Source organism: Paenibacillus sp. 1001270B_150601_E10, assembly GCF_015558675.1.
Taxonomy (GTDB): Bacteria; Bacillota; Bacilli; order Paenibacillales; family Paenibacillaceae; genus Paenibacillus_B.
In genome coordinates, this window is record NZ_JADMOL010000015.1 from 36,497 (window position 1) to 89,338 (window position 52,842).

The following is a 52,842-nucleotide window of genomic DNA, read 5'->3' on the forward strand; positions in this document are numbered from 1 at the left end:
CTGGCTTCGCGATCAGCTCGTCCAAGCCGGACTCAGCGTAACGGATCTTGATACGTATCATACCGTACTGCCTGATTATGAGGATCACCATATCGCGGGTCTGCTCGCGGATGGTGGCATTCAGTTTGTTCCATTTACAAGCTCATCGACTGTAAAAAATACGCTTGAAATGCTCCAGAGGCATGGTGTGGAGGATCCGGTGGAGGCGCTCAATCGTACCTCGATATTCTGCATTGGAGAGATGACGGCGAAGACCGCTAAAGAAGCGGGACTTAAGGTCTCTGCAGTAAGCGAGGTATCGACGATGGACGATCTTATGGATACGATGCTTCATTGGCTGAAGGCTTCTCAAGCGGCATCTGAGCTTAGTCCCTCTAACTTGAACTAATTACGTCCCATCATTTCATAGGATTTATGTCGTTAAATATAACGTGAAAGGACGCTCTGCTGATCTCTGGATGCAGTGGTCCATGACATGAATGCTTCAATCATCCATTGACAGCATCGCTGCTGTTGATCATATAGCTGTAACCAACCATTTACCATACTTAGAAGCCGAGCTTGGCTTTACTTACAAGACCAAGGAGGAACATGACGATGGCATTTCCAACAACACGATTGCGCAGATTGCGCAGAACAGCAGGCATTCGCAGCATGGTGCGTGAGACGAGCTTAAGCGTTAATGATCTCATTATGCCGATATTCGTTACACATGGAACGGATGTACTGAATCCCATATCTTCGATGCCAGGCGTGTATCATTATTCGCTCGACAAACTGGACGAAGAGATTGATAAGATCGTAGCTCTAGGCATTCCGGCGATTATGCTTTTTGGTGTACCGGAACACAAAGATGCTACCGGCAGCTCCGGATATGATCACAACGGTATCGTTCAGCAGGCGACAAGACAAGTGAAAGCCCGTCATCCAGAGCTGGTCGTCATTGCGGATACATGCCTGTGCCAATTTACGGATCACGGGCACTGTGGTGTTGTACATGTTCATGAGGTCAATGGAAGACAGGTTGGGGATGTTGATAACGATGAATCCCTTAAGTACCTGGCTCAAACGGCTGTATCCCAAGCCGAGGCAGGAGCGGACATGATTGCACCTTCCAATATGATGGATGGCTTTGTGCATGCGATTCGTCAAGGACTCGATGAAGCAGGCTACAGTCATATTCCGATCATGTCCTATTCCGTGAAATATGCCTCTGCATTCTACGGTCCATTCCGTGATGCGGCTCATTCCGCACCTCAATTTGGTGACCGCAAGGCGTATCAGATGGACCCTGCCAATATTCGAGAAGCGCTTCGCGAAGCGGAAGCGGATGTAGTTGAAGGTGCTGACATGTTGATGGTGAAGCCGGCGCTTGCTTACATGGATGTGCTTCGCACACTGAGAGACCAATTTGATTTGCCGCTTGTAGCTTACAATGTCAGCGGTGAATATTCCATGGTTAAGGCTGCCGCAGCTCAAGGCTGGATTAACGAGCGGGAAATTGTAACAGAGATGCTGCTTGGCATGAAGAGAGCAGGGGCGGATCTAATTATTACTTACTTTGCAAAAGATATGGCACATTGGCTAAAAGGCTAAGCTGCTGGAACAAGGGATGTAAATAAAAGCAGGTCGGTTCATGGAGCAATGGTTGCTCATATAGGCACCGACCTGTTCATTCATTCGAATTATAAAATATAAGGACTCTCGTATAGCTTGGCTAGGTCGATCGAATAATGATCAGACGCAATGGAAAGGATACTTTCCGATTGTAATTCATGAAGGACCTCATCCAATATGTGCAGCTTAACGCCAGCAAGGCCAGCGGTTGCTTCTCTACTGAAGGCAGAGCGGACGATCAGCTTGTCCTCTAAGCGTTCTCCGTGGAGCTTGGCATTTCGGATCATGTTCTTTATGATGCGAGCGGACGGCTCAAGAAAGGTTAGATCGTAGACGTGTGTATTCGTTGCTCTTAGCCGGCTGCACAGCTGTATCATCACCTTTTGGGCAATATCATAGTGAGCGCGCAGCAGCAGATGAAAGCTTTCATTTGTGATCGTGATCAGCACCGTATCTTCCAGGGTTTCAACAGTGGCAGACCTAGGCTTGCCATCGATGAGCGAGAGCTCGCCAAAGCTGTCTCCAGGATGGAATACAGCAAGAATCTTCTGATGCCCTTCTTCATTGGAAGTATATACTTTTACGGAGCCTTTCATGACGATGCAGAAGGCGCTCCCAGGGTCGCCGCGTTCAAACAGGACGGTATTGGGTTCAAACTCAAGCTGTGACGTAATGGATGTGACAATATCCATCTGTTCATCGGAAAGTTCGGAAAACAAAGGCACACGTTTGAGCAATTGGATCATGATCTCTTCCCTCATTTTTAATGATGATGTCATAATAGTTTTTCTCAATAGTTTATCATAACCTAAACAGCAAAATATAGATAGGAGTGTACATGTCGTATGGTAAATAGCAAAGTACGGCGCGATGAGCGCTCTAAAGCAGCATTTGAGGAAGCAAAGCGTTATATGCCTGGAGGAGTGAACAGCCCTGTTCGAGCCTTCAAATCGGTAGGGCTTACCCCTGTATATATGGAACGCGGGGCAGGTTCTCGTGTATTCGATATTGATGGCAATGAGTTTATTGACTATGTTGCTTCATGGGGACCGCTTATTCTAGGACATGCCCGTCCTGAGGTTATTCAAGCGATTCAAGAGACGGCTGCAAAAGGAACAAGCTTCGGTGCACCGACAGAGCTTGAGACGGCAATGGCTCGTCTTGTGTGCGAACGCGTTCCTTCCGTAGACATCGTACGTATGGTAAACTCCGGCACAGAAGCCACGATGAGTGTGATTCGACTGGCACGCGGCGTTACGAAGCGCAACAAGATCGTGAAGTTTGAAGGCTCCTATCACGGCCATGCGGACAGCCTGTTGATTAAGGCCGGCTCAGGTGTTGCAACACTTGGCCTGCCGGACAGTCCTGGGGTTCCTGAGAGCATTGCCAGCAATACAATTACGGTTCCTTATAATGATTTGGACTCTGCGCGTCTTGCTTTTGAAAAGTTCGGTGAAGAGATTGCATGTGTTATTGTTGAGCCTGTGGCTGGCAACATGGGAGTTGTTCCGCCTGTTCCAGGATTCTTGGAGGGCTTGCGCGACTTAACGACGACATATGGCAGTCTGCTCATCTTTGATGAAGTGATGACGGGCTTCCGCGTACACTACAATTGTGCGCAGGGACGCTTTGGGGTAACCCCTGACCTCACATGCTTCGGTAAAGTGATCGGCGGCGGGCTTCCTGTCGGTGCATACGGCGGGAAAAAGGAAATCATGGAGCAGATCGCTCCAAGCGGCCCAATCTATCAAGCAGGCACATTGAGCGGCAATCCGCTTGCTATGGTGGCAGGCTTTACGACGCTGTCTCTCCTTACGCCTGAGGTATACGAGAACTTGGAAGCGAAGTCAGCGAAGCTTCAAGCGGGCATTGAGGATAATGCCAAGCGTCTTGGCATTCCAGCGGTGGTTAACCGAGTGGGCTCTATGGTATGTCCGTTCTTTACGGATCAAGCCGTAACCAATTACGATACGGCTAAGAGCTCTAATTTGGAGCATTTCAAGTCATACTTCGGCAGTATGCTCAATCAAGGCGTAAGTGTGGCGCCTTCGCAGTTTGAAGGGATGTTCGTATCGAATGCCCACACCGATGAAGATATTGAGTTAACCATTGCCGCGAATTATGAAGCCTTGAAGCAGCTGTAAGCCTGTTATCGGCTTCTAGCCTGAGCTGGCTAGAGAGGAACGTGACCATGCAAGCAAGACATTGGAGCAGAAGAGGGGATTGGCTGGAGCTTACGCCTGGCCGCTCTGTGCTCAAAGATGAAGAACAATTAGAACAATGGCTGAGGCACACCTTGCGTGTGCCTCTTCATATGATAAGAGCCTGGAAGCATGAGAAGAGTCTCATTATCGCAGGCGACCGCCTTCGCCTTCCTGTGTTTCATCGAGAGGAAGTTGATGCAGCTCCTGCGGATCAGCCTGCCGTCATTCTATATGAAGATGACAGCTGCCTAGTCGCATACAAGGAGGCAGGGAGGCCTGTCCATCCCGCCAATGAAGTGCAGGAAGAGGCGAGAACAGCACTTTCCCATGCTGTCGCCTGCCATTATGCATGGACAGGGCAAGAGGTACGCATCAGGCATATCCACCGCTTGGATGCGGATACGACTGGGCCTGTGCTCTATGCGAAGACGGCGCTCTCTCATGCGATCTTAGATGAAGCTATGAGAGAAAAACAAATTCATCGAACCTATCAAGCGGTCGTTCAGGGAGAAGTCAAGCCCAAGTCAGGGACAATCAATGCTCCGATTGGCAAGGATCGCCATAAGCGCAATCGCCGCATTGTTACACCTAATGGGGATCATGCGGTTACCCATTATGAGACGTTGAAGACCTCGAATGAGCTGTCCCTCGTTCAGCTTGAACTTGAGACAGGGCGCACCCATCAAATTCGCGTACACATGGCGAACCTTGGATATCCGTTGGCTGGGGACACGCTGTATGGAGGAAGCCGAACGCTTTTTCATCGTCAAGCTCTTCATGGCGTCGCTCTTTCATTTCCTCACCCTTTTAGCGGAGAAGAAGTGGTGGTCTTTGCTCCTATGCCAGACGATATGAACCTGTTGATTCAAAAAATATAGTCATGCTCCCTCTAAGTCGCCCATATGATGAGAGTAAGGTACTGTGTCTGACCCATGGTGCAACCGATACTTCAATCGTACGAGCGTACGTAGATCAAGTGGCATCTGGCAGATGGCATGATGAACTGCGGGAGGAGGAGCAGTCTGTGTATGATGAATCCTATGGTTTAAGATTTGATATTTATGAACGCGTACATTTATCGGATGATCTGGTCGGCATTGATCAACTGGAGGAGGTAGAGCTTACCCCTCACATTCAGGTCATTCCTTCTGGAGATCAAGTGACTGTCCGAGGGAGTCTGCTGCTTGCAGGGGTATACATTGGTGCAACGCAACAGAGAAAAAGCGAATCGCTTGAGCACTGGATTCCTGTTGAGATTACACTGCCCTTGAATCGTGTTCGAAGTTTAGAGGACATATGTGTGGATATTGAGCACTTCGATGTCGATCTCTTATCGACTCGCTCACTCAATATTACGGGAGTATTGTCTCTCAAGGGAATTACTGTAGAGCAGCCTGCTGTTCAGGCTTGGGAACCGGAGCAAATTACGGTAACCCACGAATCGGCTCCAGAATCTGAGGAGCCGACTTGGCTTCGCGACTATGACCAAGGAGAACGTCCATACTTAGCCCAGGAGGTTGTTCCTGCGTCTCTTGCAAGTCTGTCTCAACAAGAGGCTCCTGAGGCACAGATTTCGAACGTAAACCAAGAGTCTCTGAATCGCACACAACCGGATGCAAGCTATATTCCACAGGTTAGTGAGCAGTATGCAGCCAATCTCTATCAGCAATTCAGCAATCCGTCTTCGGCGCCAAACGAGGCGCTTGCCTTTGCTGAGCGAGTAGAAAGCGGCTATCAACAACCTGCACAGGCGAGTCCTCAGGTGCAGGCTGAAGAAGAGTCTCAGGCTCAAGGAGCTCAAGAGTTGTCTTACGAATATGCGTCGCGAATTGAACAGCAGCCTGAACAACCTGCAATTGAAACGGCGACATATGAGCAGGAAGTGACTCCGCAGGAACTGACGCAGGCAGCCTCTGCTCAAGATGAGCAGGAGCGATTGTTCGCAGTGAATGCGGAAGCTTCCCCATACGATACGGAGGCTGCACAACCGTTATGGGGCGACTTGCTGGCGAAGAAGGCACAGACACATCCTGAAGCGGAGCCTGCTCCGAAGCCGCAAGCAGAATTCCTTGTATCCAGTGAAGATAGCAAGGCGCCAGCGGCTAATCTGACATGGTCGGATACGCCTTGGTCGAAGGCAAGCGTATCATCAGGTGTTCAAGCGGCAGCCGATGATGCGGCTGAAGCAGAATTCAGGAATGAGGCTCAGCAAGAAGAGACCGAAGCTTCTGCTATTGCAGAGGAGACCATCGAAGAAATTCAGCGTGAGGCTGAGGAGATTCTGGCGCAAGAGGAACAAGAACGGGAGCGGGATGCAGAAGTTGCTCTTGAAGCAGAGGATGAACCTGCGCCAATCGTTCAGGAAAAGAAAGAAATGAAGGTCGCAATCGGAAGCGCGAAGCCAGCCAATCCTTCGACAGCTGAACAAATTGGATACAGCAGTATCCTCTCGTCCAGCATGCAGACGAAGGAGAAGGAGCGTGCAGCCGAGCAGCGTATAAACGAAGCAGAGGCGCAAGCAGAGGCACAAGCTTATGAAGAAGTGCACTGGCAGAGCCTGTTCTTGAATCGAGTGCAGGATGACCGCGGCTTCAAGAAGGTGCGAATGTGCATTGTGCAGCGTGATGAGACGTTGGACACCATTGCAGGACGCTACGAGATGCATCCTCGCGAGATCGCTCTGTATAATCGTCTTGAAGAGGACTCCATTACGCAGGGACAGGTGCTTTATATTCCTTCGTGAGGATAATAGCGATGATGTTTTCGTTCTTGCTCGTGTGTCAAGCTGTTGTGAGGAGTAACATTTTGATAATCCCTATCAAGGTTTGATCTTATTAACACTGACAGCTATACATCTTGTTATAAACGAACAAACCCCCGCCACGGTAAATCGAGGCGGGGGTATTTGTTTTGAAAAAGGCAGTTTTCTATTCTTGTCATTAGGAAAACGAATCGCTTATTTGCATACCTTATTCACGGATTATGATCTTCGTTGTGCAACGCCTGGTACCGAACCTATCAAAAGACATCAAACAAAATGCCCAGATACAAAAGAAACAGCACAAACAGCAGTAATACATCAAACCCAGTCGGGAATAATAAGGTTCGAATAAACTGAAGGCAAATCAATGGGAAGATTACGCTTTTTACAGCATATCTGGCACGAAGCCACCAGCGCTCCATGAGTTCACGCTCCTTTTTATGCTCCTAAACTCCTCTTTTTATGAAGGTATTTATACAAGCCTGTAAATAGTACAGGTTATAAAAAACGATTTTTTTGGAGATGACTGGCATAAGCGTGAAAATGCACGATCTTCTATTGACTTTGCCTTGTGTGCAAATGTACAATATGGTGTAAATGTTCAGTCTATAAAGACATCGATCAGGAAGAGTAAGCATATTACCCCTTACAGAGAGCAGTGCAACTGGTGGAATGCCTGCAGGAACGTGAATGCTGAAGTCGCCTGGGAGTCGCCCTGTTGAAGATGATATTGTGATCTTTCGGATCAGTAAACGTTAGAGTAAACAGGGACGGTAGCAGCCGTTATGTGCGAATGAAGCGCTGCAGCATGGATGCACTCGCAAGTGTGTAGAAGCAACCATGACTAGGCTCGATCCAATCGAGCGCTGCAGAATGAAGGTGGTACCACGGAAGCAAGCCTTTCGTCCTTTGCGGCGAAAGGTTTTTTTGTGCGCGGAGATAACCCTGCAAGGAGTACAGCGGACTGCGTACATTTCGCCCGATAGCACGGTATGACTTTCGTCATCACCCTAAGATACACTACTTAATCCACGACATGGAGGGACTTATCATGGCTGACAATCAAGAACAGCTGTCGATGCCGACGACCTATGATCCGAAGGCAGCCGAGCAGAAATGGTATGACTATTGGATGAAAGGCGGCTATTTCCAAGCAGGACGCAATAAAGATGCGGAGCCGTTTACGATCGTGATCCCGCCTCCGAACGTAACGGGCATGCTCCACATTGGTCATGCACTGGACTTTACGCTTCAGGATATTATTATTCGCGCGAAGCGTATGCAGGGCTATGATGCACTCTGGCTGCCAGGCACAGACCACGCGGGTATTGCTACGCAATCCCGGGTAGAAGCAACCCTTCGTGAAGAAGGCATCTCACGCTACGACCTTGGACGTGAGAAGTTCCTGGAGAAGGTGTGGGATTGGAAGGATACCTATGCGAATCGCATTCGTTCGCAGTGGGAGAAGATGGGCTTGTCCTTGGATTACTCCCGCGAGCGTTTCACATTGGATGAAGGCTTGTCGAGCGCTGTTCGCGAAGTATTCGTGAAGCTTTATGAAAAGGGTCTTATTTACCGCGGAAAATATATTATCAACTGGGACCCGGCTGCGCGCACGGCGCTTTCGGATATTGAAGTAGAATACAAAGAAGTTCAAGGCGCGCTTTATCACTTGAAATATCCGTTGACGGATGGCTCTGGCTCCATTACGGTTGCGACGACGCGCCCGGAAACGATGCTTGGCGATACAGCGGTTGCCGTTCATCCTAAGGATGAGCGCTACCAGCACATGATCGGCAAGACCCTTCTGCTTCCAATCGTGAATCGAGAGATCCCTATTATCGCTGATGAATATGTAGATAAAGAGTTTGGTTCCGGCGCAGTTAAGATTACCCCTGCCCATGACCCGAATGACTTTGAAGTTGGTCTGCGCCATGAACTGCCTCAAATTCTTGTCATGGACGAAAGCGGCAAGATGAATGATCAAGCGGGACCGTACAAAGGCTTGGACCGTTTTGAAGCACGCAAAAAGGTTGTTGCAGATCTAAAAGAACAAGGTGTGCTGACTCATATCGAAGAGCATGTGCATCAGGTTGGACATAGTGAGCGCAGCGGTGCTGTCGTTGAGCCTTACTTGTCTACCCAATGGTTCGTAAAGATGAAGCCGCTCGCGGAGCGCGCAATTGAAGCGCAGAAGTCTGGCAAAGGTGTAAACTTCGTGCCGGAACGATTTGAGAAGATTTATTTGAACTGGATTGAAAATGTACGCGACTGGGTTATCTCAAGACAATTGTGGTGGGGACACCGCATTCCGGCATGGCACTGCCAAGATTGTGGACACATTAACGTAGCAAGTGAAGACGTTACGGCATGTAATTCCTGCGGAAGCCACAACTTACAGCAGGATAACGACGTATTAGATACGTGGTTCAGTTCCGGACTATGGCCGTTCTCTACGCTTGGCTGGCCGGATACGGACAGCGAGGACTTCAAGCGCTACTATCCTACCAATGTGCTTGTAACAGGATATGACATCATCTATTTCTGGGCTGCTCGCATGATCTTTACGGCGCTTGAGTTTACAGATCAAATTCCGTTCAAGGATATTCTGCTGCATGGTCTGGTGCGTGATGCGGACGGAAAGAAAATGTCAAAATCGCTTGGCAACGGGGTAGACCCATTGGAAGTTATCGATCAATATGGTGCAGATGCCCTTCGTTATATGATCTCGACATCCAGCACGCCTGGTCAAGACCTTCGCTTCCGTTGGGAGAAGGTTGAGCAAGCGCGCAACTTTGCAAATAAGATCTGGAATGCTTCCCGCTTTGCACTTATGAATCTGCAGGGCTTCACACACGCGGATATCGATATTACAGGCGAGCTTGGAACAGCGGACCGCTGGATTCTCCACCGCCTGAATGAGACGACGCGCGATGTGACGCGCATGCTGGATGCGTATGAGTTTGGCGAGACAGGTCGTCTTCTTTACAACTTCATCTGGGATGATCTTTGTGATTGGTACATTGAGTTTGCGAAGCTCAGCCTGTATGGCCAAGATGAAGTGCAGAAGAAGCAAACACAGTCCGTGCTTGCTTATGTGCTCGATCGTACCATGCGCTTGATTCATCCGTTCATGCCGTACATCTCTGAAGAGATCTGGCAGCATCTTCCGCATGAAGGAGATACCGTTACATTAGCGGCATGGCCTACTTATGATGAGAAGCTGGAAGCAGCAGGTGCGGTAGCCGAAATGAACTTATTGATGGATACGATCCGCTCTGTACGCAATATTCGCGCAGAGGTAAATGTGCCGATGAGCAAAAAGGTTGAGCTTATGGTGAAGCCTGCGGATGAGAATACCTACAACAACTTGAATCGCAACATTGAATTCATTGAACGCTTCTGCGGAACGTCGAAGCTTGATATCAGCTTGGCAATCGAAGCACCGAGCAAAGCGATGAGTGCGATGGTGACGGGGGCAGAGCTATACTTGCCGCTATCAGGGCTAATTGACATCGAGCAGGAGATTGCACGCTTGAATAAAGAGCTGGAGCATTTGAACAAGGAAGTCGAGCGAGTAGAGAAGAAGCTTGCTAACGAAGGCTTCATGGCGAAGGCTCCGGAAAAGGTTGTTGCTGAGGAACGTGCGAAAATGAATGACTACAGCGACAAGCGCGATAAAGTTAAAGCGAGAATTCAAGAGCTGCAAGAGGTATAATAGGATGGAAAGAGCGAATGCCTTACTTTGGTAAGGCTCGTTCTTTCCTTCATGCATTTATAAGCCTTATTCCTATATGTTCATACATGTTGGGCCTAAGGCGATCACTTCGCACAAAAGGATGATGATCATGGTAGCAGCGAATGGAACAGGTACATATGTCCCTTTCACAGAGGTGGAGCAAGCAATCGATTGGATTAATTCACTCATTCCATTCGGTATTCGTCCAGGTCTAGAGCGAATCCAGCTCATGATGGAACGCGTAGGCAACCCTGAACGCCGTCTCAAATTCATTCATGTAGCGGGAACAAACGGCAAAGGGTCGACATGTGCGATGCTGACCAGCGTGCTGTTGGCAGCTGGCTATGATGTAGGAACCTTTACCTCGCCTTACATTGAGCGCTTTACGAATCGATTCAAGTTCAACAATGAAGACATTCCGGATGAGACGCTGGTTCAGATCGCCAATCAGCTTCGCCCATTGGTGGAAGAGATTGCGAAGACAGAGCTTGGTTCTCCAACGATGTTTGAAGTGTCAACGGCTGTAGCGTTTGTGTACTATGGAACGGTTGCCTATCCGGATGTTGTGGTGCTTGAGACTGGGCTTGGCGGCCGTCTTGACGTGACGAATATCGTGACACCGATTGTATCGGTTATTACGAATATAGGCCACGATCATATGGATGTCTTGGGCGATACGATCGAGAAGATTGCCTATGAAAAGGCTGGTATCATAAAAGCTGGCGTTCCAGTTGTGACAACGGTGGAACAGCCGGAGGCGCTTGAAGTCATTCGCCAGAAGGCGAGCGAGATGAAAGCAACACTGTATGCGATGAATGAGCAATTCAGCTACAAGACGCTTTCGTTGCAAGAGAATCAACAGGCGTTCTCATTCGATGGGCCATTTCGCCAGCTTGAACAGATCAGCATAACGCTGAACGGAGCCCATCAATTAAAGAATGCTGCTCTCTCGCTGATGACGCTTGAGGTGCTGCGTCAATATATGGCCTTCATCATCGATGATGACGTGCTTCTTAAAGGATTCCGCTGTGCTGCGTGGCCGGGCAGACTCGAAATGATTCTTGAGCAGCCGAGACTTCTCATTGATGGAGCGCATAATCCAGAAGGCGCTGAGACGCTTGCTCAGGCGCTTCGCGATACGTATCGATATGAACGCTGCCATATTATGATGGGAATGCTTTCAACCAAGCATCATCATGATACACTGCGTCATATACTGCCATTAGCGGATACGGTTATCTTTACAGAGCCCAACTTCCGCAAGAAGATGGATGCGGAGCAGCTTGTAAAGATTGCCGAGGACGTGCTGTCTTCAGCATCGAAGCGTCCAGAGATTATGGTCGAGCCGGATTGGCATGCAGCGCTGGAGAAGCTGACGGCGCTAACAGGTCCTGATGACTTGGCTGTAGTGACAGGAACCTTGTACTTAATTTCGGATGTGCGTTCGCATATCTTATATCATACTGAATCTGAAAAGGGCTGGTGAGTCGTGTTGAAGACGTTAGAGCATGTTCATTTTATCGGCATCGGGGGCTATGGAATGAGTGCAATTGCCCGTGTGATGCTGGAAATGGGCTATACGGTCACCGGATCGGATGTTGCTAAACAAGATTTGACAGATAAGCTCCAAGCAAAGGGAGCGGTTATTCATATTGGGCACGATCCTGCATATGTGCAGGATGCAGATATTGTGGTCTATTCCACAGCATTGCCTAAAGACAACGAAGAGCGCGTGGCAGCGGAGAAGCGTGGAATTCCTGTGCTTCATCGTTCCGAGATGCTGGCGCGCCTATTGAATGCGAAGCAGGGGATCACTGTGGCGGGCGCGCATGGGAAGACGACGACTTCTTCCATGATTGCATTTGTATTGGAGCGCTGCGGGGTAGATCCTACCTTTATCATCGGCGGGGAGGTAACCAACCTCGGCACGAATGCAGCTGCTGGCCGCGGTGACTTTGTGGTCGCGGAAGCGGATGAGAGCGATGGATCTTTTCTCGCGTATCATCCTCAGATTGCGGTCGTCACGAATATTGAAGCCGACCATCTGGAGAATTACGGCGGAGACTTTGACAATCTGAAAGCGGCTTATGTTCAGTTCCTCAGCCAGATCAAGGCTGGTGGGGCTGCTGTGGTGTGCAGCGATGATCCGATTATTCGTGAAATGATCGCAGACCTTAAGTGCAGCACCTTAACGTATGCCATTGATGAGCCCGCCGACTATCGCGCTGTCGATATCGAAACGCTGGACCGTCATATTCGCTTCACGATGATGAAAGGAAGCGAAGCGCTAGGAACGGTGGAATTGTCCATTCCAGGCCGCCATAACGTATTGAATGCGATGGCAACGATCATCGTAAGCATGGAAGCAGGCGTAGCCTTTGAGGATGCAGCTCGCGCAATTCTTGATTTCACAGGAGCGAAGCGCCGTTACCAAATTATTGGAACGGCTCAAGATGTTATCGTCATTGATGATTACGCGCATCATCCTACGGAGATTGAGGCAACCTTGCTTGCAGCAAAGGCTTCCGGCAGAAGAATCGTGGCGGTATTCCAGCCGCAACGCTATTCCCGTACTTATTTCTTGTTTGATCAATTCAGCCGTGCCTTCGGCCATGCTGATGAGGTGCTGATTACCGATATCTATTCTCCTGCTGGAGAACAGCCTATTGAGGGTGTTCATGCTTCGAAGCTCGTGGATAGCATTCGAGAGCACAGCAATAAGCATGCACAATACATTTCAACGAAGGAAGAAGCTCTTTCTTACTTGAAAGAGAATACAAAGCCAGGCGATCTCGTGCTTACGATGGGTGCCGGCGATATTTGGCGAGTAGCCTATCAGCTTGCTGATCATTACAAGGCGTAAGCGCCTTTCTTTACACCAATCTTTTCAACAGATGACAGACTGTGATCCTTCTTCGGAAGGGCAGTCTGTTTTTTATTCTCTTGTGGATATGCATGGTTGAGGGATATGCGAGGCTATCTTGTTCGCAGAAATAGTTGTTCGAATAACGGCATCTAGTCGTAATGTTTATCGCAAGGCTGACTTCGGTAGTGAGGGTTTTTCATTTGAGAAACTAACCGTTACACTAGAGATGGATAAAAAGATTTGATTCGTTTATGCCCTCAATGGAGCCGTTCATCTTTTGGATGGTCTCGAGGGGAATTATGATCTCGACGCATTCAGAGGTGGTATGCATGCTTTCGTTATTAAAAACGGTGTGGGAGAGGTGGATGGACTTTCCTTTGCAGGAAGGACAAATCATCGATCAAGGCCGCTATCGAATTGACCGCTATATCGGAATGGGAAGCTACGGCTTGGCTTATCTCGCTACCGATCTGATGACATTAGCGCCATGTTTAGTGAAGCAAAGCCGTCCCAGCAAGAAGGAAAAAGGCACCGAGCTGCTTGGACGCGAGGCTGAATTTCTGAAGCAGCTTGATCATGGCCGTATCCCTCGAATGCAGGCTATTTTTACAGAGGGGAAGCATCGATATCTCGTTATGAGTTATATTGAAGGGCTCAATATCGAGCAGCTATTGTTTGATCACGATAAATCCTTTTCTCAGGCGGAGGCTATACTATTTATTCGCGAGCTAGGAGAATTGATTCATGCCGTGCATCAAGCCTCAATGGTTCATTTGGATGTACGCATTCCGAATGTTCTTATTAAGGATGGAGAGTTGTTCCTCATTGATTTTGGACTAGCGAGACGCTATGTGCCCGAAGAAAGGGACCGAGCACTTTGTGAACGCCTAGAGCGTAAAGGCAGCCCTTCCTTCAGAGATCTCCGCAAAGAGCCTCAGTCCTTATATCGAGAGGATTCATCCTTTAAGCGTGAGATGAGAGCGCCGCTCTATAGCAGCGATTGGTTTGCTGTTGGCCACATGCTATTATTTTTGCTTTATTCCGATTATCACGAAGAGGAGCAGCAAGAGGAGCGCCCTTGGGAGGAAGAGCTCGCCTTGCAGCCTAAGGTCGCTGAGCTGCTGCGTTTATTGCTTGCTCGAGAGAGTGAAGAGGACGCCATGTATATGCAGGCAATTGAGCAGGCATGTGAGGAACTAGGGATAGGCGAACTTACCTTTAAGCAAGCGATGGAGAATGCAATCATTGTTGCCCCTTGTTTATAAAAAATAAAGCACCCTGGCTTATTTCGCAGGATGTCCAGTGCTATGACTCGGAACGGGTACCTAATTCCTCCGAAGTCGATGTGTGGGATCCTTGAAAAAGTGGGGTGCTTTTTTATATAGGCTTAATAGGCTTAGCTTGAAAAATAGCTGCTAAAGCTTTTGTATTTACGCTTGTAATGCTTATGTCCAAAGTGCTGAGGGGGCGGCGGATATTGATGGTTGTGCTGTGAATGAGGTCCGCGATGCTTCGAGTATTTATAATCGCTGCTGCTGTAATGACGCTGCTGGTGTTGACCTTTCACGGAATGCAAGAAACGCTTGATCATATGCTTGAGCATACATTCACCTCCTCTTTCTTTTGCAGAAGCTTGTAAGGCTCTGCATTTTTATATGTTCATACGTTGCGGTAACAGTCATGTTTCGAAAAAATAAAAAAAACATCCCTGTACTTTTTAATGAAGTACGAGAGATGTTTTACTCATGATTTGGATCGTCATGCTAGGGTGCATGACAAAGATCCTTTGCTGCTCCCCCAACTGCACGCCTGTTTCCTCTATATTCTATGAAAGGATGATAGGTTGTGACTCCACGAATGGTTGATAGGGCGAACCTAAAAAATGATAGAGATCTTCGTTCTATTTTCTATGAATCTACCATATACCTAGTATTAATTAAATGGATCGAAGGATGGTGAATCATGATGGAGCGCAACGCAGCCAAGTTAACGTTTCGCTTTCCTGCACAAGCGAACGATACGGATAAGAGGAATCAAGTTGAAGAGATCAAAAAAGAAATTGAACAGCAGGTGAACTGGAGTGATTGGCAGTATGCTGAAGCTGATTCGAACGAAGGACAAACGGGTCAAGAGCACGTCGAAACTTATATAGAGATTGCGAAGAAGGATATGAACACGGATCCAGGCCATAGCGATCGTTATGCAGCGGTTACGAGTGTGAATCCACTCTATCAGCAGCAAGGTGTGGACCTTGAAGATGAGATGACAAGAATTGAGCGAGTCATTCGTGAGGCTGGTGGAACGGAGCCTGTGCGAATCGATGAAAAGCCTGTGGAAGAGCTCGATGAAACTGCAGAAGCGGTAGAAGAGCACGACAGAGATTGGAAGCATGAGATGCCTGCGTTCGATTATTCTACAATCAAGCCTGTGAAGACTCGCCCCAATCGTCCAACCATATTGCGGGTCGCCTTATCTGTGGTGGGAGCGGTAGCGACAGGCTTAGCACTTGGTCTTCTAACGTTATCTCTGTTCAAGGGGGACACACCGCTTCCGGATCTAACCCGAGATGTTCCTGTGATGGGAACTATCAAGGATGAAGGATCGGACACTAAAGGTGAGGGAGCGTCAAATGATGCGCAATCTCAGCAGAGCAGCACAAAGGCCAATGCGGTAGCAATCGATATTCCAGCGCGTACGAAGCATGTGCTTCAGTACGGCGTGTTCAGCCAAGCGGAGGGAGCGAAGAAAGCAGAGGAGGAGCTCAGGAGCCTTGGTCTAGCGGCGGTAAGAGTCCCAGGCGAGGATCAAGGTACCGAGAGAGTCTTCGCAGCTATTGCAGACAGCCGCAATGACGCTATGCTGCTGAGTGATGCCTTGAAGTCGCAGGAGCTTGAACTCTATGTTCGGCCACAGGAGCGCAAGGCCTACACGAGCCTGAAGTTTACAGGGGATGCAAAGCTTCTGCAGCAGTTTGTAGGCAAGGGAGACACCGTTCAGGATTGGCTCATCACCCAGTCTGCTGCTATGCTTCAGGCATCGACGCCTGCAGCTTTTGACAAGTCGAGTATGGATACGCTTCGAAATGTGCACCAGCAATGGACAGAAGAAGGCCAGAAGCTGAAGAAAACATTGAACAGCGAGGATGAGAAGGAATGGGCAAGAATCGTACAGTCTATGAATACCGCTATTAATGCCGTCAATGAATATAATAAAAAGCCATCCTCAGCTCAGCTGTGGAACATTCAGCAGGCGAGCATTCAATATGCACTGCTCGAGGAAGCATGGTTGAATCGATTGACAGGGGAATAGATAGAACGGACCTTCGTTTCCATAGCGGCAACGGAGGTCTATTTGTCGTATTTTGTATTCCTTTGTCTATAACGCGCATACTAGTAAACGCCGTTTTCAAAGTGGAACCATGATGAAAGTTGCCTTTTGACAGAAGCAAACAGGATAAAAAAACAGCTGAACGATGGGTCATTCATCAAGCTAGAAGAACAAGGGTAGAAGGATACTTCTACATGGTGTATACTATTTGTCAAGCTGTAAAACTGAGCGTATAATAAGGAAAGGTGTCAAAAAATGGAGAACATTCAACGAAATGCACAGGAATTACCGCTTCTTGTTCTCGCATCCTCTTCCCCAAGGCGGCAAGAATTGATTCATCGATTAGGACTGCCTGTCGAAATCGAAACGAGTGATGTGGAAGAGCGTGTCGAGGCGGATTGGACACCTGCACAAACGGTTGAACAGCTGGCACGTAAGAAGGCTGAAGCAGTAGTCGCAGAGCGACAAACAAGACAAGTTCAAGGATTGGTCATCGGAGCCGATACCATCGTTGCACTTGAAGAACAGATTCTAGGGAAGCCGACAGATGAGACGGATGCATTACGTATGCTTAAAATGCTCCAAGGTCGGGCTCATGACGTATATACAGGTATTGCATGTATGGATATGAACAGTGGAAATGTGTTAGTACGGCATCGTCGCACGCGTGTGTGGATGCGTCAGCGGACGGATGAACAGCTTCTTTCCTATATTGCGACGGGAGAACCACTTGATAAGGCTGGTGCTTATGGAATTCAAGGAAGAGGCTCTACGCTTGTGGAGCGTATAGACGGATGTTACTTTAACGTTGTAGGTCTTTCTGTATCCCTTCTTGCAGAGATGCTAGAATCCTTCGGCATCGAAACTCCTTGACTGAATTGCAGTATAATTTATATTGGCTGTCGTTTGTGATGCATCTGCCAGGGCTAACATCTTGACGATTGATGTTGAGAGGGGCGCATGGTATGACACACCAACCGATGTTAAAGGATTTACCTGAAGAAGATCGTCCGAGAGAAAGAATGATGCATGCAGGATCAGAGGCGCTTAGCCACACAGAGCTGCTTGCTATCCTTCTTCGGACTGGAACGAAGAACGAATCTGCGCTGCTTGTTGCACAGCGCATCCTGAATCATATAGGAAGCCTGCACAAGCTTGCCGATATGTCGTACATGGAGCTTACGGAGATTAAGGGCATTGGGACGGCAAAAGCCCTTCAACTGCTTGCTGGCCTTGAGCTTGGCCGGCGAATGGCAAGGTCTCGAATGGATGAACAAGCCGTAATCAGGCGCCCGCAGGATGCAGCCCATTTGGTTATGGAGTCGATGAGGTACTATAAACGGGAGCATTTTATTTGCTTATTTCTCAATTCGAAGAATAAGGTGCTTGCGCAGGAGACCATCTCGATTGGCACCTTGGATGCCTCCCTAGTCCATCCGCGCGAGGTATTTCGCGCTGCGATTCGGCACAGCTCGGCTTCTGTGGTGTGCTTGCATAACCATCCAAGCGGAGATCCGACGCCAAGTGAAGAGGATATTTGGATTACCAAACGCTTGATGGAAGCGGGAGAGCTTGTAGGGATTGAAGTATTGGATCATATTGTCATCGGCGATCAGCGGTATGTAAGTTTGAAGGAACAAGGCCATATGTAATATAATGTTTAAGTTGTTTACAACTAGAGTGAAAAAATACAGAAAATTGAAGTTGTTCAAGGGTGACTTGAATACGCAAGATAAAGGAGATTAGACATCATGTTTGGTGGTTTTAGCAAAGATTTGGGAATTGACTTGGGTACAGCAAATACATTGGTATATGTTCGTGGAAGAGGAATTATCGTACGGGAACCGTCTGTTGTGGCGATTCGCACCGATACGAAGACGATAGAAGCAGTTGGTGAAGACGCAAAAAAAATGATCGGACGTACTCCTGGTAACATTCGCGCGATTCGTCCGATGAAGGACGGCGTTATCGCGGACTTCGACACAACGGCAACGATGATTAAGTACTTCATCAGACAAGCTCAGAAGCAGCGCTCTCTGTTCCCGCGCCATCCAAACGTTATGGTATGTGTGCCGTCTGGCATTACAGCAGTCGAGCAGCGTGCCGTTGAAGATGCAACGAAGCAGGCTGGAGCTCGTGAAGCTTACACGATTGAAGAGCCGTTTGCAGCAGCTATTGGTGCGGACCTTCCTGTATGGGAACCAACAGGAAGCATGGTCGTTGATATTGGCGGCGGTACGACAGAAGTAGCAGTCATCTCCTTGGGAGGTATCGTTACGGCTCGTTCTGTTCGTGTTGCTGGTGATGATATGGATGATGCCATTATTCAATACATTAAGCGTCAATATAACTTGATGATCGGGGAGCGTACAGCGGAACAATTGAAGATGGAGATCGGTTCTGCCCTTCAGTCGGAAGAGTCGACATCCCTTGAGATTCGCGGACGCGATCTTGTTACAGGTCTTCCAAAGACATTGTCCATTTCTTCCAATGAGATTACAGGCGCACTTGCCGATACAGTCAGTGCCATCGTGGAAGCTGTTAAGGTCACATTGGAGAAATGTCCGCCAGAGCTTGCAGCGGACATTATGGACCGAGGCATCGTACTGACAGGCGGTGGAGCGTTGCTTCGCAATCTAGACAAGCTGCTTGCTCGTGAGACAGGAATGCCAGTCATTGTGGCTGAGAATCCACTTGACTGTGTAGCGATCGGAACCGGCCGCGCACTAGATAATATCCACCTCTTCAAAGCACGCAGCAGTTCCGCTCTTCGCATGAAGCGCTAATCGTAGGGTACGTATTTATGGTGCCGCACAGGATCGTTCCTCCGGTGCGGACCATATGTATAAAGCTACGGAACGAATCTGCATGACGATGAGAAGGTGTTGACACTGTTTAAGCTGTTAGGCAACAAGCGATTGTTTATTTTAATGGTTGGACTTATTGTATTTATTGCAATCATGGGCTTCACGCTTGGCGCACGCGGTAAGGTGTCATGGCCCGAGAAATTCGTGCACGACACTGTTACATTCGTTCAAAAGATATTTTACAAGCCGGCGTCTGCCATTTCAGGGTTTATTGATGATGTTTCGAAGTTGAAAGAGACGTATGAAGAGAATGAGAGATTGAAGATTGCTCTAGCGCATTATACCCGTGATAAAGGTGTGTATAATGGCTATAAAGCAGAAAATGAACGACTTAAGGAAGAACTAGGGTTCACAGAGCGTCAGAAGCAAAAGAACCTGCCTTATGAGTATCGAATCGCACAGGTGAACTCGATTAACGTGGCCGACCCATTCAACCAGACAATTAATATCGATCTGGGAGAGAGCGATGGCATGCGTGTCGGAATGCCTGTTATTTCGATTGACGGAGTTGTCGGCATGATCAGCCGAGTCTACCAGTTCTCATCGACGGTTGAATTGCTCACGAACATGGATGACAAGGACCCGAACTCCAGAGCGATTGCCGCGACTGTAATGGGCAAGGAGAACAAATCCTTCGGCATGATCGAATCCTATGATCAAAGTTCAGGCTTGTTCTTGATGACAAGGATTGAAGAGGATGATCCGATTCAAAAAGGAGATACCATTGTATCCTCGGATATCGGCCAATACTTCCCTAGAGGGTTGGTAATCGGCGAAGTAGTCTCTAAAGAGCCTGGTGATTTTGGACTGACGTATACTGCAAAAGTGAAGCCAACAGCCTCCTTTGAGAATTGGAGGGAACTGTTTGTGGTGGTAAGCCATGCAGCAGTGGATGAAGAAGCGACGAACGGCAAGGAGAAGACCCCATGAATCGAAACTGGATGATTCTCTTTATGTTCATTTTGTTCCTGATTGAAGGTACATGGCTTCCTTTTTTGATTCCAGGCGCATGGTCAGACCGCATCTTCCCGCAGCTTGTCTTTATCGTTGTGCTGTATCATGCGGTGTATAAGCATCGTCATACTGCGCTTATGATGGGGCTAGGGTTCGGACTATTGCAGGATATTGTTTACTATGGACATATGATAGGTCCGCACACGTTTACAATGGGGTTATTGGGATATTTAGTAGGTCTCCTCTTTTCAACGCGCAATACGTCCATGATGATCATGATGATGATTTCGTTTATGTGCAGTTTCATTTATCAAGCGATTATCTTCGGTATTTATGCGTTGTTTAGTGTGCAGCATCTTGAGTTTAAGGATACGCTGCTGAATTACATGATTCCAAGCTTGTTTATCCAATTGTTGTTCGCGCTCATCATCTACGTTCCGATGCGCAAATGGTTCGAAACTGCTCCCGTGACTGACTCTAACGAGGAAAAAGAAGCGTTATAGCCGTCTTCGGATACCGCTCCGGGCGGCTTTGCTTGCTTTTCATCAACCTCTGCATGCGTTCAATCATGATGGAGTAGCTTGAATGAAAGGTATGTTTACCTAATTGAATATTGTTGTTTCGATAGATTCGGAGCAACTTTCGATTTGGCGACAAAACCTGCCTATGAACGCAGTTCTTCTCTTCTAGATGCTGCGAAGGAGGGTTTTTCATCGATTTTCCTATGATTTTGTAAGTCGTTGCAGGAACTTGCCTCATGCGTAACGAAAAAGATTACGTTGGGAGGGACGAACGATGACGGCCAAGTCACTAGTAACGATAAAAGGTGTCAAAGACGGCCTCGTGTTCCTGCTTGACGATAAAAGCGATTTTAGCGATGTGCTGCATGATTTGCGCGCTAAGCTTGAACATACATCTCAGTTCTTTAGTGGACCTATCGTGTATGTGGATGTCAAGTTGGGGGCTCGCTCCGTTGTAGACGAGCAAAAGACAGAACTAGTAGAAATATTGCGACAGAGAGGAAATTTGCTCATACGGTCTATACAATGTGATGCCGAGTCTAAACCGCAAGAAAAAGGCTACCAAGTTCAGACTTTGACAGGAATTGTACGATCGGGTCAAGTATTACGACATGAGGGCAACTTGTTATTTTTAGGTGATGTGAATCCTGGAGGATTGATTGAGAGCACAGGGGATGTCGTTGTGTGCGGTGCTTTGCGCGGAACCGTGCATGCAGGTGTCAACGGCGATGACAATGCGGTAATCGTTGCAAGCCTATTTGCACCGACGCAGCTTCGTATTGCCGATGTGATTAGCCGTCCGCCGGATGAATGGGGCGTGAAGCAGACACAGATGGAATACGCCTATGTGCGAGAAGGACAGATGCAGATTGATAAGGTCTCGCATCTTCATCGGATTCGCAAAGACCTGAATATGTTCAAAGGAGTGTAGATTGCATGGGAGAGGCCATTGTCGTCACTTCGGGTAAAGGCGGTGTCGGTAAGACGACAACGTCCGCCAATCTAGGCACAGCTCTTGCCTTGCAGGGGAAAAAGGTATGTATGGTGGATACGGATATCGGGCTTCGCAACCTTGACGTTGTGATGGGGCTTGAGAACCGTATCGTTTATGACATCGTGGATGTCGTAGAAGGCCGCTGCCGCTTGAATCAGGCGCTTGTGAAGGATAAGCGGTTTGACGAGCTCTATATGCTGCCTGCTGCACAGACAAAGGACAAGCTTGCTGTATCGCCGGATCAAGTGAAGGATATCATTTTAGAGCTCAAGAAAGATTTTGAATATATTATTATTGATTGTCCTGCTGGTATCGAGCAGGGCTTTAAGAATGCCATCGCAGGAGCAGATGCTGCCATCGTGGTAACGACTCCAGAGAATGCAGCTGTTCGCGACGCCGACCGCATCGTAGGGTTGCTTGAGAGTGCTAATCTTGGCTCTCCAAAGCTCATCGTGAATCGCATTCGCCCTAATATGGTGAAGAGCGGTGAGATGCTTGATATCGATGATGTTCTGCAAGTGCTTAACATCGACCTTATTGGCATCGTGCCTGACGATGAATTGGTCATCAAGGCAGCGAATAATGGAGAGCCTACGGTGATGAACCCAGAGTCCAAGGCAGCTATTGCTTATCGCAATATTGCGCGGCGTATTCTAGGAGATACGGTACCGCTGATGCAGCTTCATCAGAAAAAAGGAATGATGACTAAGATGAAGAAGTTTTTTGGAATAGGATGATAAGCCTTGCTGAACAAAATTAAGCGAATAGATTGGATTATTGTTGGAATATTGCTTTGTTTCGCGGTGTTCAGCCCATTGCTTGTCTATAGCTCCACACATGGTAGTACGACAATGGATGCGTACTCCATGGCGATGAAGACGATTGTCTTTTTTGCGATTGGCTTTGGCGTGATGTTTTTAATATCGCTTATCGATTATCGATTGTATTTAAAATGGTGGCCCGTAACATTCGCCATTACGATCCTGCTTCTGATCGGGCTTTACTTCTTTGGAGCTTACATCAACGGTGCGAGAGGCTGGTATCAGTTAGGCTCGCTTAGCTTCCAGCCTGCCGAATTGGCGAAGATTGCGATCATATTCGCTGTCGCGCAAATGCTCGGCAAGCGCAACGGAGAGCCGCTCACGTTTACGAGGGATCTTATTCCGATCGGACTTGTCGTTTCCATTCCATTTGGGCTCGTAGTGGCTCAGCCTGACCTTGGGAATGCAGTCATTTATGCGGTTATTTTGATTGCAATGCTATGGATCGGCGGCTTGAAATATCGTCATATGCTGGTAGGAACCTTGATCGTTGTCGGCAGTGTAGCTTTAGTATTTGTGATGTTCACAAGCTTCAAGGGTCAGACAGAAGCCTTTTTCAAGGAAACGCTAGGACAAGCGCATTGGTTTGAGCGGATCAATACATTTGTAAGCCCTGACTCAGCGACGAACGATGAGCGCCATCAATCGGAATACGCCATGACTGCCATCGGATCAGGCGGATTATCTGGCGACGGCTTCCTACAAGGGGAGCTTAAGCGAAGAGGCTATGTTCCTCTTACTTACTCTGATGCTATTTTTGTCGTGATTGGGGAGGAATTCGGCTTCCAAGGCGGAGCGATCCTTCTGCTCTTATATTTCTTGCTTATCTATCGAATGATTCTAATCGCATTCCAATGCTACGATCGGCGAGGCTCCTATATGATCATCGGGATTGTGGCGATGTTCGTGTTCCAGATCTTCGAGAACATTGGCATGATGATTGGTCTGATGCCGATTACCGGGATTACGCTGCCATTTATCAGCTATGGGGGGACATCGCTCATGCTGAACATGTGCTGTATCGGGCTTGTTATGAGCATTCGAATCTACCAGGAGAAATATCAGCTTGAGGACTGACGCAACATGTGAGTCTCTATTATAGTTATTCGCTTATGTGGCGGCATAAGCGAAGTACAAACACCTCTATATTTGCCTTTTGCATAAGGGTAAATATAGAGGTGTTTTTTGTCTTCAGTTTTGAGGATAAAGGCATACAAAGCTTGACTACTAAAGCATATTGCACACCATATTGCCATAGATATAGCTACAAGAAGGTATGGACAAGGTGGGAGGATCGAGGGATGAAGGAAGATATAAGAAGACGCAGACAAGAACGTATTCGTCAATTGTCGATGGGACAAGCGCCAACGAAGCAATCGTCATGGAAGCAGGAAGAAGACAGAGATCCCTGGAGAGCCGAAGACCATGTAGATAAAGAACATGAGCAGATAGAAGAGCCTAACCTGGAAGAGCAGGCTTGGCTCGCAAGCTTGAATAGGCTTGATGATACGGAAATGGATCAGGTACAGAATCCACAGGATCCCGAACAGGAATGGAAGCAATCAAGAGCAAGCTGGGAGGAGCGCTATGGCTGGTCCGAGAATCCGGATGAGCCTAAAAAAAATCAGTGGCTAAGAACTTTGAAGCTGCAGTTTGTAGGCGCCCTCCTCTTAGGCGTAATCGCTGTTGCTTCCGTTCAGCTGTCAACGCCGTGGCAGTCTCAGGCAAAGGCCTTTTTGACTGCATCATTAACGGAAAATATAAATTTGGAACCAATTGCTGTTTGGTATAGAGCAACTTTTGGGGGTTCACCTGCGTTTATTCCTATATGGGAGTCCAAAATGCCGGAGACAAAGCAGGTTCATGCTGCGAACAAGCTGTCTCCTCCGTTTGCAGGGACGGTTGTGCAATCCTTTGCTGTGAACATGAGCGGCATTGAATTGGCGCCAAGCGGATCGGACACCATCGTACGCAGTGCAGCTACAGGCCGGGTCGTTAAGGTTGATTTGGATAAAGACGAGCACATGACGGTAACCGTTCAGCATGCGGATGGTTATTCGACGATATATGGACACTTGGCAACCTGCGAGGTTAAACCAGATGACTGGATAGAAGCAGGGGATGAACTCGGCCTATTATCGGAGACGGCTGACCCAGACCGCACCCTGTACTTTGCGGTCACGAAAAACGGCCAATATGTCGATCCTATGGATGTGATGGATCTTGGTTAAATGGGGCGGCACCACGTACTCGGTTCATCCGCTCTTCGTTATGCTGCTTACCTTATCGGCGATTACAGGTCATATCCTTGAGCTTGTAACGTTATTCGTAATAGTCAGCATCCACGAGATGGGACATGTTGTTGCTGCTAAAGCCTTCGGATGGAGCATTGAGGAGGTAAAGCTGCTTCCCTTTGGAGGGGTTGCTGAGACGAAGGACGGCGCTGTATCGCCAGGCTGGCAGGAGTGTCTCGTTGCACTTGCAGGCCCCTTGCAGAATGGGCTGATGATTGTTCTTGCCTTATGGTTTCGTTATTTGGGCTTGTGGTCGGATGAGTGGACCAATTATTTTATAGAGGCCAATCTAGTCATTGGGGGCTTTAATTTGCTTCCCATCCTGCCGCTGGATGGAGGAAGGATGCTTCAGGCAAGCTTCGGCAAGCTAGTAAGCTATCATCGATTGCTTATCATTGGAGTTTGGTTCAGCATCGTTTGCAGCGTGCTACTAGGCTTGTTTTCCATTTTTCCGTTAATAGATGAGCGGCCTCTTCATTTGAATCTGCTTGTCGTTGCGTTATTTTTAGGATGGAGCAACTGGGTAGAACGCAAACATATTCCTTATCGGTTTGTTCGCTTCCTTGTGAACCGGCCGAAGCGGCTGCGCCAGTGGGAAGAGCAAATTCAGCTCGGGCAGCCTATCGTATCTGAAGCAAGTAGATCTTTATCTGCGATATTGAAAAGGTTCCGCAGAGACATGTATCACTTGATCTATATTATGGGGGAAAATGGACGAATCGAAAAAATAATTCCCGAACAAAAACTTATTGATGCTTATTTTGATGATCCAAATTCTTCGCCTGAACAGAGCCGAAAACCAACAAAGAGATAGACAGAATGAGGTGAAGAAGATGAAAAATATGACAACGTTCCATAAACCTGCATGTTCATCGCTTCCTCCTTCATGTTACAATGGAGTGAACGCGCTTGAGTAGAGGTGATGCCATGAAACAATTAATTGTTCACTGTAAAGAACAGGTGACACAGATGGCGTTGTTAGAGCAAGGGAGACTTGTAGAATATACGGTTGAACGTGCCGAGGGCACTACGCTCGTCGGCAGCTTTTACAAAGGTCGCGTAGTCAATGTACTTCCAGGAATGCAAGCTGCTTTTGTTGATATTGGACTAAAGAAGAATGCTTTTCTATATGTAGATGATTGCTTGCATCCTCATTTGGAGAAGCAGCCAAAGGAAAAACCCTCAATCACAGAACTGCTTCAGCCGGGACAGGAGCTTATTGTTCAAGTCATGAAGGAGCCGCTTGGCGGCAAGGGAGCTCGTGTTACAACCCATTATTCGCTTCCAGGGCGTTTCTTAGTCTACATGCCTAAGGCAGATTATATTGGGGTATCGAAGAAGATCGAGCAGGAATCGGAGCGCAACCGCTTAAAGCATCTTGGTGAGGCAATACGCTGCGATGAAGAAGGCGTTATTCTTCGAACGGCAGCGGAGAAGGAAAGCCATGAATCACTGGAGATGGATATTCAATATTTGCGTGAGCAGTGGCATAAGATTGAGGAGCGGGCGATGGATGCTGAAGCTCCTTCTTTAATTCATCATGATCGGAACCTGATTGAGCGGTTTATTCGAGATGCGTTTAATCAAGAGGTTGAAGAACTGGTCATTGATGATGAGCGACAAGCCAAGCAGCTTCTTTCGTATGTTCGTACATTTGCCCCTGAGCTTGGGAGCAGGGTGCAGGTGTATCGGGGAAGAGATCCGATTTTTGAGCGATACGGCATAGCAGACAAGCTGAACAAGTCATTTCAACGGAAGACATGGCTGCAAAGCGGCGGCTATCTCGTTTGGGACCAAACCGAAGCGCTAACGGTTGTGGACGTGAATACAGGCAAGTACACAGGAACAAGAGACTTGGAAGATACCGTGTATCAGACCAATAGAGAGGCTGCAGAGGAAATCGCGCGTCTCATACGCCTAAGGGATATCGGCGGCATTATCATTGTTGATTTTATTGATATGGTGTCTGAGAAGCATCGTGACGATATCGTCTCAGAGCTCGAGGAACGGATGAAGCGGGATCGGACCAAATGCCTTGTTGTAGGCTGGACCAAGCTTGGTCTTCTGGAAATTACTCGCAAGAAGGTTCGTGAGCAGGTCATGAATCGCATGTATACCCTATGCCCGTCCTGTGAAGGGACAGGGAAGAAACTGAATTCATTCCTTACATAGGTCTTTGTTAAGTCTTGTCATTGACTTATGGCCAGCATCGTGTTACTATCATCTAGTATGTGTTTGGTTATACACTGCACACATGCTGTAACCGCTCGGAACAGGTAATGAAGCATGGCTGTTTGCGCAGTCATCACCTGAATAAGGCGAGTCTGAGACATGAGGAGGTGCAACAATGTACGCAATTATCGAAACAGGTGGCAAGCAGTACAAAGTTCAACAAGGTGATGTATTGTACATCGAGAAGTTGAACGCAGCTGATGGCGAAAGCGTAACTTTCGACCGTGTATTGGCAGTATCTAAAGACGGAAGTCTTGTAGCAGGTACTCCAGTTGTAGCAGGCGCTACAGTTACAGGTAAAGTTGAAAAGCATGGTAAAGGTGCAAAAATTACCGTGTACAAGTACAAGCCTAAGAAAAACTACCGTCGTAAGCAAGGTCATCGTCAACCTTACACTAAGGTAACGATCGAAAGCATCCAAGCGTAAGGTGTGACATGATTCGTGTCACTATTACTCGGAAGCCCGACGGTCTGATTGATAGCTTCACCATTCGCGGACATGCAGGATTTGCTCCTCACGGAGAAGATATTGTATGTGCTGGCGTATCCGCTGTAACCGTGGGCGCTGTAAACGCGATTGAAGCATTGACTGGTGTATCCTTGGACAGCAAGATGAAGGATGGCTTCCTGAACGGCTTCGTGCCTAAGCTTCAGGAGACTAGACAGATCGAGCAGGTACAACTGCTGCTGGAATCCATGGTTGTCAGTCTGAAGACAATTGAAGATTCATACGGAACGTATCTTCAAATAAACGAACGAAAAAAGTAAGGAGGTAGACTACGATGATGAAACTTAACCTTCAGTTGTTCGCATCCAAGAAAGGTGTAGGTTCCACGAAGAACGGTCGTGATTCCCACTCCAAGCGTCTTGGTGTGAAGCGCGCTGATGGCCAACTCGTAACAGGTGGTAGCATCTTGGTTCGCCAACGCGGTACTAAGATTCACCCTGGAACTAACGTAGGCATCGGTAAAGATGATACTTTGTTCGCGAAAGTAGAAGGCGTTGTGAAGTTCGAACGTTGGGGTCGCGATCGCAAGAAAGTGAGCGTCTACCCAGTTGAAGTAGCACCAGTTGCAGCAGCTGTGGAAAAATAAGACGTTTTCCGAAACCCTCGGCTCATGCCGGGGGTTTTTTGTATATATGGGGCCATTCATTTGATGGCTTTTGGACGACTACTCCTAGACATGCTATACTGTATGACGAGAGTTTGTACATATTAGCTATAGAGTGAGGGGCATGCAATGAGGAGAGCCTGGAACGTGCAGTGGATCTGCGGTCTGCTTGCTGTGGGAAGTGCCGTATTGCTTATGGGTTGGAACCTTGCGATGATCTGGCGGATCCTTATCGTTATGCTGCTGATCGTGAGCTTATCCACAGGGATTATTTCTCATTATCGCAAGCGCATTGCGGATGAAAAGATACGAGTGCACAGTGCTTATCAGAATGCATTAGACGTCATCAATCATCAGCGGCATGATTGGATGAATGAGCTTCAATTGTTATATGGCTATGTGCGACTAAAGAAATTTGATAAACTGCCGGATTGTGTGGAAACCATAAAAGAAAGAATGGCAGATGAGAGCCGAATCTCGAAGCTTGGATCTCCCGAGCTTGTTGTCTATTTGCTTAAGAATAGGGTATCGGGTCTCATGATGCCTCTTGAAGTTCATCTCTCTGAGACGGTTGAACTATCCAGACTTGCGCTTGGCACGAGCCAGGATCAAATCACAGAGCTCATTGAACGGGCGGTTCAAGTGTACCGCTTTGCGCCGAAGGCGAATGGACAAGCTGTAGCGCCGCTCAAGCTGTCAATCAGTGTGGAGGACAACAGGTTGTGGATCGACTTCGATTATCAAGGGAAACTGCTTCGGCCGGACGAGGTGGCAAGTCAATTACAGCAGATGGCAACTGAACGCGGCGTGCGGCTGGAGCAGTTGTCGAATCAAGAACAGGACGAGGAAGCTGTATACAGGTGGATCTTTCCTTATACAGCATAAAGAGGTGGAGCTTACGTGTTTGTAGATAAAGCGAAGATTTATGTTAAAGGCGGAGACGGAGGAGATGGCCTAATCTCCTTCCGTCGTGAGAAGTATGTGCCGAATGGTGGACCTGCAGGTGGCGATGGCGGACGAGGCGGAAGTGTTATTTTCCGCGTGGATGAAGGCTTGCGTACGCTTGTTGATTTCCGCTATCAGAAGCATTTCAAAGCAAAGCGCGGTGAAAAAGGACGTACGAAAAGCCAGCACGGAGCAGGCGCTGAGGATATGATTGTGCGTGTTCCGCCTGGAACGGTTGTCATTGATGATGATACACAGGAAGTCATTGCGGATTTGACGCGCCAAGGACAAGAGGTTGTCGTTGCAAAAGGAGGCCGCGGAGGACGAGGCAATATTCGATTTGCAACGCCTGCCAATCCGGCTCCTGAACTCGCTGAGCATGGGGAAGAAGGGCAAGAGCGCTGGGTTGTGCTTGAGCTTAAAGTGATGGCCGACGTAGGTCTCGTGGGCTTCCCCAGCGTAGGCAAATCGACCTTGCTCTCGGTTGTATCTGGAGCAAGACCGAAGATTGGGGCTTACCATTTTACGACGATCACTCCGAATTTGGGTGTTGTTGATGTTGGGGATGGAAGAAGCTTTGTCATGGCTGACCTTCCAGGATTGATTGAAGGCGCTCATACAGGAATTGGCTTAGGACATGAATTCCTGCGCCATGTCGAGCGCACGAGAGTGATTCTTCATGTCGTGGATATGGCAGGTACAGAAGGTCGTGACCCGTTCGATGACTGGGTTAAGATCAACGATGAGCTGAAGCTGTATAACGCAAAGCTTGCAGAGCGTCCACAGATTATTGCGGCCAATAAGATGGATATGCCAGAGGCAGAAGAGAATCTGGAGCGATTCCGTGAGCAGGTGCAAACGATCCGTGACGATATTCAGATTGTACCGATCTCTTCCTTAACGAAGATGGGCGTTCAAGAGATGATCTATAAGACGATGGACCTATTGGAGCAAACCCCAGACATGCTTGAGGTTGAAGAGGTTGCTGAAGTAGAAGAACGCAAGATCTATCGCATGGAGAAGAAGCAGGAAGGTCCTAAATTTACGATTCGTCGTGAAAATGAAGGCTTCGTCGTTGAGAGTGAAGCCATTGAGAATATGATGAAGCGGATGCAAATGACGTCGCATGAGGCTATCCTTCGATTCGCTCGTACGCTTCGCCATATGGGAGTCGATGAAGAGCTTCGCAAGATGGGTGCGGAAGAGGGTACGATCGTACGCATTGGCGACTTTGAATTCGAGTTTGTAGAAAGCAGCGGATATTATTTCTAGGGTCCAAAAAGTTTAGCAGGTTGGATTGGTGTTGATCATGAACAAACCTTTATATGCCCAGATTGCAGAGCATCTGATCCAGCTTATTAATGCCGGCCACTATCATCCCAATGATAAGATTCCGACGGAGATGGAGCTTGCAGAGCAATTTGGCGTTAGTCGTATTACAACAAAACGAGCCTTGCTGGAATTAGAGACCCGGGGGTATATCTACCGCAAACGCGGGAGCGGAAGCTTCGTAAAGGAGCTTCCAGTTCCGCCTGCTCCTATTGTGAGTCATGATTCTCCCCATGCTCGCCGACATCTGTCGATTGTGCTGCCTTATGTGGATGCAGGGAAGGACTTGCACTACTTTCGCGGCGTAGCGGATTATATTGAGAAGCAGGGCATTATGCTTAGCCTGCACTTCACGGATTGGAGAGCAGACAAAGAGCGTGATGTGCTGCTCCATCTGCGCAACTATGGCACGGGGGGCATCATCTGGTATCCCGTCAATTCCATTAATAACGCGGATATTGCTCACATCTTGCATCTAGAGGGGCATCCTGTCGTATTGCTGGATCAGTACTTTGATGGATTAACGGTACCTAGCGTCGTATCAGACAATAAAGCAGGAGGCTACGCGGCGACGGAGCACCTGATCAAGCTTGGTCATAGGCGAATTGCCTTCGTATCCAGTATTGATATAGAGCAGCGTAGCTCGGTCAGAGACCGTTTTCTCGGTTATTGCCAAGCGCACAGCGATTATGGCGTTCCGATTCATCCTGAGTTTATTATTACTGGATTCCATCAAAAGCTGTGGGCACAAGGCAAGAGCAAATTTTACACCGAACTTATTCAGCCTCTTATTCATATGGGGGTGACGGCATTTCAAGCTGAGCATGATTATATTGCTTTAGACCTGATCGATGCGGCAATGGAGCTGGGTATTTCTGTTCCAGAGCAGCTGTCGATTATGGGCTACGACGACATCAGTATTGCAAGCCAGCATCAGGTGCCGCTTACGACAATCAGTCAGAATTGCTACGAGATTGGTCGAAAAGCAGCAGAAATTATGCATAGCATGATGACGGCCGGGGGATTTGAAGCGTCAGTCGATCGAGGCATTTATACCGTAAAAGTCGAGTTCATGGAACGCGAGTCTACGGCTAACGTTCTTGAATAATCCTTTAAACTATAACCGTATTAACGATGATTGATATATCGTCGTGGATGCGGTTTTTTGTTTTTCAAATTTTAAAAATATAGAGAATTAGACATATCAAATATTGCATTAATCTGAATTTACAGCGAACAAAATATCTAAATAATATTAATAAGATATATCATATTAGTCAATGATCAATTTTTTAACCGAAATAGGGATTTACAAAATGGTATAAAGCGGATATTATTATGCATGTAAGCGCTTACCGATGACCATAATGGAGAAGTTTGCTATAACTATACGCCCATGTTGCCAAATTAGGTATGTTATTAGTTATACAAACATAATTATGGTATATCAATATGTTTAGGGTTGAACTCATTATCGAGAGGGGATGAAGAGAAGAGATGAAGGGGATTAAAGTCTTTCTCATGTGTACCTTGTTTTTGTTAACGCTTGCAGGATGCGGTGGAACAAGCAATGGTACGACAGAATCTACAGGAAACACATCAAAAGAAAATTCTTCAACGACTTCGAATCAAAATGAGAGTACGACAACCAAGGAACCAGAGGAAAAGAAATTTGATCTGCAAGGGGCAACGATCAAGATCGGCCAATGGTGGGACGGTGCTGATCCACGTACCGTGCCAGAGGAAGAGCGCTCCATTGGCGTAGAAGAATCGATTAAGAAACTTGAAGAAGTAGAGAAGAAATACAATGCCAAAATTGAATATGTAACATTTGCGGATTATGGCAAATACGTAGAGAACTTTACTACAACATCGCTTGCTGGCGAGCCTTTTGCTGATATCGTGGTGCTTGAGTTGTTCTGGTCATTCCCGCAACTAGCAAAGAAGGGCTTTATCGCTCCGCTTGATGACTATCTTGACCTGAGCGATCAGAAATACAACGCTTGGATGAAATCCGGCGGATCTTTTAACGGAAAACAATATGGATTCTATGACGGCGTTCCTTCTCCTTATGGCTTCTTCTACAACAAGACGATGGTAGAGGAGATGGGCCTCGAGGATCCATTTGAGCTTCAGCAAAAGGGCGAGTGGACTTGGGAGAAATTCCGCGAGCTTGCTAAGAAAGCGACTAAAGATACAAATGGCGATGGAAAGATCGATGTTTACGGCATTGCAGGAGCCTACGGCAAGGTGAACTATATGGGCGAACAGTTCATCTACAGCAACAAGGGCGCTGTTGATCGCGATGAGAACGGAGAGATGAAGTTTGCGATGGATTCCAAAAACTCCATTGAGGCTCTTCAGTTCTTGTCTGACTTATATAACGTTGATAAGTCCATTCTGCAGCCGGTTCCAGATGATGCAGCAAAAGAATTCGTTGCAGGGAAGGGACTTATGTACGGCGGATTCAACTGGGAAATGAGCGGACTGATGGAGAAGATGCCAGGAAAGACACTTAGCTACGTCTTTTTCCCGAAAGCGCCGCAAGCTGATGATTATATGAGCTATACCCCATTTGGAAATATGTACATGATCTCCAAGTATTCTAAAAATGCGGAAGCAGCAGCGCATATCCTAGATGAAATCAGCTTGTTCCAACGCGGTGAGGAAATTGCGCTTCAATCGCTGGAAGAAAAAATGCCAACGAAGGAAATCTTCGAAACTCGCAAGCTGATGCGTGAAAAGATTGACTACTCTGGCGGCTACTACGCGCTTCCTGACTCCGGAAAGCTGTTTGAAAGCGTAATCAATGCCATTATTCAAGATAAGGCCTCTCCTGCAACGGCAGTAGAGAAAGTAAAACCACAGTTTGAGGCGAGCTTAAACAAGCTGCTCCAAGATAGTAAATAGCACACCTTAAGAACAAGGCTTGCTCCCGCTATGAGGCGAACGTTGTAGCGGGGGCAGGCGATGCGAGGGGGAAGCAAATGCTGCACCGTAAGAAGATTGCATTCTTGCTCATTGTCGTGATAGCGATAGCGGCTGTCGCCGTATTGTGGCTCACATCGGACCGCTCAAGCGAGACGGTAATCGATTACCCCATGGATAGTTCAGGCTTAGTAGCAGTAGGAACGCATCAGAAGAAGGACGGATATCAGAGCTATATTCAATCCTATTTAAAAGAAGAGCGGCCTAAGGAAGAAATCGTGATTCCAGCAGATTCATTTACGCAAGTTGAAGGCATGGAGGAGCACAAGCCTCGAGTGATTGAGGGGCTTCAGGAACGTGTAGTTCGCACTGGAGCGGACGGGACGATCGAATGGAAGTTTCAGATCAAAAAAGCGGGCTTGTATCAGATCGATATGACCGTAGCGCCTGCGCCTGGCAAGGATTCAGACGTAGAACGAGAGCTTCGAATCGATGGAAAGCTGCCTTTTATAGAAGCGAAAAGTTTCATGTTTCAGCGGATTTGGAAGGATGAATCGACAGAGGTTGTTCGAGACGCGAACGGCAATGATCTTACACCGAAGCAGGTAGAGGAAGCCTTATGGCAGACTGTTCCCTTAAAGGATGGGGCGGGATACGAGCCAAAGCCGTTCCTTTTTTATTTTAGTGAAGGCGATCACACATTACAGCTTACCTCAGTTAAAGAACCTATGGACATTGCACAGATTCGAATTCACAACCCCGACGAGCGTCCTGCTTATGAGGAGCTGGCCAAATCTTACGAATCTAATGCTATCCCTACACCAAGCGATGTCATGATCAAGGTGCAGGGGGAAGCTGTAAGCTATAAATCTTCTCCGTCGCTATTGCCGATGTACCATCGAGCAAGCCCAGCGGTAGAGCCGTATTCCGTATCCAAGCAGCGCAACAATATCATGGGCGGCTACGCTTGGCGGGCACCTGGACAATGGATGGAATGGGAGATCGATGTCCCTCAGGACGGGCTGTACACCTTGTCTTTCAAAGTTCTTCAAAACTTTGTAACAGGTTCATCCTCTCTGCGCTCCTTAACGATTGACGGCGAGCAGCCATTTAAAGAGGCAGAGCGAATCGGATTTCCATACAGTACATCCTGGCAGATGAAGACTGTCGGCAAGGATGAAGAAACACCGTACTTGTTCCACCTGACCAAGGGCAAGCATACGATTCGACTTGAAGTATCGCTTGGCGAATATGCCCCCATCATTCGAGCAGTGGAAGCAAGCATCCTGGAGCTGAACAGCATGTATCGTGAAATTATCAGCTTTACCGGGACTGTGCCAGATACATATCGCGATTATCAGCTGGATAAGCGGATCCCTGAGATGGCAAACGTCTTCCGAGAGCAGAGCAAGGTGCTGCTTCAGATTGCGGATATGATCCAAAGCCCAAGCGGAGGCAAGGAGCGAGCAGCAATCTTAAATACGCTTGCATATCAGCTTCAGGATATGGCGGACCGGCCGGATACCGTTCCTTCTCGTATTGATACCTTTAGTACAAACGTAGGAGCGCTGGGAGCGTGGATTCCAACATTAAATGAGCAGCCGCTTGCTATCGATTATCTGATCGTCGCTTCGCCGGATGTGAAGCTGCCTGATCCGGAGGCTTCGCAGATGAAGCGGCTTTATACAGGCGTTCAGCAATTCGCGGCTTCTTTTGTTGAGAAGTACGATCAATTCAGCCTGGCTGAGGAAGAGGACAAGGTCATTAACGTATGGGTAACGACAGCAAGAGACCAAGCCCTGATTCTTAATCGCATGATTGCCGATCGATTTACGCCGGAAACGGGCATTCAGGTTAATTTGAAGCTGGTGCCAGCGGGTGTGCTGCTTCCTTCGACGATTGCGGGCAAAGGTCCTGATGTGGCGATTCAAGTCGGCAACGAGCTGCCGGTAAACTATGCAACCCGTAATGCGGTAGCGGATCTCAGCCAGTTTGAAGATTATGAAGAACTGACGAAGCGTTTCCATCCAAGCGCGATGGTTCCTTATCAGTTTAACGACAAGGCTTATGCGCTGCCGGAAACCCAGACGTTCCCGGTGATGTTCTATCGCAAGGATATTCTCGTGGATGAAATGAAGCTAGAGGTGCCAAAGACATGGGATGATCTATTAGCTCTTATTCCTAAGCTGCAAAAGCGCAATCTTCAGATCGGCTTGCCGGATCGCCCGCTTAACACGATGGGAAATGAAGTCGCGAATACAGACGTCGTGACTTTGCCGCCGAATCCAACGTACAGCATGCTGCTGTTCCAAAGCGGTGGAGAGCTGTATCGTGAGGATGGCATCGAGAGCGGCCTTGATACGGAAATCGCCGTACAGGTGTTCAAAAAATGGACCGATCTGTATGTCAACTACAAGCTTCCGATCCGTGCGGATATTGCAAACCGCTTCCGTACAGGAGAAATGCCGCTCGTGATCGGCGATTATACGCTGTTTAACAAGCTGAATGTCTTTGCGCCAGAGATTAAGGGGCTGTGGGAATTTACTTCTGTTCCAGGTATCGAGACCGGGGACGGTACGATTCATAAGGATGTGGGAAGCAGCGGTACAGCTGCCATTCTTATGGAAGCTTCAGCGCATAAGCAGGAGGCGTGGGAGTTCTTAAAATGGTGGACGCGCGCTGAGACCCAGGTTGCGTTTGGCCGAGAGTTGGAAATTCGGATGGGTGCATCTGCAAGATATCCAACTGCGAATCTTGAGGCGCTCGATGAGCTGCCATGGCAAACAAATGATCTAAACAACCTGAAGGAGCAGTTCCAATGGGTAAAGGGAATTCCAGAGGTGCCAGGCGGATACTTTACCGGACGTCACTTGGATAATGCGTTCCGCAAGGTCGTGGTCCAAGGCGAGGATGCGAGGGAATCCTTGGATTACTACTTGCGCTACATCAATGAAGAGATCACCTTGAAGCGTCAAGAATTCAATCTTCCCTATAAGAAATGAGGGATCACATGAATGCAATCTACGAACCGAATCCGGAAAGGATCGAACCGAATAAAGCAGCTTCTTCTACAAAAAAACGAATCAAGTCTCGACTGCTCGGACAATGGAAGGATCTAAAGCGCAATAAGCATGCATTGGTCTTATTAGCACCTTATTTCCTAATCTTTTTCACATTCACAGTGCTTCCCGTATTGATGTCGCTTGTGCTCAGTTTTACGTACTTCAATATGCTGGAGGCGCCAAGATGGGTGGGATGGGCGAACTATGCGAGACTCTTTGCCCAGGATGATGTTTTCCTCATCGCCCTGAAAAACACGCTGTTGTTCGCTGCCATTACGGGGCCGATCAGCTACATGGCCTGCTTCTTCTTCGCTTGGCTTATTAATGAGCTGCCGCCCAAGCTGAGAGCATTTCTGACCTTGGTTCTCTATGCACCGTCTATTGCAGGGAACACGTATCTGATCTGGACTTTGCTGTTCAGCAGCGATTCCTATGGCTATATGAATGCCTTTTTGATGAAATGGGGCTTTATTCTGGAGCCGGTTCAATGGCTGCAGGACCCAAGGTTCATGCTTGGCATTCTGATCATCGTGCAGCTGTGGCTCAGTCTTGGGACAGCGTTCCTTGCCTTTATCGCGGGTCTTCAGAATGTGGATCGCACGTTGTATGAAGCAGGCGCGATTGACGGCATTCGCAACCGCTGGCAGGAGCTATGGTTCATTACGCTTCCTGCGATGCGTCCGCAGCTGATGTTTGGCGCCGTCATCCAGATCACGAATGCATTTGCGGTGGCAGAGATCTCGATCTATCTGCTTGGCTTCCCAAGCGTAGACTACGCCGCTCATACAATCGTTACGCATCTGATCGACTACGGTACCATTCGCTACGAGATGGGCTATGCTTCAGCGATTGCAACCGTACTGTTCGTCATTATGCTGACGACCAATATGATTACGCAGAAGCTGCTTCGGAAAGTGGGGGATTAAGAACAGATGAAAGGGATAAGCATCCGAAGTAAGCGACTCAACCGCTCATGGTTGATGGATATCCTGCTGTTTTTACTGCTTGGGCTTGTTGCGGTATTCATGGCGCTTCCGCTTGTGTTTACCATCAGCAATGCATTCAAGCCGCTTGATGAGATTTTCATTTTCCCGCCAAGGTTTCTGGTCCGCAACCCAACCTTGGATAACTTTAAAAACCTAGTCGTCCTTTTTGCCGATACATGGGTTCCGTTCTCTCGTTACGTGTTCAACACCTTTTTCATTGCAATCTTAGGTACCGTCGGGCACGTGATCATTGCCTCGGCAGCGGCATATCCGCTTGCGAAGGTAAGATTCCCAGGACGCAACATCTTGTTCAGCATGGTTGTCATGGCGCTCATGTTCACCCCATATGTCACACAAGTGCCGAACTATATGACGGTAACGTGGCTTGGCATGGTGGATACGTATTGGGCAGTCATTCTGCCCGCTTTTGGGATGACGCTGGGATTGTACTTGATGAAGCAGTTCATGGAGCAAATCCCGGATGCCTTGATCGAAGCGGCCAAGGTGGATGGAGCTAGCGAGTACCGCATCTTCTGGCAGATCGTCATGCCGATCGTAAAGCCGGCATGGCTCACCCTGATCATCTTCTCGCTGCAGAATTTATGGACGGGGAACTCCGCAGCCTCACGGTTTATTTATAGCGAACAGCTCAAAACCGTAGATGCCGCATTCAGCCAGATTGCAGCGGGCGGCTTGGTTCGGACGGGGCCGGTTGCAGCCGTTACGCTGCTTATGATGCTGGTGCCGATCACGGTGTTTATCGTGACACAAAGCAATATCATTCAAACGATGTCCACGTCGGGCTTGAAGGAATAGGAGGAGCAACATGACGACGATCAAGAAATCCGTAGCCGTAATATGCGTGGTTGTATTGACGCTGCTGACAGCTGGAAGCGTATATGCTGCTCCCGAGGATAGTTACACCTATTCCTATTGGGGAGATCCCGTTCCATCGCCTTCGCCCTATGCGCCGGTAACGGTGTTGTATGGTCAAGACATGGGTGCAGGCAGCCTGAACATGCCTCAGGATTTGTTTGTAACCCGAGCGGGGGACATCTATATTGCGGATACCGGAAATAACCGGATTCTAGTGCTCGATTCGAACTGGCAGATGAAGCAGGCAATCAGTGAGTTTGAACATGATGGCGAGATGGATGCGCTGCTTGGCCCAGAGGGCGTTTATGTAGGGAAGGATGGGCATATTTACGTCGCAGACACACAGAACAAGCGCGTCTTGCAGTTTACGAGCGAAGGAAAGTTCGTGCTTGAGATCCTAAGACCAGAATCGTCGCTCATTCGTGCGGGGTTCGAGTATTCGCCGACGAAGGTTGCTGTAGATCGGGAAGGCCAGATCTACACCGTGAGCCGAGGCTCTTATGAAGGAATCATGATGTTCGACAGCGATGGCGTATTCGATGGCTTTATTGGAACGAACCGCGTCAAGTTCAATCCGATTGACCTGTTCTGGAAGCGGATCTCTACCAAAGAACAGCGCGATCAGATGGAGATGTTCGTACCGCTCGAATTCAACAATTTATCCATTGATGAGGACGGATTTATCTTTGCAACAACGTCTGAAGAGAATTCGGACTCGCCGGTAAAACGCTTGAATCCATCAGGTGTTGACATCCTGCGCAGCAAGGGCTACTTCCCTGTTAAAGGAGATATCAACACCCTGCAAGTGAGCAGTGCGCCCGGCAGCTCCATCATGATCGATGTGGCAGCAGACAAAGGCGGCATGTATTCGCTTCTTGATTCGAAGCGCGGACGCATTTTTACGTACGACAAGGAAGGCAATCTTTTGTATGTGTATGGCGGATTAGGGAGCAAGGTTGGCAAATTCAGAACGCCTTCTGCCTTTCAAATGCTGGGGGATCAGATGCTCGTGCTGGATAAAGGATTGAATCGCCTTACCGTGCTTGAGCCTACCGAATATGGCTATGCGGTTCGAGAGGCCGTCACCCATCTTTATGACGGCAAAGTAGAAGCTTCTACGAAAGAGTGGCAGCGCGTGCTTGCCCTTAACGGCAACAATGACGTCGCCTACATCGGGATTGGTAAATCGCTCCTGAAGCAAGGAGACAATGCTGCGGCAATGAGCTACTTTAAGCTTGGCAATCATCGCGAATGGTATTCCGAAGCGTTCAAGCGATTCCGCAAAGATATCCTGATGGAGAACTTTGGAACGATCGTCATGACGATTGTGCTCGGAGTGGTTGCCATTGTGGCAGCAGTGAAGCTGTTTGCACGAAGAACAGCAGGACATTATGACGAGGTTGGCGTTATTCGCAATCCTTTCTATACGATGATTCACCCGTTTAATGGATTTTGGGAGATGAAGTATGAAAAGAAAGGCAGAGTGAAGATTGCGCTGCTGCTCGTATGTTTGCTCGTCATTTTTACGATTATCAAAAAGCAGTACAGCGGCTTTGTCGTGAATATGAACAACTTGGCGAATATGAACAGCCTGCAGGAGCTTCAATTTATTGCCTTGCCATTCCTGCTCTGGTGCGTAGCGAACTGGTCGCTTACTACACTTATGGATGGCGAAGGGAAGTTCAAGGATATTGTCATGGCGACCGGCTATGCGCTGATGCCGTTAGTGATCATCTTGATTCCGCAAACGCTGATCAGCAATGTCATGACACAAGGGGAAAGTGCGCTTTATTATTTGCTCGATGGCATTGCCTACGCTTGGTGCTTGGCGCTGCTGTTTGTCGGCACAATGACCGTGCATCAATATTCGCCAGGGAAGACGCTTGCGACGATGCTTCTCACGCTTGTAGTCATCGGGATTATCCTGTTCTTGTCCCTATTGTTCTTTAGCATGATGCAGCAGATTGTGAATTTCGTGGTGTCCATCTATCGCGAGATTTCATTCCGATTGTGAGGAGGGACGGACGTGATTCGATTACAACAACGAACCAAAATCATACTCTACTTGCTCCTAATCATAGGAGCCCCGCTTCTCATCGCAGGGATATGGAGCGGGAAGCTTGACCACGTGAATGCATCAATAGAGGCACAGGGGCATATTGAGTCTCGGCCGCTGTCTTCAGCTGAAGCGAAGACGATCAAGCTGGATGCGGGCAGCAATCGAGGAAAGGATGCCAATCGCCTCAATTCCGATAAAGAGCGGCAAGCGCTGCTGACCATGGAACAGGTAGCGGAGAATGATGATTTGAAGCTGTATCTGAATCGCAGCACAGCAGAGATTGCCGTTGTAGATAAGAAGAACAGCTACACGTGGTTCTCGAATCCGCAGGAGCGATCTAACGATACCCTTGCAGCACCGCTTTATCAGGCTGAGCTCGCTTCTCAGCTTATCGTGAACTACTACAGCGAGAATGGTCAGCTTAATCGAATGAACAGCTATGATGAAAGTGTGGCTAAACAACAAATCCAAATCGAGTCGATCGAGAATGGAGTTCAAGTGACCTACACCTTCGGTGATGCGTCAGATGCAAGAGGGATCATTCCTCAGACCATTCATAAGGAGCAAATGGAAGCGAAGATTCTGTCCAAGCTACCTGATGAGGATGCTAAGAAGCGCTGGCTGTCCCGATATCGTCTTGATGAAGAGACGGGCATTTATCGTGTGCGTCAGCTTCAGGATTATATCGCTGAAGAAATGGCAGAGCTTCTGAAGTCAATTGGCTATACCGAAGAGGATGCCTTGGCGGATGAAGGAGAAGCTGCAGCGGAGCAGACGGATGTCAAGCAGAAGCCAGAATTCCAGGTCGCGCTGCAATATAAGCTCGATGGGGATCAATTGGTAGCGATTGTGCCTAGCGATAAGGTTAGCTACAAGACGTCGTTTCCGCTCGCATCGATCGATGTTCTCCCGTTCTTTGGAGCGGCCGGAACAGATGCCAAGGGATATATGATTGTGCCGGATGGATCAGGTGCGCTTATCCATCTGAACAGCGAGAAGCTGAACGCAGAGCCTTATGTGATGCCGGTATACGGCCCTGATGACATGTTCAAGGCGGAAGAGCAGTGGCAGATCAATGAGAAGACACGCATGCCGATCTTTGGCATGAAGCAGGATGACCGCGCTTTCATTGGCATGATTGAAGACGGCGACGGGCTGGCAACAATTCTAGCGGACATTAGCGGTCGCAACCATTCGTTCAACAGCATCTCTTCGCGTTATCGGATTCTTGCTATGGACCGATATACCCTGACCTCTGGAACGAAGTCCAGTTCCGTTCCAATGCTCGAGAAGAAGGGCTACGAAGGGGAGCTTCGTATCCGGTACAGCTTCCTGTCGGGCGATGAAGCCAATTATGTGGGGATGGCTGATGTATATCGGGACTACTTGACGAAGATATTTGGGTGGAAGCCTGTAGAAGGCACATCGGCACCTTTCGTGCTTGAGCTGCTTGGCTCGTTCCCCAAGCAAAAGTCTTTTCTAGGCATTCCTTATACCTCCAATGAAGCACTGACGACGTTTGATCAAGCGCAGACGATTGCAGCTATGCTTAAGGATGCAGGCGTAGATGATCTTGCGATGCGGTACGTAGGCTGGTTCAACGACGGCATCCGTCATGAATCTCCTAAGAGCGTCAGCGTAGACCGTGTGCTTGGAGGGAAAAAAGATTGGATGGCGCTTTCGATATTTGCGGACAAAGAAAATATATCTCTATATGCGGATGTGGCGCTTATGGAACAATATGAGACTTCCAAGCATGCATCCTACTATTTGATGCAGTCCAAAGCGCGCAAATACGAATACGATCCTGTCATGAATATGGAGAACAAGAGCGGATTCTCCTATACACTGCTAAGTCCAGCCAAGCTTGGCGATGTGACGACAGCTTTTGTAACTCGTCTGAAGAAGCTTGGGACAGACGGAGTGTCATTGAGAGACCTTGGAGATACGCTTTATTCCGACTTCAACCCCTCGCAGATGATTACTCGTCAGGATGCCCTGCGTACGGCGAAGGAAACGGCGCTGTCCATTCAACAGTCAGGTGAGCGCGTTATGGTTAACGGAGGCAACGTCTATGTACTGCCTGCGGCGGATTTGGTCGTCAATGCGCCTACGATGAGCAGCCGGGCGAATCTAAGCGATGAGGATGTTCCTTTCTATCAGATCGTTCTCCATGGCTTTGTTGATTTAGCAGGACAGCCGTTCAATCAGGGGAGCATGGTAGATGTCCGCACTTCGATGCTGAAGGCGGCAGAGACAGGAATGAGCGTATATTATTCGTGGTTCTATGCAGATCCTTCCGCGGTGAAGAACACGGAGTACGACAGCTACATGTCTCAGTCCTATGCCACTTGGAAGGATGAGGCGATTAAGCAATATAAAGAGTTGAGCGAGCTTCATCAAGCGACCCGTGGCCAGTTGATTACGGGACATGGCAAGCTGTCAGACGGAGTGACATGGACAGAATACGAGAATAATGTCGCTGTTATTGTGAACTATACGAATGATGTTGTGCAGGTAAAAGGCCATCAGATCGAGCCAATGAGCTTTCTGGTTGGAACAGGCGGTGATCTTTCCTTATGAAAAAACTAACGATAAGTCAGCGTAAAGCAGGCGTAGGCATTTTGTTCTGTCTGCCGCTTCTATTTGGCCTGATCCTGCTGTTCATTCTTCCCCTGATTCAATCCTTTCGCTACAGCTTAAGCGATCTCAACTTGGTTCAGGGCGGGTTTGAATTGGAGTATAAAGGATTTAGCAATTATGTGAGCTTGTTCCTCTCCAATCCAACCTATATACGTGAACTAACGGAAGCGGTCGTCGATATGGTGGTCAACGTTCCGATCCTCATCATATTCAGCTTATTTGCTGCGGTGCTGCTGAATCAGAAGTTCAAGGGAAGAGGCTTTGTTCGAGCAGTATTCTTCTTGCCGGTTATTTTGGCTTCTAGCGCCATTGCTAATATGGATATCAGTTCTTTTGTAGGAAGCTCGACGCCTGGATCAGGGTCGGGGGCTGAGGGAGGAATGCTGCAAAGCTTTGAGCTGAAGAAAATGATGCTGGAAGCGGGACTTGCAGAAGTGTTCGTCAATTATTTGACAGGGGCGGTAGATCGAATCTACGAGATTATCAGCACATCCGGCGTACAGATGCTCATATTCCTAGCTGGATTGCAATCGATCTCTCCATCGCTCTACGAGGCATCTAAAATAGAAGGAGCAACAGGCTACGAGATATTCTGGAAGGTCACCTTCCCGATGATGACGCCATTGATTCTTACGAATACGGTTTATTCTATTATCGATACCTTTAGCCGCAACAAGATTAGTCTGACAATCTCCGAAACCGCCTTTAAGGTGTTTGATTTCGGCTTAAGCTCAGCTATGTCTTGGGTCTATTTCCTTGTCATATCCCTCCTGCTAGCCATCATGGTGGGACTAATCTCGCGGAAAGTGTTCTATTACGACTGAGGAGGCCGGATGCATGCAGCAATTATCAAAAACCATGGATGCCATCGTCATCCGCTTCAACCCTGCGAAGAAGGGCAAGGAATGGACCTGGAAGGTGCTTCGAACGTTATTGGTGACAGGATTCTGCTATATTATCTTGTTCCCCATCTTTCTAAGGCTGTCTGTTGCCTTCCGAGATAGGATGGACGTGTATGATCCTGCCGTACTGTGGATTCCAAGGCATTTTACGCTGGATAACTTTCGGATTGCGATCGAAACGACCGATTTCTTCGGGGCGCTTCGAAATACACTGTTGATCTCCGGAAGCACGACCATCATTCAGATCATCTCATGCGCCATGGCGGCTTATGCCTTTGCCAGACTAAAGTTTAGAGGCAGCGGCCTCTTGTTTGGCCTTGTGATCTTTACGATCATCGTTCCGCCGCAGACGATCATGATTCCGCTGTACATGACGTACCGCTACTTTGATCTCTTCGGCTTAGTGCCTGTGCTGACGGGACAAACGAGCTTTAACTTGATAGACACGTTCTGGCCCTTTATTTTATCCTCGGCAACCGGGATGGGGTTGAAAAATGGTCTGTACATTTATATCTTCCGACAGTTTTTCCGCGGTGTGCCGAAGGAACTCGAGGAGGCAGCCTTTGTGGATGGGGCAGGAATTGTTCATACTTTCTTCCGCATTATGGTTCCGAATGCGATACCGGCTGTTATTACCGTTGCGCTGTTCTCCTTCGTATGGCAGTGGAACGACAGCTATTATGTGGGACTCTTCCTCAACGATGTGAAGGTGCTGTCCACCCAGTTGATGAACATGGGCGTGAATTTAGAGGAACCGGACCCTGTTCTGCAATCGATACTGCTCAATACAGGAGTGCTGCTCATTACGGCTCCGCTGCTCATCATGTACCTGTTCGTCCAGCGTTATTTCGTAGAGAGCGTAGAACGTACAGGTATCGTAGGCTAACCGTTGTTGTGGGCTAGCTGATCATAGATAACGAATGATTGGCGGGTGCACAGGATTCGGTATGAGAATACCAAGGGATATCCGGCAGCGGTCGTCTGCCGGATATTTGTTTGGGAATGGGTTGCAACTTTTAACTGTATGGGTTGTCCTGTAATAGAAGAGACAAAAGACAGAGTAAAGCTGCAAGAAGAACCGATTGTCTCTAAGAAGCAAGAACTTTTGCAGACAGAAAGGGGTGATGGTGTTGAATCAAAGGCCAATGCCTCTCTATGCTCAAATCATCAGATTTTTAAAGGAGCGAATAGAAGAAGGCTACTATGTGCCCAATCAGCAAATTCCGACTGAAAAGGAATTGGCTCAGCACTTCCAGGTAAGCCGAATTACGACGAAGCGCGCGTTAGAAGAGCTGGAGCGAAGCGGCTATATTTATCGCAAGCGCGGCAGTGGAAGCTTTGTGAAAGAACGGGATGTAACAAGCGGACAGGAGAGCCTAGCCAGGGTAGATCGCATCTCGACGAAGAAAATCATATCGATGATCTTTCCTTATACGATGGATAATGGATATGCCGGCTTCTTAAAGGGAGTGTCCGATCAATTAGAAGCAAAGGGCTTTTACTTAAGCGTTCACTCCTCCGATTGGAATCCGTACAAGGAGCGAGAGCTGCTGCTTCGTTTGCCAGAGGAAGGATTCGATGGCGTCATTCTATATCCGTACAGCTCCATTGATAATATGGATATTGTCTATTCGTTAATGCTTCGAGGCTATCCGCTCGTTCTGATTGATCAGTATTATCCGAATATGAATGTATGGAGCGTGGTGTCGGACAATCAGCGCGGAGGCTATATCGGCACCGAGCATTTCATCAAGCTAGGCCATCAGCGAATTGCGTATGTATCCAGCATCGATCTGCATATGCGGACCTCCGTCCGCGACCGATTCTTTGGTTACGGTCAGGCGCTCCGTGATTATGGTCTTGTCCTTGACCCACATCTTTGCGTATTTAATTTTTATGAGAGTGTGAATGAAGAGAACAAAGTCGCTTATTATCAGCACCTCATACACAACCTCCTAAGCCGAGGCGCGACGGCAATTATGGCTGAGCACGATGAGCTTGCGCTGGACTTGATGCGAGCTTGCGCGAAGGGAGGAATCCTCGTACCAGAACACCTTTCAATCATAGGGTTTGACGACATTGAGCTGGCAGAACACCACGATACCCCATTAACGACAATTGCACAGCACTATTATGAGATTGGAAGACTTGCGGCAGAAGGAATGACTCTGCAGGTGAACAGCCCTGAACACCTTCATCGAACGGAGGAGAAGCAGCAGACGGTGCCTGTTACGCTTAAGCGTAGGGAATCTACTGCATCTCGCAAAGAAATGATATACAATGGAGGAACACCCATCATTTCTTAGGAGGCCAACATGAACGTCATTCCTTTACAACAACATGGATTCAACACAAGTCGACTCGTCCTCGGATGCATGTCCTTTGGAGGAGGCTGGAATAACGATCCGATTACAGATGCAGATATGCTAAAGGCGGAGAAGGGGTTGGATGCGGCTTTATCTATCGGCATTAACATGCTGGATCATGCCAACATTTATACCCGTGGCAAAGCCGAAGAGGTATTTGGCCGAATCTTCAAAGCGAAGCCGGAACTTCGTGAGCAGCTTATCGTACAAACGAAATGCGGCATCCGCTTTCAAGAAGGGGAAGTTCCAGGGCGCTATGACTTTTCAAAAGAACATATTCTAAGCTCTGTTGATGCATCGCTTAAGCGCTTAAATACAGAGTATTTGGATATTTTGCTGCTGCATCGTCCAGATCCGTTGATGGAGCCGTCTGAAGTAGCTGAAGCCTTTGGCAAGCTTAAGGCGCAAGGGAAGGTTAGAGCCTTTGGCGTATCGAATATGAGCGTCTCCCAAATGAGATTCCTTGAGCATGCGCTGTCTGAGAAGCTAATTGTCAATCAGCTGGAGATGAGCCTGTCTCATCTGCACTGGCTGGATCAAGGCGTTCATGTGAATCAGGATGCCGGTACGGGCGTGAGCTTTGGCGAAGGCATTATGGAGTATTGCCAAATGGAACGCGTTCAGCTCCAAGCATGGGGGCCTCTATCTCAAGGCCGCTTTACAGGCCGCTCTGTTGAGCAGGAGCCAGAGCATATTCAGCGCACGGCTGCTTTAGTGAAGCAGCTTGCAGAGGCGAAAGAAACGACGCCTGAAGCGATTGTGCTTGGCTGGCTGATGCGCCATCCAGCAGGCATCCAGCCGATTATCGGTTCGGGCAATGCTGAGCGTATTCTTGCATGCCAAGATGCGGAGCAGCAGGCGAAGTTGATGACGCGTGAAGAGTGGTATGCCTTGTACGTGGCCGCGCGCGGGATCCATTTGCCGTAAATGCTGACCATAAACATGAATGTTATGCATTGAATCATAAAAAGGAATGGATAGAGTTCAGATCTGAAGCCTCTATCCATTCTTGTATTTTCGGGCAAAAAGTGCGACGCATTATCCCTTGATAGTGGATAATGGGACTCCTTTTTTTATGCCACAGCAGCAAAGGCGCTGCTATGATGATCATAGGTGCGGTGTCAACTCACACCTAAGATGTCAGCTTACACCTAGTTGAAAAGGTATACAGCTTAGGGTCAGAAGATGGATACATAATGAATTCTTTGATACTCCTCTTCGAAGCCATATTTCCTATAAAGCTGCATAGCAGCGTCATTTTTGCTCTCTATGCTTAGCTGAACATCGACAGCGCCGGTTTGTTGAAGCCTCTGCAATATTTCAGATAGCATCGCTTTACCCATACCACGTCTTTGCCACTCGCGCTTTACTGCAAGGGTCGGAATTTTCGCGTGAATTCCTCTAAGGATAGAACAATGCAGCCCTGCCGCTTCCCCCTTTTCATTTACACATAGGAGGTAGAGATCTCTTAAACATACCACGTTTAGCGTATGCTGTGCCTGCATACCTGCATTCAAGCCAAGAGCAGCTTCTCCGAGAATCTGAAAAGGAGAATGAGAATGATTATAGTTAAACGATCCATCATTAAGCCAAATATGATCAGATAGCAACAGAGAAAAGCTATTTTTAAATCTGACAGCTGGAAGTCTTGTGTTTAGGTGGAAAAATTCGCTTCCATACGCAAAGTTTCGTGTATAATGTATTCAACTTTATTCTATGCCTATTGCCAATCTTCGGTCGTTTCGATATAATGTCCTCTATGACAGAACAAAAGTCTTTACACGGAGGACGAAACAATGTCTGAACGTTATTACCTCGTAAGAGAGGATATTTTGCCTGAGGCTGTCGTGAAGACGGTCAAAGCTAAGCAGCTGCTGGCTGCAGGAGAAGTGAAGACCGTACATGAGGCTGCAGAACGCGTAGATTTGAGCCGAAGTGCTTTCTATAAATATAAAGATGGCATCTTTCCTTTGAATCAATTAGAGCGGGAGCGTATCGTCACGATCTCATTGGATCTGGATCATCGTTCGGGTATTCTTTCCAAGGTGCTAGGGTCTGTGGCGAATTTTGAAGGCAATGTGCTGACGATTCATCAGACGATTCCTTTGCAGGGGATAGCGAATGTGGTGCTGTCCGTAGAGACATCCCTTATTGCAGAGCCTTTCGGGCAGATGCTCGATGCGCTGCGAGAGATTCCAGGAGTGAAGCGGGTAATGGTAATAGGGCAAGGATAACATTTAGATGCATGGGAATGGGAGGAACGTGGGATGAGACCAATTAAGGTAGGTTTGCTAGGAATGGGTACGGTTGGTACCGGTGTTGTCCGCATTGTCGAAGGTCATCAAGAAGATTTAAGCAGTCAAGTAGGCTCTCCAATTCAGATTAGCAAGATTCTTGTGAAGGATCTGGCGAAGCAGCGTCATCTCCATGTGAATCCTGATGTGATGACAGAGAATCCATGGGACGTCATTTATGACCCGGATATCGATGTGATTGTTGAGGTCATGGGCGGCATCGAGCCAACGAAGCAGTACATCCTTGAGGCGCTTGATCGAGGCAAACATATTGTAACGGCCAATAAGGATCTCATGGCCCTGCACGGTGTCGAGATTATGGAAAAGGCAAAAGCCAACCAATGCGACGTGTACTACGAAGCGAGTGTGGCAGGGGGCATTCCGATTATTCGTACCTTAATGGAGGGCTTCTCTTCTGATCGCATTACAAAGATCATGGGAATTGTAAACGGCACAACGAATTACATTTTGACCAAAATGAGTCAAGAAGGTGCTGCTTATGAGGATGTGCTGAAGGAAGCGCAAGCGCTTGGCTATGCGGAATCCGATCCTACCTCTGATGTGGAAGGCCTTGATGCGGCAAGAAAGATGGCGATCTTGGCTACACTTGGGTTCCATGCGAATGTGGCATTGGACGATGTATCGGTGCGGGGCATCTCTAGCATTACAAAGCAGGACATTCTTTATGCGAAGCGCCTTGGCTACGAAATGAAGCTGCTAGGTATTGCAGAGCGTCAGGATGATCAGATCAGCGTCGTGGTACAGCCAACGATGGTAAAGACCTCCCATCCGCTTGCTTCCGTGAATGGCGTCTTTAATGCGGTTTATGTGTATGGCGAAGCGGTTGGCGAGACGATGTTCTATGGACCAGGTGCTGGGGAAATGCCTACTGCAACCTCCGTGGTCGCAGACTTGGTAGCCGTAATTCGCAATATGAGACTTGGCGTTACAGGTCAGCATGCCCACCATGCCTATAAAGAGAAGAAGCTGAAGACAGACGATCAGATCGCTTACAAAAACTTTATCTTGCTTGATGTGCACGATAAAGCAGGTGTACTGGCGAAGATTACACAAGTCTTTACGATGTTTAATGTAAGCTTGGAATCTGTTGTTCAGCAGCCTAATCCGCACAATCCAGATGCGGAGATTGTGATTGTCACGCATGAAGCAAGCCAATCCAGCATGAACAAGGTGCTGGATGAGTTTGGACAGCTTGATGTGATCAAATCGATTAAGAGTGCTTACCGAGTAGAAGGCTAAGGAAGTTAGCTAAGGGTCATTATGGAATGATTCATTTACGTTTAATGGTTTCATATGGACGGAAAATGGAACGAAGAGGACAGGGAGGCTAAAGGTACTGTTGTACTTAAGCTTCGCTGGCTTCTTCGTATAGGGGCTATCCGATCTTCCGTTCCATGATAATACAGCCAATATTTTTGTTTATGGGGGAGAAACCGATGAGATATATGGGACTATTGCATACTTACACTTCAATGCTGCCAATCAATGAAGCGACACCGATGCTTACCTTGCATGAAGGAAATACGCCATTAATTCGTGCTGAGGTATTATCGAAGGAGCTTGGACTTAATATTTATTTGAAATACGAAGGTCTGAATCCAACGGGATCGTTCAAGGATCGCGGTATGGTCATGGCAGTAGCAAAGGCTGTGGAAGAAGGCAGCCGCACGATTATGTGCGCTTCAACGGGGAATACCTCGGCAGCGGCAGCAGCATATGCGGCTCGTGCGGGTCTCAATTGCATCGTGTTGATCCCTAACAACAATATTGCACTTGGCAAATTGGCGCAGGCCATGATTTATGGTGCAAAGGTTATCGCGATCGAAGGCAACTTTGACCGCGCTCTTGAAATTGTTCGTGAAATTACAGCGAAGCACCCAATCACGCTCGTGAACTCGGTCAATCCTTACCGTATTGAGGGTCAAAAGACCGCTGCGTTTGAAGTATGCGATCAATTAGGCGATGCTCCAGATATGCTTGCGATTCCTGTTGGGAATGCTGGCAACATTTCTGCCTATTGGAAAGGCTTCAAGGAATATTATGAAGCGGGCAAGTCCAGTAAGCGTCCTCGCATGCTTGGCTTTGAAGCAGAAGGCGCCATGGCTATCGTGAAAGGCGAGCCTATCGCAGAACCAGAAACAGTTGCAACTGCCATTCGCATCGGCAACCCGGCAAGCTGGAAGACAGCAGTAGAGGCTGCTGAGCAGTCTGAGGGACAAATCAATTTTGTAACGGATGAGGAGATATTGTCTGCGTATCAGCAGCTCGCATCCAAGGAAGGCGTATTTGCCGAGCCAGCTTCTGCTGCATCGCTTGCAGGCGTCATTAAGCTGTGTGGTGAAGGCTATTTCCAAGGCGGAGAGTCTGTCGTATGCGTGCTCACCGGCAATGGTTTAAAAGATCCGAACATCGCGATCAAGACCGCAGGCATTGAGCCGCTCGTCGTTCCTGATACGGAAGAGGCGGTTATGGAGGCTATCGAGCGGCTGGAGCGTGAAGAGAGATGATCCGCGAAGACGGTGTTCTTGTAAGAGTACCCGCAAGCACGGCTAATCTGGGGCCAGGATTCGATACACTCGGTCTGGCCCTCTCTCTTCATCTATGGATCGGCATGAAGCCGGCAGAGAAGACGGTCGTGCATATGTATGGAGATCATTTGGGGGGGCTTCCGAATAATGAAGACAATCTCATCGTGAAAGTCGCCTATCGGCTTTTTCGAGAGGCTGGACAGGAGATTGTGCCGCTTCAAGTGGACGTGTACAGCGAAATTCCGCTTACTCGCGGCTTGGGCAGCAGTGCAACGGCGATAATCGGTGCTCTCTTTGCAGCCAATGAACTGCTTGGCGAGCCGCTATCGAAGCAGCAGCTTTTTGATATGGCAACCAATATGGAGAAGCATCCGGATAATGTAGGGGCTTCCTTGTATGGAGGTCTTCTTGTTGCAGCTTGGGACGGCATGCAGGCACATGGATTAAGCCTTATGCCTGATCCATCCTTGACAACGGTCGTTGCGGTACCGAGGTTCCATTTGGAAACGAAGAAGGCGCGCAGTGTGCTGCCTGAACGATACGAGCTGAAGGACGTTGTATTCAACGTCAGCCGGTCCTCCTTGCTAGCAGCCGCGCTCGCTACAGGGCAGTATGATCAGCTGTCCATCGCCATGCAGGATCGTGTGCATCAGCCATATCGCGCACCGCTTGTGCCAGGTATGGAGGAGGTTCTGCAGGAGGCTGTCCATCATGGGGCGCTGGGCGCAGCGCTTAGCGGTGCAGGGCCTACAGTAATCGCATTAGCGAAGCGCGAGGAAGCCTCTGTGCATGCACTTATTGCATTTATGAAAGAAACGTTAAGCAGACATGGGGTTGAAGCCGATGTCTTCCAACTTGATCCGTGCAATGAAGGTGCGGTAAGGTTAGAAGGACAAGCTTCTGATATCCATACTCATATTCCTGTATCTTCTTCTTGAAGCAAGATGGAGCTGAATGTGAAGACAATGATAGAAGGCGTGGGTTGGTATGGCTCGTATTGCATTATTGCCCGAAGGGTCTGTCTCTCATGAGGCAGCCGTTCACTTGCTTGGAGATAAGCATGAACTAGTACATTTTAAGTTGATTTCGGACGTCTTTATGTCGACAGCGAACGGAGATACAGACTACAGCGTTATTCCTATCGAAAATACCATTGAAGGCTCCGTCAATTTGCACATGGATTGGCTCGTGCATGAGGTTGATTTGCCTATTCAGGCAGAGTGGGTATTCCCTTCCATACAGAACGTCGTTGGCCGTAAAGACGAGATTCAAGGAAGCTGGTCTTCCGTAACGAAGGTGTTGTCACACCCTGTGGCGATGGCCCAGTGCACGCAGTTTCTGCGAAAGCATCTTCCGCATGCGGAGCAGGAGCATGTGAGCAGTACCTCCGAAGCGATCCGGATGGTGAAAGAGCATCCGAATCAAGGTTGGGTGGCGATCGGAACTCGCTTAGGTGCTTTGACGCACCAGCTTGATGTTCTGGAGCCCCATGTGACCGATCATGATAACAACTTCACCCGATTCATTCTCGTCGGCAAAGAAAAGGTAACAGCTGCGATTGATTCAGCATCAAAGACAACGATACTGGTTACGC

Annotated in this window: 46 protein-coding genes and 2 other annotated features; of the genes, 42 read left to right on the forward strand and 4 right to left on the reverse strand. The window is 48.2% G+C overall.

The features are described 5' to 3' along the window. A partial coding sequence (locus tag I2H74_RS24860) for a uroporphyrinogen-III synthase (RefSeq protein ID WP_229106928.1) occupies positions 1-388 on the forward strand: 388 nt, incomplete at its 5' end. A gap of 209 nt (positions 389-597) precedes the next feature. Then, positions 598-1,596 carry a porphobilinogen synthase gene (hemB, locus tag I2H74_RS21730; RefSeq protein ID WP_195576347.1) on the forward strand — a complete coding sequence of 333 codons (999 nt, stop codon included), beginning with the start codon at positions 598-600 and terminating at the stop codon, positions 1,594-1,596. 89 nt (positions 1,597-1,685) lie between these two features. Here the strand turns inward: hemB and I2H74_RS21735 are convergent, their stop codons facing one another. Next, positions 1,686-2,363: a Crp/Fnr family transcriptional regulator gene (locus tag I2H74_RS21735; RefSeq protein WP_195576348.1), complete on the reverse strand. Its 678-nt coding sequence runs from the start codon at positions 2,361-2,363 to the stop codon at positions 1,686-1,688. A gap of 99 nt (positions 2,364-2,462) precedes the next feature. Here I2H74_RS21735 and hemL point away from each other — a divergent pair, with 99 nt between their 5' ends. The 3 genes from hemL (at position 2,463) to I2H74_RS25215 (ending at position 6,564) form a co-directional block, all read left to right on the forward strand. Further along, positions 2,463-3,761 (forward strand): glutamate-1-semialdehyde 2,1-aminomutase, encoded by a 1,299-nt coding sequence (hemL, locus tag I2H74_RS21740; RefSeq protein ID WP_195576349.1) that lies wholly within the window; start codon positions 2,463-2,465, stop codon positions 3,759-3,761. A gap of 47 nt (positions 3,762-3,808) precedes the next feature. Beyond that, on the forward strand, positions 3,809-4,699 hold the full coding sequence (locus tag I2H74_RS21745; RefSeq protein WP_195576350.1) for an RluA family pseudouridine synthase: 891 nt from the start codon (positions 3,809-3,811) through the stop codon (positions 4,697-4,699). A 146-nt stretch (positions 4,700-4,845) separates the two neighbouring features. Continuing rightward, the gene (locus I2H74_RS25215) at positions 4,846-6,564 is read left to right on the forward strand and encodes a LysM peptidoglycan-binding domain-containing protein (RefSeq protein ID WP_324254132.1); all 1,719 of its coding nucleotides are present in this window, start codon (positions 4,846-4,848) and stop codon (positions 6,562-6,564) included. A gap of 275 nt (positions 6,565-6,839) precedes the next feature. Here I2H74_RS25215 and I2H74_RS21755 read toward each other — a convergent pair whose 3' ends face one another. Then, positions 6,840-7,004, reverse strand: coding sequence for a hypothetical protein (locus I2H74_RS21755; protein WP_195576352.1), 165 nt, complete (start codon positions 7,002-7,004; stop codon positions 6,840-6,842). A 186-nt stretch (positions 7,005-7,190) separates the two neighbouring features. Beyond that, positions 7,191-7,495, forward strand: a binding site (T-box leader). A gap of 138 nt (positions 7,496-7,633) precedes the next feature. Here I2H74_RS21755 and I2H74_RS21760 point away from each other — a divergent pair. The 4 genes from I2H74_RS21760 (at position 7,634) to I2H74_RS21775 (ending at position 14,452) form a co-directional block, all read left to right on the forward strand. Then, complete coding sequence (locus I2H74_RS21760) at positions 7,634-10,300, forward strand: valine--tRNA ligase (RefSeq protein WP_195576353.1); 2,667 nt, start codon at positions 7,634-7,636, stop codon at positions 10,298-10,300. A gap of 130 nt (positions 10,301-10,430) precedes the next feature. Next, on the forward strand, positions 10,431-11,807 hold the full coding sequence (locus tag I2H74_RS21765) for a bifunctional folylpolyglutamate synthase/dihydrofolate synthase (protein ID WP_195576354.1): 1,377 nt from the start codon (positions 10,431-10,433) through the stop codon (positions 11,805-11,807). Positions 11,808-11,810: 3 nt separating this feature from the next. Beyond that, positions 11,811-13,184, forward strand: coding sequence for a UDP-N-acetylmuramate--L-alanine ligase (murC, locus tag I2H74_RS21770; RefSeq protein WP_195576355.1), 1,374 nt, complete (start codon positions 11,811-11,813; stop codon positions 13,182-13,184). A 332-nt stretch (positions 13,185-13,516) separates the two neighbouring features. Then, the gene (locus tag I2H74_RS21775; RefSeq protein WP_195576356.1) at positions 13,517-14,452 is read left to right on the forward strand and encodes a serine/threonine protein kinase; all 936 of its coding nucleotides are present in this window, start codon (positions 13,517-13,519) and stop codon (positions 14,450-14,452) included. A gap of 131 nt (positions 14,453-14,583) precedes the next feature. On the opposite strand, the gene I2H74_RS21780 is transcribed toward I2H74_RS21775, so the two are convergent. Continuing rightward, on the reverse strand, positions 14,584-14,790 hold the full coding sequence (locus I2H74_RS21780) for a hypothetical protein (protein WP_195576357.1): 207 nt from the start codon (positions 14,788-14,790) through the stop codon (positions 14,584-14,586). A 359-nt stretch (positions 14,791-15,149) separates the two neighbouring features. Here I2H74_RS21780 and I2H74_RS21785 point away from each other — a divergent pair, with 359 nt between their 5' ends. From I2H74_RS21785 to I2H74_RS21920, 28 genes are all read left to right on the forward strand, one after another. Beyond that, the gene (locus tag I2H74_RS21785; RefSeq protein ID WP_195576358.1) at positions 15,150-16,496 is read left to right on the forward strand and encodes a hypothetical protein; all 1,347 of its coding nucleotides are present in this window, start codon (positions 15,150-15,152) and stop codon (positions 16,494-16,496) included. Positions 16,497-16,769: 273 nt separating this feature from the next. Continuing rightward, on the forward strand, positions 16,770-17,387 hold the full coding sequence (locus I2H74_RS21790; protein ID WP_195576359.1) for a Maf family protein: 618 nt from the start codon (positions 16,770-16,772) through the stop codon (positions 17,385-17,387). 92 nt (positions 17,388-17,479) lie between these two features. Beyond that, a complete protein-coding gene (gene radC / locus I2H74_RS21795; RefSeq protein ID WP_195576360.1) occupies positions 17,480-18,166 on the forward strand; it encodes a RadC family protein in 687 nt (228 codons plus the stop codon). Positions 18,167-18,265: 99 nt separating this feature from the next. Continuing rightward, positions 18,266-19,300: a rod shape-determining protein gene (locus I2H74_RS21800; protein ID WP_195576361.1), complete on the forward strand. Its 1,035-nt coding sequence runs from the start codon at positions 18,266-18,268 to the stop codon at positions 19,298-19,300. Between the two features lie 99 nt (positions 19,301-19,399). Next, complete coding sequence (gene mreC / locus I2H74_RS21805) at positions 19,400-20,311, forward strand: rod shape-determining protein MreC (protein ID WP_229106929.1); 912 nt, start codon at positions 19,400-19,402, stop codon at positions 20,309-20,311. Further along, positions 20,308-20,838: a rod shape-determining protein MreD gene (mreD, locus tag I2H74_RS21810; protein ID WP_195576363.1), complete on the forward strand. Its 531-nt coding sequence runs from the start codon at positions 20,308-20,310 to the stop codon at positions 20,836-20,838. The genes mreC and mreD overlap by 4 nt, the downstream gene beginning before the upstream one ends. Before the next feature lie 292 nt (positions 20,839-21,130). Beyond that, entirely contained in the window at positions 21,131-21,787 is a 657-nt protein-coding gene (gene minC / locus I2H74_RS21815) for a septum site-determining protein MinC (RefSeq protein WP_195576364.1), read from the forward strand. A 5-nt stretch (positions 21,788-21,792) separates the two neighbouring features. After that, the gene (minD, locus tag I2H74_RS21820; RefSeq protein WP_195576365.1) at positions 21,793-22,587 is read left to right on the forward strand and encodes a septum site-determining protein MinD; all 795 of its coding nucleotides are present in this window, start codon (positions 21,793-21,795) and stop codon (positions 22,585-22,587) included. A 6-nt stretch (positions 22,588-22,593) separates the two neighbouring features. Beyond that, on the forward strand, positions 22,594-23,748 hold the full coding sequence (locus I2H74_RS21825) for an FtsW/RodA/SpoVE family cell cycle protein (protein ID WP_195576366.1): 1,155 nt from the start codon (positions 22,594-22,596) through the stop codon (positions 23,746-23,748). Between the two features lie 224 nt (positions 23,749-23,972). Further along, a complete protein-coding gene (locus I2H74_RS21830) occupies positions 23,973-24,902 on the forward strand; it encodes a M23 family metallopeptidase (protein WP_195576367.1) in 930 nt (309 codons plus the stop codon). Beyond that, complete coding sequence (locus I2H74_RS21835) at positions 24,895-25,779, forward strand: M50 family metallopeptidase (RefSeq protein WP_195576368.1); 885 nt, start codon at positions 24,895-24,897, stop codon at positions 25,777-25,779. Before I2H74_RS21830 ends, I2H74_RS21835 begins: the two co-directional genes overlap by 8 nt. 113 nt (positions 25,780-25,892) lie before the next feature. Then, positions 25,893-27,137, forward strand: a complete 1,245-nt coding sequence (locus I2H74_RS21840) for an Rne/Rng family ribonuclease (RefSeq protein WP_195576369.1) — start codon at positions 25,893-25,895, stop codon at positions 27,135-27,137. Positions 27,138-27,216: 79 nt separating this feature from the next. Continuing rightward, positions 27,217-27,301: a sequence feature (ribosomal protein L21 leader region), on the forward strand. 11 nt (positions 27,302-27,312) lie between these two features. After that, on the forward strand, positions 27,313-27,624 hold the full coding sequence (gene rplU / locus I2H74_RS21845) for a 50S ribosomal protein L21 (protein ID WP_195576370.1): 312 nt from the start codon (positions 27,313-27,315) through the stop codon (positions 27,622-27,624). 8 nt (positions 27,625-27,632) lie between these two features. Then, on the forward strand, positions 27,633-27,965 hold the full coding sequence (locus I2H74_RS21850; RefSeq protein ID WP_195576371.1) for a ribosomal-processing cysteine protease Prp: 333 nt from the start codon (positions 27,633-27,635) through the stop codon (positions 27,963-27,965). A 14-nt stretch (positions 27,966-27,979) separates the two neighbouring features. After that, complete coding sequence (rpmA, locus tag I2H74_RS21855) at positions 27,980-28,291, forward strand: 50S ribosomal protein L27 (RefSeq protein ID WP_085498421.1); 312 nt, start codon at positions 27,980-27,982, stop codon at positions 28,289-28,291. Positions 28,292-28,456: 165 nt separating this feature from the next. After that, a complete protein-coding gene (locus tag I2H74_RS21860; RefSeq protein ID WP_324254133.1) occupies positions 28,457-29,194 on the forward strand; it encodes a Spo0B domain-containing protein in 738 nt (245 codons plus the stop codon). Positions 29,195-29,209: 15 nt separating this feature from the next. Continuing rightward, positions 29,210-30,526: a GTPase ObgE gene (gene obgE / locus I2H74_RS21865; protein WP_195576373.1), complete on the forward strand. Its 1,317-nt coding sequence runs from the start codon at positions 29,210-29,212 to the stop codon at positions 30,524-30,526. A gap of 37 nt (positions 30,527-30,563) precedes the next feature. Beyond that, positions 30,564-31,691 carry a GntR family transcriptional regulator gene (locus I2H74_RS21870; protein ID WP_195576374.1) on the forward strand — a complete coding sequence of 376 codons (1,128 nt, stop codon included), beginning with the start codon at positions 30,564-30,566 and terminating at the stop codon, positions 31,689-31,691. 389 nt (positions 31,692-32,080) lie between these two features. Continuing rightward, positions 32,081-33,493: an ABC transporter substrate-binding protein gene (locus I2H74_RS21875; RefSeq protein ID WP_195576375.1), complete on the forward strand. Its 1,413-nt coding sequence runs from the start codon at positions 32,081-32,083 to the stop codon at positions 33,491-33,493. 77 nt (positions 33,494-33,570) lie between these two features. Then, positions 33,571-36,513 (forward strand): extracellular solute-binding protein, encoded by a 2,943-nt coding sequence (locus tag I2H74_RS21880; protein ID WP_195576376.1) that lies wholly within the window; start codon positions 33,571-33,573, stop codon positions 36,511-36,513. A gap of 8 nt (positions 36,514-36,521) precedes the next feature. Then, entirely contained in the window at positions 36,522-37,499 is a 978-nt protein-coding gene (locus I2H74_RS21885) for a carbohydrate ABC transporter permease (protein ID WP_195576377.1), read from the forward strand. A gap of 6 nt (positions 37,500-37,505) precedes the next feature. Next, positions 37,506-38,375, forward strand: coding sequence for a carbohydrate ABC transporter permease (locus tag I2H74_RS21890; protein ID WP_195576378.1), 870 nt, complete (start codon positions 37,506-37,508; stop codon positions 38,373-38,375). Positions 38,376-38,385: 10 nt separating this feature from the next. Further along, positions 38,386-40,449 (forward strand): YIP1 family protein, encoded by a 2,064-nt coding sequence (locus I2H74_RS21895; RefSeq protein WP_195576379.1) that lies wholly within the window; start codon positions 38,386-38,388, stop codon positions 40,447-40,449. A gap of 12 nt (positions 40,450-40,461) precedes the next feature. After that, complete coding sequence (locus I2H74_RS21900) at positions 40,462-43,077, forward strand: DUF5696 domain-containing protein (protein WP_195576380.1); 2,616 nt, start codon at positions 40,462-40,464, stop codon at positions 43,075-43,077. After that, complete coding sequence (locus tag I2H74_RS21905; RefSeq protein WP_195576381.1) at positions 43,074-43,961, forward strand: carbohydrate ABC transporter permease; 888 nt, start codon at positions 43,074-43,076, stop codon at positions 43,959-43,961. Before I2H74_RS21900 ends, I2H74_RS21905 begins: the two co-directional genes overlap by 4 nt. Before the next feature lie 13 nt (positions 43,962-43,974). Further along, entirely contained in the window at positions 43,975-44,925 is a 951-nt protein-coding gene (locus tag I2H74_RS21910; protein WP_229106930.1) for a carbohydrate ABC transporter permease, read from the forward strand. 244 nt (positions 44,926-45,169) lie between these two features. After that, complete coding sequence (locus I2H74_RS21915; protein WP_229106931.1) at positions 45,170-46,345, forward strand: GntR family transcriptional regulator; 1,176 nt, start codon at positions 45,170-45,172, stop codon at positions 46,343-46,345. A gap of 9 nt (positions 46,346-46,354) precedes the next feature. Beyond that, positions 46,355-47,332 (forward strand): aldo/keto reductase, encoded by a 978-nt coding sequence (locus tag I2H74_RS21920; protein WP_195576382.1) that lies wholly within the window; start codon positions 46,355-46,357, stop codon positions 47,330-47,332. 251 nt (positions 47,333-47,583) lie between these two features. On the opposite strand, the gene I2H74_RS21925 is transcribed toward I2H74_RS21920, so the two are convergent. Next, on the reverse strand, positions 47,584-47,922 hold the full coding sequence (locus I2H74_RS21925) for a GNAT family N-acetyltransferase (protein WP_195576383.1): 339 nt from the start codon (positions 47,920-47,922) through the stop codon (positions 47,584-47,586). Positions 47,923-48,201: 279 nt separating this feature from the next. On the opposite strand from I2H74_RS21925, the gene I2H74_RS21930 reads away from it, so the two are divergent. From I2H74_RS21930 to I2H74_RS21950, 5 genes are all read left to right on the forward strand, one after another. Further along, positions 48,202-48,639, forward strand: a complete 438-nt coding sequence (locus tag I2H74_RS21930) for an ACT domain-containing protein (RefSeq protein WP_169026489.1) — start codon at positions 48,202-48,204, stop codon at positions 48,637-48,639. A 33-nt stretch (positions 48,640-48,672) separates the two neighbouring features. Further along, positions 48,673-49,959, forward strand: a complete 1,287-nt coding sequence (locus I2H74_RS21935) for a homoserine dehydrogenase (RefSeq protein WP_195576384.1) — start codon at positions 48,673-48,675, stop codon at positions 49,957-49,959. A gap of 197 nt (positions 49,960-50,156) precedes the next feature. Continuing rightward, the gene (gene thrC / locus I2H74_RS21940) at positions 50,157-51,227 is read left to right on the forward strand and encodes a threonine synthase (protein WP_195576385.1); all 1,071 of its coding nucleotides are present in this window, start codon (positions 50,157-50,159) and stop codon (positions 51,225-51,227) included. Further along, a complete protein-coding gene (gene thrB / locus I2H74_RS21945) occupies positions 51,224-52,186 on the forward strand; it encodes a homoserine kinase (protein WP_195576386.1) in 963 nt (320 codons plus the stop codon). The genes thrC and thrB overlap by 4 nt, the downstream gene beginning before the upstream one ends. 49 nt (positions 52,187-52,235) lie before the next feature. Beyond that, the coding region (locus I2H74_RS21950) for a prephenate dehydratase domain-containing protein (RefSeq protein ID WP_229106932.1) at positions 52,236-52,842 on the forward strand (607 nt) is incomplete at its 3' end.

What these genes read in the sequence shown, in the direction of transcription:
- hemB (WP_195576347.1), top strand. Translation starts at nt 598, where the DNA reads ATGGCATTTCCAACAACACGATTGCGCAGATTGCGCAGAACAGCAGGC.
- I2H74_RS21735 (WP_195576348.1), bottom strand. Translation starts at nt 2,363, where the DNA reads ATGATCCAATTGCTCAAACGTGTGCCTTTGTTTTCCGAACTTTCCGAT.
- hemL (WP_195576349.1), top strand. Translation starts at nt 2,463, where the DNA reads ATGGTAAATAGCAAAGTACGGCGCGATGAGCGCTCTAAAGCAGCATTT.
- I2H74_RS21745 (WP_195576350.1), top strand. Translation starts at nt 3,809, where the DNA reads ATGCAAGCAAGACATTGGAGCAGAAGAGGGGATTGGCTGGAGCTTACG.
- I2H74_RS21755 (WP_195576352.1), bottom strand. Translation starts at nt 7,004, where the DNA reads ATGGAGCGCTGGTGGCTTCGTGCCAGATATGCTGTAAAAAGCGTAATC.
- I2H74_RS21760 (WP_195576353.1), top strand. Translation starts at nt 7,634, where the DNA reads ATGGCTGACAATCAAGAACAGCTGTCGATGCCGACGACCTATGATCCG.
- I2H74_RS21765 (WP_195576354.1), top strand. Translation starts at nt 10,431, where the DNA reads ATGGTAGCAGCGAATGGAACAGGTACATATGTCCCTTTCACAGAGGTG.
- I2H74_RS21775 (WP_195576356.1), top strand. Translation starts at nt 13,517, where the DNA reads ATGCTTTCGTTATTAAAAACGGTGTGGGAGAGGTGGATGGACTTTCCT.
- I2H74_RS21780 (WP_195576357.1), bottom strand. Translation starts at nt 14,790, where the DNA reads ATGCTCAAGCATATGATCAAGCGTTTCTTGCATTCCGTGAAAGGTCAA.
- I2H74_RS21785 (WP_195576358.1), top strand. Translation starts at nt 15,150, where the DNA reads ATGATGGAGCGCAACGCAGCCAAGTTAACGTTTCGCTTTCCTGCACAA.
- I2H74_RS21790 (WP_195576359.1), top strand. Translation starts at nt 16,770, where the DNA reads ATGGAGAACATTCAACGAAATGCACAGGAATTACCGCTTCTTGTTCTC.
- radC (WP_195576360.1), top strand. Translation starts at nt 17,480, where the DNA reads ATGACACACCAACCGATGTTAAAGGATTTACCTGAAGAAGATCGTCCG.
- I2H74_RS21800 (WP_195576361.1), top strand. Translation starts at nt 18,266, where the DNA reads ATGTTTGGTGGTTTTAGCAAAGATTTGGGAATTGACTTGGGTACAGCA.
- mreD (WP_195576363.1), top strand. Translation starts at nt 20,308, where the DNA reads ATGAATCGAAACTGGATGATTCTCTTTATGTTCATTTTGTTCCTGATT.
- minC (WP_195576364.1), top strand. Translation starts at nt 21,131, where the DNA reads ATGACGGCCAAGTCACTAGTAACGATAAAAGGTGTCAAAGACGGCCTC.
- minD (WP_195576365.1), top strand. Translation starts at nt 21,793, where the DNA reads ATGGGAGAGGCCATTGTCGTCACTTCGGGTAAAGGCGGTGTCGGTAAG.
- I2H74_RS21830 (WP_195576367.1), top strand. Translation starts at nt 23,973, where the DNA reads ATGAAGGAAGATATAAGAAGACGCAGACAAGAACGTATTCGTCAATTG.
- I2H74_RS21840 (WP_195576369.1), top strand. Translation starts at nt 25,893, where the DNA reads ATGAAACAATTAATTGTTCACTGTAAAGAACAGGTGACACAGATGGCG.
- rplU (WP_195576370.1), top strand. Translation starts at nt 27,313, where the DNA reads ATGTACGCAATTATCGAAACAGGTGGCAAGCAGTACAAAGTTCAACAA.
- I2H74_RS21850 (WP_195576371.1), top strand. Translation starts at nt 27,633, where the DNA reads ATGATTCGTGTCACTATTACTCGGAAGCCCGACGGTCTGATTGATAGC.
- rpmA (WP_085498421.1), top strand. Translation starts at nt 27,980, where the DNA reads ATGATGAAACTTAACCTTCAGTTGTTCGCATCCAAGAAAGGTGTAGGT.
- I2H74_RS21870 (WP_195576374.1), top strand. Translation starts at nt 30,564, where the DNA reads ATGAACAAACCTTTATATGCCCAGATTGCAGAGCATCTGATCCAGCTT.
- I2H74_RS21875 (WP_195576375.1), top strand. Translation starts at nt 32,081, where the DNA reads ATGAAGGGGATTAAAGTCTTTCTCATGTGTACCTTGTTTTTGTTAACG.
- I2H74_RS21880 (WP_195576376.1), top strand. Translation starts at nt 33,571, where the DNA reads ATGCTGCACCGTAAGAAGATTGCATTCTTGCTCATTGTCGTGATAGCG.
- I2H74_RS21885 (WP_195576377.1), top strand. Translation starts at nt 36,522, where the DNA reads ATGAATGCAATCTACGAACCGAATCCGGAAAGGATCGAACCGAATAAA.
- I2H74_RS21890 (WP_195576378.1), top strand. Translation starts at nt 37,506, where the DNA reads ATGAAAGGGATAAGCATCCGAAGTAAGCGACTCAACCGCTCATGGTTG.
- I2H74_RS21895 (WP_195576379.1), top strand. Translation starts at nt 38,386, where the DNA reads ATGACGACGATCAAGAAATCCGTAGCCGTAATATGCGTGGTTGTATTG.
- I2H74_RS21905 (WP_195576381.1), top strand. Translation starts at nt 43,074, where the DNA reads ATGAAAAAACTAACGATAAGTCAGCGTAAAGCAGGCGTAGGCATTTTG.
- I2H74_RS21910 (WP_229106930.1), top strand. Translation starts at nt 43,975, where the DNA reads ATGCAGCAATTATCAAAAACCATGGATGCCATCGTCATCCGCTTCAAC.
- I2H74_RS21920 (WP_195576382.1), top strand. Translation starts at nt 46,355, where the DNA reads ATGAACGTCATTCCTTTACAACAACATGGATTCAACACAAGTCGACTC.
- I2H74_RS21930 (WP_169026489.1), top strand. Translation starts at nt 48,202, where the DNA reads ATGTCTGAACGTTATTACCTCGTAAGAGAGGATATTTTGCCTGAGGCT.
- I2H74_RS21935 (WP_195576384.1), top strand. Translation starts at nt 48,673, where the DNA reads ATGAGACCAATTAAGGTAGGTTTGCTAGGAATGGGTACGGTTGGTACC.
- thrC (WP_195576385.1), top strand. Translation starts at nt 50,157, where the DNA reads ATGAGATATATGGGACTATTGCATACTTACACTTCAATGCTGCCAATC.
- thrB (WP_195576386.1), top strand. Translation starts at nt 51,224, where the DNA reads ATGATCCGCGAAGACGGTGTTCTTGTAAGAGTACCCGCAAGCACGGCT.